Annotated in this window: 52 protein-coding genes, 1 tRNA gene and 1 pseudogene (2 of these 54 cut by a window edge); 44 read left to right on the plus strand and 10 right to left on the minus strand. The window is 37.4% G+C overall.

Features of this window, described 5'->3' with window-relative positions:
* From cydC to E0709_RS05205, 3 genes are all read right to left on the minus strand, one after another.
* Nucleotides 1–1,216, minus strand: partial view of a thiol reductant ABC exporter subunit CydC gene (gene cydC / locus E0709_RS05195; protein ID WP_132300873.1) — the 5' portion only. Its footprint begins 443 nt before the window's first position; the window shows 1,216 of its 1,659 coding nt (coding positions 1–1,216); it begins with the start codon at nucleotides 1,214–1,216; its stop codon lies beyond the left edge, outside the window.
* Nucleotides 1,209–2,963, minus strand: coding sequence for an ABC transporter ATP-binding protein/permease (locus E0709_RS05200; protein WP_132300871.1), 1,755 nt, complete (start codon nucleotides 2,961–2,963; stop codon nucleotides 1,209–1,211). The genes cydC and E0709_RS05200 overlap by 8 nt, the downstream gene beginning before the upstream one ends.
* Before the next feature lie 215 nt (nucleotides 2,964–3,178).
* On the minus strand, nucleotides 3,179–4,462 hold the full coding sequence (locus E0709_RS05205; RefSeq protein WP_132300869.1) for a citrate synthase: 1,284 nt from the start codon (nucleotides 4,460–4,462) through the stop codon (nucleotides 3,179–3,181).
* 307 nt (nucleotides 4,463–4,769) lie between these two features.
* Between E0709_RS05205 and sucA the strand changes: the two genes are divergently transcribed.
* From sucA to E0709_RS05230, 5 genes are all read left to right on the plus strand, one after another.
* Nucleotides 4,770–7,580 (plus strand): 2-oxoglutarate dehydrogenase E1 component, encoded by a 2,811-nt coding sequence (sucA, locus tag E0709_RS05210; protein WP_132300867.1) that lies wholly within the window; start codon nucleotides 4,770–4,772, stop codon nucleotides 7,578–7,580.
* Nucleotides 7,581–7,614: 34 nt separating this feature from the next.
* The gene (gene odhB / locus E0709_RS05215; RefSeq protein WP_132300865.1) at nucleotides 7,615–8,832 is read left to right on the plus strand and encodes a 2-oxoglutarate dehydrogenase complex dihydrolipoyllysine-residue succinyltransferase; all 1,218 of its coding nucleotides are present in this window, start codon (nucleotides 7,615–7,617) and stop codon (nucleotides 8,830–8,832) included.
* 62 nt (nucleotides 8,833–8,894) lie between these two features.
* Nucleotides 8,895–10,055 (plus strand): ADP-forming succinate--CoA ligase subunit beta, encoded by a 1,161-nt coding sequence (sucC, locus tag E0709_RS05220; protein ID WP_132300863.1) that lies wholly within the window; start codon nucleotides 8,895–8,897, stop codon nucleotides 10,053–10,055.
* Nucleotides 10,056–10,064: 9 nt separating this feature from the next.
* Entirely contained in the window at nucleotides 10,065–10,934 is an 870-nt protein-coding gene (gene sucD, locus E0709_RS05225) for a succinate--CoA ligase subunit alpha (protein ID WP_132300861.1), read from the plus strand.
* Nucleotides 10,935–11,065: 131 nt separating this feature from the next.
* Nucleotides 11,066–11,623 (plus strand): DUF5358 domain-containing protein, encoded by a 558-nt coding sequence (locus E0709_RS05230; RefSeq protein WP_391540691.1) that lies wholly within the window; start codon nucleotides 11,066–11,068, stop codon nucleotides 11,621–11,623.
* 52 nt (nucleotides 11,624–11,675) lie between these two features.
* Here the strand turns inward: E0709_RS05230 and E0709_RS05235 are convergent, their stop codons facing one another.
* The 5 genes from E0709_RS05235 to E0709_RS05255 form a co-directional block, all read right to left on the minus strand.
* On the minus strand, nucleotides 11,676–12,338 hold the full coding sequence (locus E0709_RS05235; protein ID WP_132300857.1) for an NAD(P)H-dependent oxidoreductase: 663 nt from the start codon (nucleotides 12,336–12,338) through the stop codon (nucleotides 11,676–11,678).
* Nucleotides 12,339–12,479: 141 nt separating this feature from the next.
* Nucleotides 12,480–13,061, minus strand: coding sequence for a division/outer membrane stress-associated lipid-binding lipoprotein (dolP, locus tag E0709_RS05240; protein WP_132300855.1), 582 nt, complete (start codon nucleotides 13,059–13,061; stop codon nucleotides 12,480–12,482).
* A gap of 52 nt (nucleotides 13,062–13,113) precedes the next feature.
* Entirely contained in the window at nucleotides 13,114–13,701 is a 588-nt protein-coding gene (locus E0709_RS05245; protein ID WP_132300853.1) for a D-sedoheptulose-7-phosphate isomerase, read from the minus strand.
* 17 nt (nucleotides 13,702–13,718) lie between these two features.
* Entirely contained in the window at nucleotides 13,719–14,093 is a 375-nt protein-coding gene (locus tag E0709_RS05250) for a YraN family protein (protein ID WP_132300851.1), read from the minus strand.
* A complete protein-coding gene (locus E0709_RS05255; RefSeq protein ID WP_132300849.1) occupies nucleotides 14,093–15,844 on the minus strand; it encodes a penicillin-binding protein activator in 1,752 nt (583 codons plus the stop codon). The genes E0709_RS05250 and E0709_RS05255 overlap by 1 nt, the downstream gene beginning before the upstream one ends.
* A 74-nt stretch (nucleotides 15,845–15,918) precedes the next feature.
* Here E0709_RS05255 and rsmI point away from each other — a divergent pair, with 74 nt between their 5' ends.
* The 9 genes from rsmI to truB all read left to right on the plus strand — a co-directional run bounded on the left by rsmI (nucleotide 15,919) and on the right by truB (nucleotide 24,605).
* A complete protein-coding gene (gene rsmI / locus E0709_RS05260; protein ID WP_132300847.1) occupies nucleotides 15,919–16,770 on the plus strand; it encodes a 16S rRNA (cytidine(1402)-2'-O)-methyltransferase in 852 nt (283 codons plus the stop codon).
* A 375-nt stretch (nucleotides 16,771–17,145) separates the two neighbouring features.
* Nucleotides 17,146–18,129 (plus strand): catabolite repressor/activator, encoded by a 984-nt coding sequence (gene cra / locus E0709_RS05265; protein WP_132300845.1) that lies wholly within the window; start codon nucleotides 17,146–17,148, stop codon nucleotides 18,127–18,129.
* A gap of 73 nt (nucleotides 18,130–18,202) precedes the next feature.
* On the plus strand, nucleotides 18,203–18,325 hold the full coding sequence (locus E0709_RS12545) for a hypothetical protein (protein WP_267463697.1): 123 nt from the start codon (nucleotides 18,203–18,205) through the stop codon (nucleotides 18,323–18,325).
* A 52-nt stretch (nucleotides 18,326–18,377) separates the two neighbouring features.
* Nucleotides 18,378–18,454 (plus strand) — tRNA-Met (locus E0709_RS05270).
* A 206-nt stretch (nucleotides 18,455–18,660) separates the two neighbouring features.
* A complete protein-coding gene (gene rimP, locus E0709_RS05275; RefSeq protein ID WP_132300843.1) occupies nucleotides 18,661–19,116 on the plus strand; it encodes a ribosome maturation factor RimP in 456 nt (151 codons plus the stop codon).
* Between the two features lie 35 nt (nucleotides 19,117–19,151).
* Nucleotides 19,152–20,684 (plus strand): transcription termination factor NusA, encoded by a 1,533-nt coding sequence (gene nusA / locus E0709_RS05280; protein WP_132300841.1) that lies wholly within the window; start codon nucleotides 19,152–19,154, stop codon nucleotides 20,682–20,684.
* Nucleotides 20,685–20,704: 20 nt separating this feature from the next.
* Complete coding sequence (infB, locus tag E0709_RS05285) at nucleotides 20,705–23,218, plus strand: translation initiation factor IF-2 (RefSeq protein WP_132300839.1); 2,514 nt, start codon at nucleotides 20,705–20,707, stop codon at nucleotides 23,216–23,218.
* Nucleotides 23,219–23,295: 77 nt separating this feature from the next.
* The gene (rbfA, locus tag E0709_RS05290) at nucleotides 23,296–23,685 is read left to right on the plus strand and encodes a 30S ribosome-binding factor RbfA (protein WP_132300837.1); all 390 of its coding nucleotides are present in this window, start codon (nucleotides 23,296–23,298) and stop codon (nucleotides 23,683–23,685) included.
* Nucleotides 23,685–24,605, plus strand: coding sequence for a tRNA pseudouridine(55) synthase TruB (truB, locus tag E0709_RS05295; protein WP_132300835.1), 921 nt, complete (start codon nucleotides 23,685–23,687; stop codon nucleotides 24,603–24,605). Before rbfA ends, truB begins: the two co-directional genes overlap by 1 nt.
* A 34-nt stretch (nucleotides 24,606–24,639) precedes the next feature.
* Here the strand turns inward: truB and tyrS are convergent, their stop codons facing one another.
* Nucleotides 24,640–25,830 (minus strand): tyrosine--tRNA ligase, encoded by a 1,191-nt coding sequence (gene tyrS / locus E0709_RS05300; protein WP_132300833.1) that lies wholly within the window; start codon nucleotides 25,828–25,830, stop codon nucleotides 24,640–24,642.
* 154 nt (nucleotides 25,831–25,984) lie between these two features.
* A complete protein-coding gene (locus tag E0709_RS05305) occupies nucleotides 25,985–26,317 on the minus strand; it encodes a helix-turn-helix domain-containing protein (RefSeq protein WP_132300831.1) in 333 nt (110 codons plus the stop codon).
* 127 nt (nucleotides 26,318–26,444) lie between these two features.
* Between E0709_RS05305 and E0709_RS05310 the strand changes: the two genes are divergently transcribed.
* From E0709_RS05310 to rfbB, 30 genes and pseudogenes are all read left to right on the plus strand, one after another.
* Nucleotides 26,445–26,672, plus strand: a complete 228-nt coding sequence (locus E0709_RS05310) for a hypothetical protein (protein ID WP_132300829.1) — start codon at nucleotides 26,445–26,447, stop codon at nucleotides 26,670–26,672.
* Between the two features lie 36 nt (nucleotides 26,673–26,708).
* On the plus strand, nucleotides 26,709–26,939 hold the full coding sequence (locus E0709_RS05315; protein ID WP_132300827.1) for a hypothetical protein: 231 nt from the start codon (nucleotides 26,709–26,711) through the stop codon (nucleotides 26,937–26,939).
* Between the two features lie 114 nt (nucleotides 26,940–27,053).
* Nucleotides 27,054–27,359, plus strand: a complete 306-nt coding sequence (locus E0709_RS05320) for a type II toxin-antitoxin system RelE/ParE family toxin (RefSeq protein WP_132300825.1) — start codon at nucleotides 27,054–27,056, stop codon at nucleotides 27,357–27,359.
* 9 nt (nucleotides 27,360–27,368) lie between these two features.
* Nucleotides 27,369–27,698 (plus strand): HigA family addiction module antitoxin, encoded by a 330-nt coding sequence (locus E0709_RS05325; RefSeq protein ID WP_132300823.1) that lies wholly within the window; start codon nucleotides 27,369–27,371, stop codon nucleotides 27,696–27,698.
* Nucleotides 27,699–27,812: 114 nt separating this feature from the next.
* Nucleotides 27,813–28,754, plus strand: a complete 942-nt coding sequence (locus E0709_RS05330; protein WP_132300821.1) for a 2-hydroxyacid dehydrogenase — start codon at nucleotides 27,813–27,815, stop codon at nucleotides 28,752–28,754.
* Nucleotides 28,754–29,959, plus strand: coding sequence for a lipoprotein-releasing ABC transporter permease subunit (locus E0709_RS05335; RefSeq protein WP_132300819.1), 1,206 nt, complete (start codon nucleotides 28,754–28,756; stop codon nucleotides 29,957–29,959). Before E0709_RS05330 ends, E0709_RS05335 begins: the two co-directional genes overlap by 1 nt.
* A gap of 590 nt (nucleotides 29,960–30,549) precedes the next feature.
* Nucleotides 30,550–31,230, plus strand: coding sequence for a lipoprotein-releasing ABC transporter ATP-binding protein LolD (gene lolD, locus E0709_RS05345; protein WP_132300815.1), 681 nt, complete (start codon nucleotides 30,550–30,552; stop codon nucleotides 31,228–31,230).
* A gap of 3 nt (nucleotides 31,231–31,233) precedes the next feature.
* A complete protein-coding gene (gene lolE / locus E0709_RS05350) occupies nucleotides 31,234–32,472 on the plus strand; it encodes a lipoprotein-releasing ABC transporter permease subunit LolE (protein WP_132300813.1) in 1,239 nt (412 codons plus the stop codon).
* Nucleotides 32,473–32,561: 89 nt separating this feature from the next.
* Nucleotides 32,562–33,647 carry a 3-deoxy-7-phosphoheptulonate synthase AroG gene (aroG, locus tag E0709_RS05355; protein WP_132300811.1) on the plus strand — a complete coding sequence of 362 codons (1,086 nt, stop codon included), beginning with the start codon at nucleotides 32,562–32,564 and terminating at the stop codon, nucleotides 33,645–33,647.
* Nucleotides 33,648–33,903: 256 nt separating this feature from the next.
* Nucleotides 33,904–35,298, plus strand: coding sequence for a replicative DNA helicase (locus E0709_RS05360; RefSeq protein WP_132300809.1), 1,395 nt, complete (start codon nucleotides 33,904–33,906; stop codon nucleotides 35,296–35,298).
* 15 nt (nucleotides 35,299–35,313) lie between these two features.
* The gene (gene alr / locus E0709_RS05365; protein ID WP_132300807.1) at nucleotides 35,314–36,390 is read left to right on the plus strand and encodes an alanine racemase; all 1,077 of its coding nucleotides are present in this window, start codon (nucleotides 35,314–35,316) and stop codon (nucleotides 36,388–36,390) included.
* Nucleotides 36,391–36,508: 118 nt separating this feature from the next.
* On the plus strand, nucleotides 36,509–38,158 hold the full coding sequence (gene pgi / locus E0709_RS05370; RefSeq protein WP_132300805.1) for a glucose-6-phosphate isomerase: 1,650 nt from the start codon (nucleotides 36,509–36,511) through the stop codon (nucleotides 38,156–38,158).
* A 253-nt stretch (nucleotides 38,159–38,411) separates the two neighbouring features.
* Nucleotides 38,412–39,482: an LPS O-antigen chain length determinant protein WzzB gene (locus tag E0709_RS05375; RefSeq protein ID WP_132300803.1), complete on the plus strand. Its 1,071-nt coding sequence runs from the start codon at nucleotides 38,412–38,414 to the stop codon at nucleotides 39,480–39,482.
* A gap of 30 nt (nucleotides 39,483–39,512) precedes the next feature.
* The gene (gene wecB / locus E0709_RS05380; protein WP_132300801.1) at nucleotides 39,513–40,634 is read left to right on the plus strand and encodes a non-hydrolyzing UDP-N-acetylglucosamine 2-epimerase; all 1,122 of its coding nucleotides are present in this window, start codon (nucleotides 39,513–39,515) and stop codon (nucleotides 40,632–40,634) included.
* A gap of 12 nt (nucleotides 40,635–40,646) precedes the next feature.
* Nucleotides 40,647–41,855: a UDP-N-acetyl-D-mannosamine dehydrogenase gene (gene wecC / locus E0709_RS05385; RefSeq protein WP_132300799.1), complete on the plus strand. Its 1,209-nt coding sequence runs from the start codon at nucleotides 40,647–40,649 to the stop codon at nucleotides 41,853–41,855.
* 4 nt (nucleotides 41,856–41,859) lie between these two features.
* Nucleotides 41,860–42,417: an acyltransferase gene (locus tag E0709_RS05390; RefSeq protein WP_132300797.1), complete on the plus strand. Its 558-nt coding sequence runs from the start codon at nucleotides 41,860–41,862 to the stop codon at nucleotides 42,415–42,417.
* A 3-nt stretch (nucleotides 42,418–42,420) separates the two neighbouring features.
* Nucleotides 42,421–43,521 (plus strand): glycosyltransferase, encoded by a 1,101-nt coding sequence (locus E0709_RS05395; RefSeq protein ID WP_132300795.1) that lies wholly within the window; start codon nucleotides 42,421–42,423, stop codon nucleotides 43,519–43,521.
* 3 nt (nucleotides 43,522–43,524) lie between these two features.
* Nucleotides 43,525–44,814, plus strand: coding sequence for an O-antigen polymerase (locus E0709_RS05400; RefSeq protein ID WP_132300793.1), 1,290 nt, complete (start codon nucleotides 43,525–43,527; stop codon nucleotides 44,812–44,814).
* Nucleotides 44,811–46,331 (plus strand): murein biosynthesis integral membrane protein MurJ, encoded by a 1,521-nt coding sequence (gene murJ / locus E0709_RS05405; protein ID WP_132300791.1) that lies wholly within the window; start codon nucleotides 44,811–44,813, stop codon nucleotides 46,329–46,331. Before E0709_RS05400 ends, murJ begins: the two co-directional genes overlap by 4 nt.
* Entirely contained in the window at nucleotides 46,328–48,202 is a 1,875-nt protein-coding gene (locus tag E0709_RS05410) for a heparinase II/III domain-containing protein (RefSeq protein ID WP_207905223.1), read from the plus strand. Before murJ ends, E0709_RS05410 begins: the two co-directional genes overlap by 4 nt.
* Before the next feature lie 69 nt (nucleotides 48,203–48,271).
* The gene (locus E0709_RS05415; protein WP_132300789.1) at nucleotides 48,272–49,504 is read left to right on the plus strand and encodes a glycosyltransferase family 4 protein; all 1,233 of its coding nucleotides are present in this window, start codon (nucleotides 48,272–48,274) and stop codon (nucleotides 49,502–49,504) included.
* A 21-nt stretch (nucleotides 49,505–49,525) separates the two neighbouring features.
* Nucleotides 49,526–50,122, plus strand: coding sequence for a sugar transferase (locus E0709_RS05420; RefSeq protein WP_132300787.1), 597 nt, complete (start codon nucleotides 49,526–49,528; stop codon nucleotides 50,120–50,122).
* Nucleotides 50,122–50,493 (plus strand): annotated as a pseudogene (locus E0709_RS05425) (virulence RhuM family protein); the annotation flags it as partial. The gene E0709_RS05420 and the pseudogene E0709_RS05425, both read left to right, overlap by 1 nt.
* Before the next feature lie 120 nt (nucleotides 50,494–50,613).
* Nucleotides 50,614–51,267 (plus strand): acetyltransferase, encoded by a 654-nt coding sequence (locus tag E0709_RS05430; RefSeq protein ID WP_132300783.1) that lies wholly within the window; start codon nucleotides 50,614–50,616, stop codon nucleotides 51,265–51,267.
* Nucleotides 51,260–51,688 carry a MaoC family dehydratase gene (locus E0709_RS05435; protein ID WP_132300781.1) on the plus strand — a complete coding sequence of 143 codons (429 nt, stop codon included), beginning with the start codon at nucleotides 51,260–51,262 and terminating at the stop codon, nucleotides 51,686–51,688. The genes E0709_RS05430 and E0709_RS05435 overlap by 8 nt, the downstream gene beginning before the upstream one ends.
* A 34-nt stretch (nucleotides 51,689–51,722) precedes the next feature.
* Nucleotides 51,723–52,895: a DegT/DnrJ/EryC1/StrS family aminotransferase gene (locus tag E0709_RS05440; RefSeq protein ID WP_132300779.1), complete on the plus strand. Its 1,173-nt coding sequence runs from the start codon at nucleotides 51,723–51,725 to the stop codon at nucleotides 52,893–52,895.
* Between the two features lie 53 nt (nucleotides 52,896–52,948).
* A complete protein-coding gene (locus E0709_RS05445; protein ID WP_132300777.1) occupies nucleotides 52,949–54,838 on the plus strand; it encodes a polysaccharide biosynthesis protein in 1,890 nt (629 codons plus the stop codon).
* Nucleotides 54,839–54,923: 85 nt separating this feature from the next.
* A complete protein-coding gene (locus E0709_RS05450) occupies nucleotides 54,924–56,480 on the plus strand; it encodes a Fic family protein (RefSeq protein ID WP_165867206.1) in 1,557 nt (518 codons plus the stop codon).
* 11 nt (nucleotides 56,481–56,491) lie between these two features.
* On the plus strand, nucleotides 56,492–57,520 hold the full coding sequence (locus tag E0709_RS05455; RefSeq protein WP_132300773.1) for a virulence RhuM family protein: 1,029 nt from the start codon (nucleotides 56,492–56,494) through the stop codon (nucleotides 57,518–57,520).
* Nucleotides 57,517–57,671, plus strand: partial view of a dTDP-glucose 4,6-dehydratase gene (gene rfbB, locus E0709_RS05460; protein WP_132300771.1) — the beginning only. 931 nt of this gene lie beyond the right edge of the window; 155 of the gene's 1,086 nt are visible here — the first part of the coding sequence; the start codon lies at nucleotides 57,517–57,519; the stop codon falls past the right edge of the window. The genes E0709_RS05455 and rfbB overlap by 4 nt, the downstream gene beginning before the upstream one ends.

The following is a 57,671-nucleotide window of genomic DNA, read 5'->3' on the forward strand; positions in this document are numbered from 1 at the left end:
TTTGGGTTAAATCTATGCCATTGATTTGAATATGACCAGATTGTGGATCGTAAAAACGCATTAGCAGTTTCAACAAAGTGCTTTTACCACTGCCACTACGTCCGTGAATACCTAAAATTTGCCCTTTATTTAAGCTGAGATTGATGTTAGACAGAATCTGTTCATCAGCATAAGCAAAATGAAGACCTGTAACGTTGATTTGTTCAATTTTTGCTAAATTTACACCGCACTTTACATCGTCTAGTACAGGTTTTTCATGCAGTAAACCCAGTACTCGTTCACCGCTGGCAAGGGTTTGTAATAAATTATTGGAAAGATTACTTAATGCAATTACAGGACCATAGCTTGACATCAGTAGAATAACGGCAATCAGTAAGCCACTGAAATCAATTTGTTGATAATAGAATAAAATTAATCCAGTCGCTAAGATCAACATATTAAACAATGAAACTGCTATTTCTGTATAGGCACGCACTTTAGATTCTTGTGCTTTTATGCGGAAAAAGGCTTGATCGATGGCTTGGCTACGTTGATTAATTTGTGCTAACCGCTGGTCTTCATAACCAAATAATTGGATTTCTTTCATGCCACGAATGCTGTCAAGAAAATAATCATTCATTTCACCGACTAATTCACGGTATTTTCTACCTTCATCACGAGCCATGGCAGTGGTAATGGTTGGTAGAATAAAGCCAATGGTGAGATAGGCAAGCAAAGCGATTAAGACAAACCAAACAGAAATAGCCCCAAATACCATGAGTAAAATCGCCGATGTTAAAATAGCAATAGCAATAGGTGCTATGGTGTGAGCGTAAAATACTTCCAGTAATTCAATATCATTGGTGACTAATGATAATAATTGCCCTGATGGTTTTTGTTGTAATTTATCAAAAGCCAATCGGCGTAGGGCGGTGAAGACTTTATCACGCAATAGTGCTAATAATTTAAAGGCAATGTAATGCCCTGACATTTGTTCTAAATAACGTAGGATACCACGAGCGATAGCCAGTACAATCAGTGCGGTAAGAATTTGGCTAAAAGTAAAGTGAGTGGCAAAACCTGCTAGATTCACTAATCCGATTGCTCCCAACACAATAATAAAAATCGCCGCAAGGAAGCCAAGCGTTCCCATAATAATGGTGAAACTCATAATATGAGCTAATGGTGTGACTAATTTGAGCAAATGCCACATGATGATAAATCCATTTTTACGCATAATTTGCTCCTGTTCTGATATTTTCTAAGGCTTTTTGTTGGTTAAACATTTCTGTATAAAGCCCTTGTTTTTCCATGAGTTGCGAATGTGTTCCTTGTTCGACTAATTGCCCGTTATCTAACACATAAATTTTATCCGCTTGTACCGCATTGGCTAAACGATGTGAAATCATGACAATGGTTTTTTCAGCTTTAAGTTGATGAATAAACTGCAAGATAATTTCTTCACTTTCTACATCAATATTGCTGGTGGCTTCATCAAAAATATAGCAACTGGCATCGTGTAATAAGGCTCGAGCTAGGGCTAAACGTTGAATTTGTCCGCCAGATAAATTATTACCACGACTTAATAATGGCATATCTAAACCGCCATTTTCTCGCACAAAATCAGCCAAATTAACTTGGCTTAACGCTTGATAAATTTGTTCATCGCTAGCGTTTATTTGTGCCATCAGCATATTTTCTCGTAATGATCCTTTGAAAATATAACTGCTGTGGCTGACTAAACAAATTTGTTGATAGAATGAAGTGCGGTGCAAATCAGAGCTGTTTTTGCCATTAAACAGAATTTGTCCTTGTTGTGCGTGGTTAAAGCCCATTAACAGGGAAACTAAGGTTGATTTTCCACAGCCACTTTTCCCCACGAAAACGGTTAATTGATGGGGGTGAATGGTTAAGTTTAAGCCATTGATGGCATTTTTTTCAGCTGAATAGGCAAAATGTAAATTTTGTAATGTAATTTGAATGTTATTTTTTTCATCAAAATTCACCGCACTTTCAGCTTGGGTTTGTGTTATTGGTGTGTCTAATAAGGTGAAAATTTTATCTGAAGCCGCTTTACCATTCATGGCAACGTGGAAAAATGAACCAAGTAAACGTAAAGGAATGAAAAATTCAGAGGAAAGTAGAATAAATAGAATGACCGCAAAGACGGTTAAATGTCCTGCTTGGAATTGCAATAATGCGGTTAAAATCCCAATCGCCGCACCACCATAAGCTAATAAATCCATCAGCGAAACAGAGTTTAGCTGCATAGTTAGCACTTTCATGGTGATTTTACGAAAATGTTCCGCTTCAATATCCATTTGTTTCGCTTTATAGTCATCATCTTGGTAAATTTTGAGGGTGACTAGCCCTTGTAAGTTATCTAAAAAACTACTGCCTAATCCCACATAAATCGCCCAATATTTGGCTAATAGTCGTTTAGCAATTTTATTGACTGCAATAATTGAGATCGGAATTAAGGGGACGCAAACCAATAAAACCAGAGCGGTCGGTGCACTAAAAAAGACTAAAAAAAGAAATAAAGTCAGCGGGGCAAGTAAACTATAAAATAATTGTGGCAAATAACGTCCGAAATAGATCTCAATTTGTTCTACACCCTCTGAAGCAATTTGCACTAACGAAGAAGTGGATTGTTGATTAACCTGATTTAACGGCATAGAGGCTAATTTCTGATAAATTAAGGTTCTCAATTTATGTTTAACATGGGTGCTAGCATAGTAAGATGCTTTGCCTGCCATTTTCCCTGCAAACACACGCAAGCTCAATGCAGCAACTAAAACAATAAAAAAAATCACCGCACTTGTCAGGCTTAGGGTTTGCTCAAAAGCCTGATGCAGACACCAAGCAAATGTGACCGCAGTGACAATACTGCCAACCAACGCAAGCCAATTCCACAACACAGTCGCAGCAATCCATTTTTTGCTGTCTTCCACTGTGTTAATCAGACGTTTATCTATCATCATGATGTTAAGTTTCCTAAAATTTATGTTTATTCAGAATAAATTTGAATCGTCAAATATAAGGTGTTTAAAATTTGTTAATGGGTATTAAAGATTTATACACTTTATACAAAGTGATGGAACTATGGGCGTTTAATTATAGTGATAAGGGAAAGACTAATCAAATGATAATAAAATAGGGGGAATTATATCCCCCTATGTATTGATGATAAAATATTTTATTCAGCTAACTGATTAAATTCTCGTTGTGTATGACCAGTATAAACTTGGCGTGGACGAACGATTTTTAAGGTGCCGAAATCATACATTTCTTTCCAGTGTGCTATCCAGCCAACGGTACGTGCTAATGCAAAAATAACCGTAAACATAGAAACAGGAATACCAATCGCTTTTAAGATAATACCAGAATAAAAATCAACATTCGGATAGAGATTACGCTCAATAAAATATTCATCCGTTAAGGCGATACGTTCTAATTCCATTGCCACTTTTAATAATTGGGTTTTAATACCTAATTCTTGTAATACTTCGTGACAGGTTTCACGCATCACTTTGGCGCGAGGGTCGTAATTTTTATACACACGATGTCCAAAGCCCATTAAGCGGAATGGATCATTTTTATCTTTCGCTTTTTCAATAAATTCCGGAATACGATCGACAGAACCGATTTCTTCTAACATCTTAATACAGGCTTCATTAGCACCACCATGAGTAGGTCCCCAAAGTGACGCAATACCGGCTGCAATACAGGCAAATGGGTTGGAACCAGAAGAGGCCGCGGTACGCACGGTTGAGGTGGAGGCATTTTGTTCGTGGTCAGCATGGAGAATAAAAATACGGTTCATCGCTTTTTCTAGCACGGGATTAACTTGATAAGGTTCGCAAGGAGTAGCAAACATCATATATAGGAAATTACCAGCATAAGAAAGGTGATTTTGTGGAAACATAAATGGATGCCCAATGGAATATTTATAACACATTGCCGCCAGGGTTGGCATTTTCGCTAATAAACGAAGAGCAGTTAAATTACGGTGTTCTTCATCACTGACATCCAGTACATTGTGATAGAATGCGGCTAATGCACCACTGACCCCACACATTACTGCCATGGGGTGCGAATCTCGCCGGAAACCATGAAAGAAACGGGAAAGTTGTTCATGGACTAAGGTGTGTTGACGGATAACTTGAGTAAATTCGTTATAATCTTTTTGGTCTGGGCGTTCGCCATAAAGTAATAGGTAAGCAACTTCTAAATAGTCTGCGTTCATGGCAAGGTCATGAATCGGGTAACCACGGTGCAATAAAATCCCTTTATCGCCATCAATATAGGTAATTTCAGATCTACACATAGCGGTGGACATTAAGCCGGGGTCAAACGTGAATAAATGATTTTTACTCAGCTCTTGCACATCAATGGCATCATAGCCTAAAGATCCCTGATGTACTGGCAGATCAAATTCTCTACCATCACTTAAAGTTAGTTTTGCTGTTAAATTAGACATAGGTCACTCCTTTTTTGTCTTTGTTATTTGTTGTGTTTATGTTAATTTTTTGTAAACTCAATAAATTTACTATATTACAGTATGTAGAGTTACAAATTTAAAATTATTAATGCAATCTAAATATAACTCCATTTTGCATGATTTGTCTTCAAAAATTTCTGTAAATTTTTTGTTAAATTTAAAAAGTGTGACATAGATCATATTTTTCTTTTTAAGAATAGGGTAAAGTTATATTAATTTAGATGATGTTTATAAAATCTAAATTTTATTTATGATGGATGTTAAATTTAATGTAGGTAGGAACACGATGCAGAATAATTCATTTCAACAGTGGCTAGAGCAAAGTGCGTTATCTGGAGGCAGTCAGTCTTATATTGAAGATCTTTATGAAAATTATCTTGAAGATCCTGATTCAATAGAAGTGAGCTGGCGAGAAGTTTTTAATTCTTTAGCAAAAAATACCGCAGTTTTGTACCAGCCGGAACAAGCCCATTCCCCCATTCGTAATTATTTTCGCCGTTTGGCGCTTGAAAAGTCACCTAAGGGTGTTACCGTTATTGATCCTAAAGTGGGAGAACGTTTAACGAATGTATTAAGATTACTCAATGCTTATCGCTATCGCGGGCATTTATTAGCGGATGTTGATCCGATTAATTTGCGTGAAAAACCCGAAGTGCCAACTTTGGATTATCGCTATTATGGACTGACGGAAGCGGATTTAGATGAAGAGTTTGATTTGAGCGATCATGTCTTTAATAAAGAAAAAATGAGCTTGCGTGAATTGGATGATGCCTTAAAGAAAACCTATTGCGGTAAAATCGGTTTAGAATTTATGCACATCAACGATTTAGATGCTCGTATTTGGTTACAAAAAAGAATGGAAGACTGGGCGAATAACAGACACTTTAGCCTGCCAGAACAAGAAAAATTATTATCCGAATTGACCGCTGCCGAAGGGCTAGAACGTTATATTGGGGCGAAATTTCCAGGTGCAAAACGTTTCTCTTTGGAAGGGAGCGATGCCTTTGTGCCACTAATCAAAGAAATTATTCGCCAAGGTGCGAAGCAGGGGGCAAAAGAAATCGTGTTTGGTATGGCTCACCGTGGTCGTTTGAATATGCTGGTGAATGTATTAGGTAAAAAACCAGCGGAATTATTTGATGAATTTGCCGGTAAACACCAGGGTAATGGTACCGGAGATGTAAAATATCATCAGGGTTTTTCCTCTGATTTTATGACTGATGACGGTCGTGTACATTTAGTCTTAGCGTTTAACCCGTCACATTTAGAAATTGTCAGCCCAGTGGTCACAGGTTCGGTGCGAGCCAGACAAAAACGCCTAGGTGATGACGATCATAGAAAAGTATTATCCGTAACGGTACATGGTGATAGTGCGTTGGCTGGTCAAGGCGTGGTACAAGAAACCTTAAATATGTCTGATGCACGTGGTTATACCGTGGGAGGTACCATTCGTATTGTGATCAATAACCGGATTGGTTTTACCACTTCTTTCCCAAAAGATACACGCTCTACGGTTTATTGTACGGACATTGCTAAAATGATTGAAGCGCCAATTATTCATGTTAATGGTGATGATCCTGAAGCGGTGGCGTATGCAGCTCGTATGGCAGTGGATTATCGTGCGTTATTTAAACGGGATATTTTCATTGATTTAGTTTCCTATCGCCGTCACGGACATAACGAAGCCGATGAACCGTCAGCCACCCAGCCGATGATGTACAAAAAAATCAAAGCACATCCAACCCCACGCCAAGTGTATGCCGATAGATTGATTAACGAAGCGGTGATTAACAATGAAAAAGCCACCAGTTTTATTAATAACTATCGTGATGCTTTAGACCGAGGTGAATGTGTGGTCGAGGAATGGCGAGAAATGAGTTATGATCGTGTGGATTGGTTAAAATATTTAAGCCAAGAATGGACATCTGATTATGAAAGCCGTTTTGACGTACAACGTTTTAAAGCGTTAGCTCATTGTGTTTCACAATATCCTGAAACGCATCCGATTCATTCTCGGGTTGAGAAAATTTATGCCGATCGGGCATTAATGGCAAAAGGGGAAAAATTACTCGACTGGGGCATGGGCGAAACCATGGCGTATGCGACGTTGCTGGATGACGGCTATCATATTCGTTTATCTGGTGAAGACTGCGGACGGGGGACGTTCTTCCATCGCCATGCTGTGTTACACTGTATTAATGACGGAACAGGCTATGTGCCATTATGTCATCTACATGATAAACAAGGTCATTTTGAAGTTTGGGATTCGGTCCTTTCCGAAGAAGCGGTACTTGCCTTTGAATATGGTTATGCCACCACGACACCAAAAACCTTAACCATTTGGGAAGCTCAATTCGGTGATTTTGCCAATGGGGCGCAAGTGGTGATCGACCAGTTTATCAGTTCTGGTGAACAAAAATGGGGCAGAATGTGCGGTTTGGTGTTATTACTGCCACATGGTTATGAAGGACAAGGTCCAGAGCATTCATCTGCTCGTTTAGAACGCTATTTGCAACTTTGTGCGCAACACAATATGCAAGTTTGTATTCCATCCACACCAGCGCAGATTTACCATTTATTACGTCGTCAAATGTTGCGTTCTGTTCGCCGTCCGTTAGTGGTGATTTCACCAAAATCTTTATTGCGCCATCCATTAGCGGTTTCTGCTATGGAAGAATTAACCGATGGCACATTCCAAAATGTGATTGGTGAAATCGATGAGTTAGATCCAACACAAGTAAAACGTGTCGTATTCTGTTCGGGTAAAGTCTATTATGATTTATTAGAACGCCGCCGTCAAAACAAGCAAACAGATGTCGCTATCATTCGAATTGAACAACTTTACCCTTACCCAGAAGATGAAGTACGGTCAATTTTGGCAGAATATTTACACGTGAAAGATTATGTTTGGTGTCAGGAAGAGCCGTTAAACCAAGGGGCTTGGTATTGTTCTCGACATAATTTTATCCAAAGCATTCCTGAGGATGCCAGTTTACGTTATGTAGGTCGCCCAGCATCTGCTTCTCCAGCAGCTGGATATATGGCATTACATAATGAACAACAACAGAATTTAGTAACTGATGCTTTAACTTTATAAGCTAATTTTTATGCACAATTAAAAAGGAAATATTATGAGTGATTTAGATATTCTTACCCCAGTATTACCGGAAAGTGTTGCCGATGCAACGGTGGTTAAATGGCATAAAGCAGTGGGCGAAGCCGTGAGCCGTGATGAAATTTTAGTCGAAATTGAAACCGATAAGGTGGTATTAGAAGTGCCAGCCAGCGCAAACGGTGTGATTGCTAGTATTACCGAAGCTGAAGGGGCAACGGTGGTCAGTAATCAAGTATTGGGTAAATTGAATACCGTAGTGGATGGTGCCCGTATCCAAAACCCAGCAGCAAGTGAGGTGGAAGCGACTCCAGCGGATCGCCACAGTGCTAATTTAAACCCGGAGCCAACCGCACAGGATCATCAAGAAGATTTAAGTCCAGCGATTCGTCGTTTAATTGCGGAACATGATTTAGATCCAAAAGCGATCCAAGGGTCTGGCGTGGGTGGTCGTATTACCCGTGAAGATGTGGAAAGTGTTTTAGCGAACAAACCACAAACTGCACAAACAAGCCAAGATTTTTCACAAGCCAATTTACGTAGTGAAAAACGTGTACCAATGACCCGATTACGTAAACGTGTGGCGGAGCGCTTACTTGAAGTGAAAAACACCACGGCGATGTTGACCACGTTCAATGAAGTGGATATGCAACCGATTATGCAATTACGTAAAAGCTATGGCGAAAAATTTGAAAAACGCCACGGTGTACGTTTAGGTTTTATGTCTTTCTATGTGAAAGCCGTAGTAGAAGCGTTAAAACGTTATCCAGAAATTAATGCGTCTATTGATGGTGATGATATTGTTTATCACAACTATTTTGATATTAGTATTGCGGTATCCACACCACGTGGATTGGTGACACCTGTGTTACGTGATTGCGATCAAATGAGCATGGCAGAAATCGAAAAAGCAATTAAATCTTTAGCGGAAAAAGGACAAAATGGCAAATTGACCGTGGAAGAATTAACCGGTGGAAACTTCACGATTACTAACGGTGGTGTATTCGGTTCGTTAATGTCAACCCCGATTATTAACCCACCACAAAGTGCGATTTTAGGTATGCACGCTATTAAAGATCGTCCAATTGCGGTGAATGGTCAGGTAGTGATTCGTCCAATGATGTATTTGGCTTTATCCTATGATCATCGTTTAATTGACGGTCGTGAGAGTGTTGGGGCGTTAGTGACGATTAAAGAATTACTCGAAGATCCAACTAGATTATTATTGGATATTTAATTTTTCGATTATTTTCGTGGGGTGGCAACACCCCTATCATCAAGTAATAAAAAGGACAATACATGAATTTACATGAATATCAATCCAAACAAATTTTTGCACAATATGGTTTGCCAGTGAGTGAAGGTTATGCTTGTCAAAGTGCACAACAAGCGGTTGAAGCCACGGAAAAACTCGGTGGTACCGCATGGGTGGCAAAATGTCAAGTTCACGCCGGTGGACGGGGTAAAGCAGGCGGCGTAAAAGTGGTAAAATCCATTGATGAAGTGCGGTCATTTTTTGATAAGTTTTTAGGACAACGTTTAGTCACTTTCCAAACCGATAGCCGCGGTCAACCGATTAATACCATTTATATGGAAGCTTGTGCCGATGTGAAAAAAGAACTTTATTTGGGCGCCGTGATTGATCGTAGTTCACAACGTATTGTGTTTATGGCATCTACCGAAGGGGGGATGAACATTGAAGAAGTGGCGGAAAAAACACCACACTTATTGCATAAAGTTGCTATTGATACCTTAATTGGGGCACAGCCTTATCAAGGACGTGAACTGGCGTTTAAATTAGGCTTAATCGGTAAACAAGTCGCCCAATTCGCGCATTTATTTACCCAACTGAGCAAACTTTTTCTTGAAAAAGATTTAAGTCTCTTAGAAATCAATCCGTTAGTGATTTTACAAAATGATGATTTGCATTGTTTAGATGCCAAAATCGTGGTGGATGATAATGCGTTATACCGTCAACCAGAGTTAAAGGCGATGCAAGATCCAAGCCAAGAAGACGGACGTGAGGCGGAAGCCGAAGCGTTAAGTTTAAACTATGTGGCATTAGAGGGTAATATTGGCTGTATGGTGAACGGTGCTGGGCTTGCCATGGGAACCATGGATATTATTAAATTGCATGGCGGACAGCCTGCCAATTTCCTTGATGTTGGCGGCGGTGCGACTAAAGAACGTGTGGCTGGGGCGTTTAAAATTATTCTTTCTGATCCCAATGTGAAAGCTATTTTGGTCAATATTTTTGGTGGCATTGTACGCTGTGATTTAATTGCTGAAGGGATCATTGCTGCGGTTAATGAAATCGGTGTCAATGTGCCAGTGGTGGTACGACTTGAGGGCAATAACGCTGAATTAGGTCGTGATATTTTAGCCAAAAGTGGTGTGAATATTCTGGCAGCGAAAAGTTTAACAGATGCCGCTGAACAAGTGGTCAATGCAGCGAAATAAGGAGCGGTTATGTCAATTTTAATTAATAAAGATACCAAAGTTATTTGCCAAGGTTTCACCGGTGGTCAAGGCACATTTCATAGCGAACAAGCACTCGCTTACGGCACCCAATTAGTCGGTGGTGTGTCGCCCAATAAGGGGGGAACTACACATTTAGGCTTGCCGGTATTTAATACAGTCCGTGAAGCCGTTGAACAAACAGGGGCAACCGCAAGCGTCATTTATATTCCTGCCCCGTTTTGTAAGGATGCGATTTTAGAAGCCATTAACGCAGGGATCAAATTAATCGTTTGTATTACCGAAGGCATTCCAACCGTAGATATGTTAGCTGTCAAACAAAAACTGGCTCAAACCGATGTGGTGATGATTGGTCCGAATTGCCCGGGGATTATTACCCCAGATGAATGTAAAATCGGCATTATGCCGGGTTATATTCATAAAAAAGGGCGTGTAGGCATTGTTTCTCGTTCTGGTACTTTAACCTATGAAGCGGTGAAACAAACTACCGATAATGGTTTTGGTCAATCTACTTGTGTCGGTATTGGTGGCGATCCGATTCCGGGTTCCAACTTTATTGATATTCTCAAGCGTTTCCAACAAGATCCGGAAACCGAAGCGATTGTGATGATCGGTGAAATCGGTGGTTCTGCGGAAGAAGAAGCGGCGGCATTTATCAAAGCCAATGTGACTAAACCTGTGGTGTCTTATATTGCGGGTATGACCGCACCAAAAGGTAAACGCATGGGGCATGCGGGCGCCATTATTAGTGGTGGAAAAGGAACGGCAGCAGAGAAAATTCAAGCCTTACAAGATGCTGGTGTAACCACAGTAAAAAGTTTAGCAGAAATTGGTGATGCCTTGAAAAATTTGTTGGGCTAGTCGCCTTTAATTGAGCGTTTAAGTGCGGTGTAAAAATTTTGTTTTTTGCCCCGCACTTTTTTGTGATGCCATTGACGAAATAGATTTTAGCTTTAAAATAGGCTTAATATTTTTATTTCAAGGATTTTATGGTGTTAAAAAAATTCTCTCTTTCAACAGCTTTGCTTGTATTAGTCGGCTGTAGTTTTGGTGAACAACAATCACCGATTCCAGCTGAATATGCTGGTGCTGCTTACGAATTATCGGATAGTAATGCACAAAAATGGGCGTTTGTCGCCAAACAAACGGAACAATGTATTTATCCCAATTTAACTCGTATTCAATATGAGCATTTTGCTAAAGAAGATAGCTATATTCACTCGCAATATGTCTTCTTTTACCCCTTAGAAGATCTTATTGGCGAAGATAATGTGAAAATAATTCAGGGCGATCAAAAAGCTATGGATTATGCGACCTATCAATTTAAAAAATACAAATCCAAAAACGATGTAGAAAATCTGGATAGTAAACAATGTGCTGTATTACGTACCAAGGCTAGAGATGATTTAGCCGTGATAAAGGGGGAACGTAAATCTGCCATGGTAGAAGTGGAAATTAAAGAGGATGGCACCACTAGTACTAAGGCTGCTACCGATGATAATAAATTCTTCTTTGATATTATTAAATGGGGATCGGCGTTATTGTTGTAGCATGTTAGAGTTAGAGGTAAAAGTGCGGTAAAAATTACCGCACTTTGTGTTTTTATTTAACCCACTCAATCACCTGCTCCACAGGCTTACGGGCTTTTTTCTTAATGTCTTTATTACGATAACCAAAAGTCACCATACAAGAGACACCATATTCATTAGCATCAAATATGCCTTCTTCGGCTAAAATACGATTCACTTCATCATAGTTAAAACCTTCAATTGGGCAACTATCAATACCGATTAATGCTGCACCCGTCATCATATTACCTAAAGCAATATAGGTTTGTTTGCTACACCAGTCGAATAGGGCGCGTTCGCTGTCAAGAATTTTAATATCATCTTGTTGGAAAGATTTATAACGTGCAATGGTGGCATCCATTTGTTCAGGGGTTAAACCACGTTGCACCAGAGCATTACGTAAAAATTCGCTATCGTAGCGAGCATTCTTTTTAGCTAAGATAATCACTAAATGGCTAGCCTCTTGGATGGGGTGTTTAATTCCCCACGAGACAGGCGCAATTTTTTCACGTAATTTAGGGTTTTGTAATACAATAAATTTCCACGGTTCTGACCCCACTGAACTTGGTGAAAGGCGAGCGAGTTCAAGAATATAATCCATATCTTGTTGTGGAATTTTTCTCTCCGGATCGTAATTGCGGCACGCAGCACGAAAATGGAAAGCATCTAAAACCTGTTGTTTATTAATCTCAGTCATTATTTATCCTATTTGGTAAAATTTCAATAAAATAAACCGCACTTTATTAATATGCGGCTAAATATAGTGTTAGCGTACTCAGGTGCTATTGATTAAGATAGATGTAAAGCATTGTTAGCAACCTTGTACGCCAGTTCAGGGTTAATTTAAATATTTAAATACCTTAACAACTTTTTCAACCCCAGATACCTTGCGAGCTACTTCTGCGGCAGCAATACCTTGCTCTTGTGTGACATTACCGAGTAAGAAGACTTCTTTGTTCTCGGTGATGACTTTAATGTCGGTGGTTTTAACCGCAGAGTTTAGCAACATATCGGATTTAATTTTAGTGGTAATCCAGCTATCTTGGCTTTTTTGACTAAAGGAAATCGGTGAACCAACACGCATTTCGTTATATACATCGCCGATGTTCTCAACCCCTTTTGCTAAGCTGGTGGCAACTTCTTTTAAGCTTTCATCAGGCACTTGACCAAGTAATAATACACGACTACTATAAGAAACGACAACCACACGACCTTCCGCTTTAATTTGTTCATCCTTGGTGACGGCATCATAAACTTTAAGCTCTAAGGTTTCGTCATCCACTTGTGAACCTACTGTACGTGGATCAGTACCTACTTTGGTTGCAACGGCGGCCCCACCTAAACCTAACGCTACACAACCTTGTAAAATAAAGGTGGCTGTTAATAACATGGCGAGATTTTTTAATGTATTGATTTTCATTCGATTTACTCCTTATATAATTTTTATAGTCTGTTGTTAGTTCAAGGCTTTGTCAACTATTTTGTGTAAATAATGTATGATCAATAAGCTCACATAGTGCATTAACCAGAAATAAATGACTTTCTAAGATGCGACTTTCCCTATTGCTTGGTACGGCAATTTCAAGATCGTTTTCGCTAAGTAAACCACGTAAATGATCGCTGTTATTACCCGTTAACGCAATCACTGAAATTTCTTTGCTAAATGCCTGATGAACCACGTTTAAAATAGGTTCTTCATTACCAAAGGGAGAAAGCACCAATAAAATATCCCCTTGTTGTGCCACCGCACTAAATTGCCGCTGTAATAAGGTTTCTGCTGGGTTATCAAAAATAATAGCAGAACCCATGGCTCCGTCAAGGCTTAATAATACGGAAGGGAAACTCGGGCGTGGTAACTCGTAGCGGTTAATTAAATTTGCCACTAAAAATTGAGCATTCGCATAGGAACGTCCTAAACCACAGACAATAATTTTATTACCACGTAATAGACAATTGACCACGTTTTGCGTAGCGACACTAAGATTATTCGCTAAGGATTTAGATGCGGCAATTTGAATTTGAATATTTTCTGCAAAGAGATCGTTAATTTTATTTAGCATATTAGAGGTTATTTGTATTAATCTAGAAAGTTAGGAATCCATTCAATATCTTTTGGGCTTTGACCGAAAGCGACTAAATCAAAACGACAATCCGCATCTTCTAGGCTTTGCCCTTGTTGCATTAGCCATAAATTCGCAGCGTTTTGCCATTTTTGTTGTTTATGCCAATCCACACTTTCTACGGCTGAACCAAAAAGATCGTTTTTACGTTGGCGGACTTCCACAAATACCAGTGTTTCACCGTCTAACATAATCAAATCTAATTCACCGCACTTAAAATTTTGATTTGCGGCAACAAAGTGCAAACCTTGGCTTTCTAAAAAGAGACGAGCATATTGTTCAAACCTCGCCCCTTGTTGTTTAGTAGAAAAGGTTTTTTTTCGTGAAAACATTAATTTTTAATATTATGAATTTCACCGTCTTGATATTGGAACCATGTCATATCACGGTCAATGTTACAGTTCGGACCAGCACTTAATTTACCCGTTAAGCCACTAATGGAATAACCCGGTACTTGACGTAATTCATTAAATTGATTGATTAATAACCATGCGTCCGATCCCATGGCATATAAACGCATTAACGAATAATCACCGTTGGTTTGGGCTTCGATTTGTTTATATTGAGCAGAATCGGTCTCTTTAAAGAATGGAATATCACTAAACTGTAATCCATTCATTTGTAAACGATATTCAGGTGTGTTATTAGATGAATTACTGCGCGAACTTGCATACAATTTTAAATTCGGGTTGACATTGTCAATCACTGATTTAATTTCACCTAGTTGTTCACTTAATGCCACAATATACATGGCTTCAGCCTGTTTACTCGCCCCTTCTTCTAAGGCTAAAGCAATATCTTGTGCTTGGTTATAGAATCGAATATTGGCATCTGTACCAGAAAGTTGTTGCCAACGTACGGTAAACGCACTGGCAGTACGTTGCCCTAAATCAGATTGAGGCACCATGACTAAAGGTGACTTAATACCATCATTCCAGAGTTTATCCGCCGCAGACTCTGCTTCATCTTCAGGCGCTAAGCCATAGTAGCAAAGCTGATTCACCGCACGTGCATTTGATGTCGAATTTAACGCTAATACATTTAATCCTTGAATACTTTCTGGATTGTTGATTACAGCATCAACGTTATTTTTTAATAAAGGGCCAACAATGGCTTTCGCGCCGGATTCTTTCGCTTGTTGAATTGCGGTTGGTACATCTGTTGTCATGGTGTCAATCACATCCACTTGAATGTCATTATTAGCACCTGTTACAGTTGAACCAGTTCTTGCATTATCAAAACCTAGTTTTACGGTGTCTCCGAGCAATTGAGCATCACCGCTTAATGGCAATAATAATGCGACTTTATTTATCTGTGTCTGTTGGAAGTTGGATAAACTTTTTAATTCTGTTGGGAATAGATAAGATGCACTATGGGTCGGATAGGCGGTTTTCCAACTTTGTAACGCTTGGCTTAATTGTGCTGGTTGATTAAGATTATTATTGTAGGCTTGTGCTAAGGCTAACCAACCACCGAAAGCAATATCACCATCAGCCGGAGTATGACTAATGGTGCCTTTGTTAGTTTTGCGTAATAATGCCCAAGTGCGGTCAATATTTTCCTGTTTTCGTTGCACATCAGTGATGAAACTGTCAATTTTAATACGGGCTTTTACCGCATCAATAAATTGATTTTGGTTTTCTGCAATGCGCGCGGAAACTTCATAATATCGTGCACTTTGTGAAGGGCTTAATTGAGCCAAATTAATTAATTTTAATTGACTTTCCGCTTGACTATTATTTTGTTTCACGGCTGAAATATGAGCATCAATTAAAGATTTATCTAATAATTGCTCTGGGGTTAATTCTTTTAAATTTAATTCGGCTAATAAGGCCTCTGCTTGTGCGACTTTATTTTCGGTGACTAACACACGAGCAGCCAATAATTTATAGGTTTGTTGATCTTCTAGTTCTGTCGTCTGCATCATTTTATTCATATAGAATTCAGAACTAGCATTAGCATCACTTTTTAAGGTTTGATCAAAATTGCTACCGAATAAATTTGTACAACCGGCTAGTAGCACAGGAAATAAAAGTGGCATTAAACGTTTTTTAAATTTTGTACCTTGTAATAGAATAGACATAATTACTCCGTTATAAGAAAGATGGGTAGATCTTACTTCGCCCATCAACTAAAAGCAATAAAAGAAGAGATAAAATGATAAATTCAGGGACTTTATATATTGTCGCCACGCCAATTGGCAATTTACAAGACATTACTCAGCGTGCGTTAGCGATTTTTTCTCAAGTGGATTTAATTGCCGCTGAAGACACGCGCCATAGTGGTTTGTTGTTAAGTCATTATGGTATTAAAAAGCCGTTTTTTGCCTTGCACGATCATAATGAACAGCAGAAAGCAGACGTGTTAGTGGAAAAATTGCAACAAGGTAGCAATATTGCTTTGATCTCTGATGCTGGCACGCCGTTAATTAGTGATCCCGGATTTCATTTGGTGAGAAAATGTCGTCAAGCAGACATCAAAGTCGTGCCTTTGCCCGGCGCTTGTGCGGCGATTACGGCACTTTGTGCATCAGGTATTGCATCCGATCGTTTTTGTTTTGAAGGCTTTTTACCGGCTAAAAGCAAAGCTCGTCGCGACAAATTGGAAAACTTGAGTGAAGAAGACCGTACGTTGATTTTTTATGAAAGTACACACCGCATTTTAGATACCCTTGCAGATATTGAAATGCTGATGGGCGCAGAACGTTATGTGGTTTTAGCCCGAGAAATTACCAAAACCTGGGAAACCATTTGCGGTGATCAAGTGGGAAATTTATTAAAATGGTTAGCACAAGATAATAATCGAACCAAAGGCGAAATGGTATTAATTATTGAAGGGAAACCCAAACTAGAAACCGAACAATGGGATCCTAAAGCCATTAAGGCCCTCCAGTTAATTAGCCAAGAATTACCATTGAAGAAAGCTGCCAGCATTGTGGCAACACTTTATGATTATAAGAAAAATGCGTTGTATCAATATGGATTAGCCCATTTATCTGAAAAATTTTGAGATCTAGATCAAACTTTTGAAAATCAATGCGTTATTTATGGGGTATAATAGGGCTTGTGGACGTTTCATTTTTCCCAGCGACGGCGACTTATTTTAGCCCAATCAAGGCGAAAGTCATGCCGTTTAGTTATTCTAAACAAATGACTTTTAACGTAGAGTGGGCTAAAATAAGTCCCGTCCCCCATGTTCGCAAAGAGGGGGTTGTGCTTAAAAAAAGTCACTGACTTCGTCAAAAAATTTGAAAATAGAACCACTATTTTCTACATTTTTTTCCTTGCCTGTGGCTTTTTTAAGCGACAACGCTGGGAAAAATGAAACGTCCACAAGCCCTATATTTATAATCCCAATTTAGAATTTCGTAGTTTTGAGGTAGCGATGAAATTAGATGAATTAGCTAAATTAGCTGGAGTTTCGCGGACCACCGCCAGTTACGTGGTGAATGGTAAAGCGAAACAATACCGCGTTAGTGATAAAACCATTGCCAAGGTTAAGGCGTTAATTAATGAACATGATTTCAAACCTAATGTGTTAGCGGCTAGTTTGCGGGCTGGTAGAAGTCGCACGATTGGATTAATTATCCCTGACTTTGAAAATATAAGTTATGCCAAAATAGCCAATCAGTTGGAGAACCGTTGTCGGGAAAAGGGTTATCAGTTATTGATAGGTTGTTCTAATGATAATGCACAAAACGAAATGGGGTGTGCGAAACAATTATTACGCCGTAAAGTGGATGCTTTGATTGTTTCCAGTGCGTTAGCTTCGGATCATCCATTTTATGCGGAATATGCAAATAAAGTTCCCGTCATTGGTTTTGATCGTAAGGTTAATGCGGACAATGTGCTGAACGTGTTGGCAAATGATCAACAAGATGCATTTCAATTAGCGGATAAATTATTTCAAAAATCTTATCAACGTGTGTTATTTCTCGGCGCTTTGCCCGAATTGGAAAATAGCCGTGAGCGTGAAATGGGTTTCCGAGAAGCACTAAAAGTGCGGTCAAAATCTGCTGAGTTTTTGTATTCAGATCATTTCCACAAGGAAAGTAGTGCGAAAGTTTTTGCTCAATGGTTAGCCAATAATCCGTTACCTGATGCTATTTTTGTGACTTCACTCACTTTATTACAGGGTATTTTTAGTGTTTTATTAAGCCAAAATAAAGCTATTCCTAAAGAATTAGTCATCGCGACGTTTGGTAATGATGATATGTTGGATTTATTAGAAAATAAGGTGATTTGTAGTGTGCAAAATCATCATAAAGTGGTCGATACCTTATTAGAGATGACGTTTAAACGATTGCAAAATAAATCAAGCAGTGATCATTCAATATTATTGATTAGAGATATTATTTGTCGAAATTAGACGTGCTACATTGTTTAAGCCAAAACATAGTTTATGTGACTACCACTAGCAAATTTAATGTTAGGAAAATATGATGAAAAAAATTATTCTGCTTATTGTGATGTTAGGGACTTTGTCAGCTTGTACCCTTGGTGGTGGCTTTGGCGCGAGTAATGGTGGCGCGGGTGTGGCTATCGGGGGCGGTATTGGGTTTTAAAAAAAGCTTGTTTTTTGTTAAAATTTAAGTATAATACGCCTCATATTTCGGACGCGGGGTGGAGCAGCTTGGTAGCTCGTCGGGCTCATAACCCGAAGGTCGTTGGTTCAAATCCGGCCCCCGCAACCACTTTCTTATTATCTTTATGAGTAAGAAAGGAAATAAAGGTTCAGTGAAACCCAAATTTGGAATTTGGGTTTTTTTGTACGTAAAATTTGGAAATTTACACTGGGCTTTTAAGCCCTTTTTTTGTGTCTGAGGACAGAGAACAGAGGACAGAAGACAGAGGATAGGGGGCAGAAAATAGTGGATAGCAAAGGAAACGAGGATAATAAATGGCAACATTAGAACAAAAATTAACAGCATTGCTGCAAGGTTCAGTAGCAGATTTAGGCTATGAACTTTGGGGAATTGAATGTCAGCGAACAGGGCGGTTTATGACGGTTCGTTTATTTATTGATAAAGAAAATGGTGTAGGTATTGAAGATTGTGCAGATGTTAGTCGTCAAGTGAGTGCAATTTTGGATGTAGAAGATCCGATTACGGATAAATATAATCTTGAAGTCTCATCACCGGGGTTAGATCGCCCATTGTTTACGTTGTCACAATATGAACGCTATGTTGGCAAAGAAATTTGTGTGCATTTGCGTATTCCTGTGGCAGATCGACGTAAATGGCAAGGTGTATTAGAAAAAGTTGATAATGATATGTTGACATTAATTGTGGATAATCAACCGCAAACCTTGGTATTTGGTAATATTCAAAAAGCCAACGTGGTGGCAAAATTTTAATCACTGAATTTAACTATTAAAAGGATAATGAAAAAATGAGTAAAGAGATTTTATTTGCTGCCGAAGCAGTATCAAACGAAAAATCCCTACCAAAAGAAGTAATTTTTGAAGCATTAGAGAGTGCAATTGCCCTTTCTACTAAGAAAAAACATGCTCAAAAACAAGAACGTTTAGGCATTGAAAAACCATCTGAAATTGATGTTCGTGTAGTCATTGATCCAAAAACTGGTGAGTTTGATACTTTCCGTCGCTGGTTGGTCGTGGAAGAAGTCACAAATCCAACCAAAGAAATTACTTTAGAAGCGGCACGTTTAGATGAGCCGGAGATTCAAGTGGGCGATTTTGTTGAAGATCAAATTGAATCTGTCGCTTTCGACCGTATTACTATGCAAACTGCACGTCAAGTCATTAGTACCAAAATTCGTGATGCGGAACGTAGCCGTGTTGTGGAACAATTTATTGGTGAAGAAGGTAAAATTGTGATTGGTACGGTGAAAAAAGTAAACCGTGAAACGATTATTTTGGAATTAATCGGTAATAAAGAAGATCCGCTGAAAGCGGAGGCTGTTATTATGCGTGAGGATATGTTACCACGTGAGAATTTCCGTCCGGGCGACCGTGTGCGTGGTGTGCTATATAAAGTGACACCAGAAAGCAAGGGGACACAATTATTTGTGACGCGTGCTAAACCTGTTATGTTGGAAGAATTATTTCGCTTAGAAGTGCCAGAAATTGGTGAAGAAGTGATCGAAATTAAAGGTTCTGCCCGTGACCCGGGTTCAAGAGCAAAAATTGCAGTGAAAACCAGTGATAAACGTATTGATCCAGTAGGAGCTTGTGTCGGGATGCGTGGTGCAAGAGTACAAGCCATTACTAATGAATTAGGTGGTGAGCGTGTGGATATTGTACTGTGGGATGATAATCCGGCGCAGTATGTGATTAACGCTATGGCACCAGCAGACGTGAGTTCAATCGTGGTCGATGAAGATAATCATTCCATGGATATTGCGGTAGAAGCCACAAATCTTGCTCAAGCTATCGGTCGTAATGGACAAAATGTACGTTTGGCAACGCAGTTAACGGGTTGGACATTAAACGTCATGACTACCGATGAATTGAATGAAAAACATCAAGCAGAAGATAATAAGATTCTTAAATTATTTATGTCTGCGTTGGAAATTGATGAAGAATTTGCACAAATCTTAATTGATGAAGGCTTTACTTCCTTGGAAGAAGTAGCATATGTTTCAGTGAGTGAATTAGCGGCAATTGACGGTTTGGAAGATGAGGATTTAATCGAAGAATTACAAGCTCGAGCAAAAAATGTGATTACTGCCACCGCACTTGCTGAAGAAAAAGCGTTAGAATCAGCTCATATTGAAGATCGTTTGTTAAATCTTGATGGTATGCAACGTCACATTGCGTTTAAACTGGCTGAACAAGGTATTGTCACGCTTGAACAATTAGCGGAGCAAGGGGTTGATGATTTGAGCGGAATTGAAGAATTAAGCTCAGAAAAAGCGGCCGAATTAATTATGGCTGCCCGTGAAATTTGCTGGTTTAGTTAATCGTTGTAAGGAGAAATATTATGACAGATAAAATAGAAAATGAAGCACCAAAAAAATTAAGCTTACAACGTCGTACTAAAACCACCGTCAGTGCGACAACGCCAAATGGTAAAGCGAAAGCGGTGCAAGTAGAAGTACGTAAGTCGCGTAAAATTGATACTGAAGCGGCTAAAAAAGCAGCGGAAGAAGCAAAATTAAAACTACAAAAAGAAGCTGAAGCAAAAGTTGCGCAAAAAGTACAAGAAAGTGAAACAAAATCAACTAATGAGAAAAGCAAGAAAGATCTTGAAATTAAATCTGATTTAGTTAAAGCTAAAGTGGAACTAAAAGCAAAATCGGAGAAAAGTGCGGTGCAAAAACCGTTAGATCCGGAAAAAGAAAGACGTCGTGCGGAAGAAGCAGAATTGCGTCGTAAAGCGGATGAACTCGCTCGTCAAAAAGCTGAGGAACAAGCGCATAAAGCGGCGGAAGAAGCAAAACGCTATGCGGAACGTGATGATAGCAATACTGACAACAGTACAGAAGATTTTGCCGATTATCATTTAACTTCAAGTTATGCGCGTGATGCCGAGGAAGAATCTACACGCCGTAATGAAACCCGCGGTCGCGGTGGCAAAAATAAAGTGGCCAAAGCGAAAAAAGGCGGTCGTGATGATGAGAAGGGTAATAAAAATGAACGCCAATCCGATCGTCGTAACCAAAAAGATGTGAAGGGTAAGGGTAAACAAGGTAAAAAAGGCAGTTCAATTCAGCAAGCTTTTACTAAACCAGCTCAAGCCGTGAATCGTGATGTGGTGATTGGTGAAACCATTACCGTGGCGGAATTAGCCAACAAAATGGCAATTAAAGCCACGGAAATCATTAAGACTATGATGAAAATGGGCGAAATGGTGACGATTAACCAAGTGATCGATCAAGAAACTGCCCAATTAGTGGCGGAAGAATTAGGTCATAAAGTGATCTTGCGTAAAGAAAATGAGCTAGAAGAATCCGTATTAGGTGACCGTGATGTGAAAGCGGAAAAAGTGAATCGTGCGCCAGTGGTAACAATTATGGGTCACGTTGACCACGGTAAAACCTCTTTACTTGACTATATTCGTAAAGCCAAGGTGGCGGCGGGTGAAGCAGGTGGGATCACCCAGCATATCGGTGCATATCATGTTGAAACCAAAGGAAAAGTGATTACATTCTTAGATACTCCGGGACATGCGGCGTTTACTTCAATGCGGGCTCGTGGTGCAAAAGCAACGGATATCGTGGTACTCGTTGTTGCTGCCGATGATGGTGTGATGCCACAGACGATCGAAGCGATTCAACATGCAAGAGCCGCAGGCGTGCCGATTGTGGTGGCAGTCAATAAAATTGATAAACCTGAAGCTAACCCAGAGCGTGTTGAACAGGAATTGCTACAATACGAAGTTGTTGCGGAAAAATTTGGTGGTGATGTCCAGTTCGTTTATGTTTCCGCTAAGAAAGGGACTGGCGTAGATGAATTATTAGATTCTATTTTATTACAATCCGAAGTGCTGGAATTAACTGCCATTAAAGACGGTATGGCAAGTGGGGTAGTGATTGAATCTTACTTAGATAAAGGGCGTGGTCCAGTGGCGACTATCCTGGTACAATCTGGTACATTAAACCGTGGTGATATTGTACTTTGTGGCTTTGAATATGGTCGTGTACGTGCGATGCGTGATGAAAACGGTAAAGAAATTGACAGTGCAGGTCCATCTATCCCAGTGGAAGTGCTAGGACTTTCAGGCGTGCCAGCAGCCGGTGATGAAGCTACAGTAGTGCGTGATGAGAAAAAAGCCCGTGAAGTGGCATTGTATCGTCAAGGTAAATTCCGTGATGTGAAACTTGCTCGCCAGCAAAAAGCAAAATTAGAAAATATGTTTAGCAATATGGCAGAGGGCGATCTTGCAGAATTAAATGTTATCGTGAAAGCTGACGTACAAGGTTCTGTCGAAGCGATTGTGCAATCCTTACAGGAGCTTTCTACGGATGAAGTGAAAGTAAAAGTGGTTGGCTCTGGTGTAGGTGGTATCACCGAAACGGATGCAACATTAGCTGCTGCATCCAATGCGATTATGGTTGGCTTTAACGTCCGTGCAGATGCTTCTGCGCGCCGGATTATTGAAAATGAACATATTGATTTACGTTATTATTCTATTATTTATGAATTATTAAACGAAATCAAAGCGGCCATGAGTGGTATGTTACAACCTGAATTTAAACAAGAAATTATCGGTTTGGCAGAAGTGCGTGAAGTGTTCCGCCATCCGAAATTTGGTGCGATTGCCGGCTGTATGGTTACTGAGGGCGTGGTGAAACGTAACAACCCAATCCGCGTATTGCGTAATAACGTGGTGATCTTTGAGGGGGAATTAGAATCTTTACGCCGGTTCAAAGATGATGTAAGCGAAGTGCGTAATGGTATGGAATGTGGTATCGGCGTGAAAAACTATAATGATGTGAAAGTCGGCGACCAAATTGAAGTATTTGAAGTGGTTGAAGTTAAGCGTTCGATTTAATTCGTGTATTGATTATAAATAATGGCGGGGTGTATTGTATATGCCCTGTTTGCACATTGATAAAATGAGAGAAAATAATGAACAAAGATTTTAAACGTTCTGACCGAGTGGCTCAAGAATTACAAAAAGAAGTGGCGATTATTTTGCAACGAGAAGTGAAAGATCCACGCATCGGTATGGTCACTGTATCTGATGTAGAAGTATCAAGAGATTTGGCGTATGCCAAGGTATTTGTCACGTTCTTATTTGATCATGATGAAGTGGCGATTGAACAGGGTATGAAAGCCCTAGAAAAAGCATCCCCTTATATCCGTTCACTATTGGGCAAAGCTATGCGTTTACGTATTGTGCCCGAATTACGTTTTGAATACGATCGATCTTTAGTAGAAGGAATGCGGATGTCAAACTTAGTGACAGATGTAATCCGCCAAGATCAAGCACGTCATGTGGAAGATAAGGAAGATTAATGTCTCGACCACGCAAAAAAGGCAGAGATATTCACGGCGTATTTTTATTGGATAAACCGCAAGGCATGTCATCTAATGACATCTTGCAAAAGGTAAAACGCCTCTATCAAGCCAATAAAGCCGGTCATACGGGGGCGTTAGATCCTTTAGCTACGGGTATGCTGCCGATTTGTTTAGGCGAGGCCACGAAGTTTAGTCAGTTTTTGCTTGATGCGGATAAACGTTATTTAGTCACGGCGAAATTGGGTGAACGCACAGACACCTCTGATGCGGAAGGTCAAATTGTACAAACCCGAGAAGTGCGGTCAAAAACATCGGAGATTTTAACCGCACTTGAGCATTTTCGTGGCGATATTATGCAAGTACCTACTATGTTTTCTGCCTTAAAATATCAAGGTAAACCCTTGTATGAATATGCTCGCCAAGGTATTACTGTAGAACGAGAGGCTCGCCCGATTCGTATTTTTGAATTGAATTTTATTGACTATAAAGCCCCTTTTTTAACCCTTGAAGTACATTGTTCTAAAGGAACCTATATTCGCACCTTGGTGGACGATTTAGGCGAGTATTTAGGTTGTGGCGCCCATGTTACCATGCTACGCCGTACGAGAGTGGCAGACTATCCAACAGAAAAAATGCTCACATGGCAACAATTACAAGATCTGAGTGAACAGCAAGATTTAGCGTTATTAGATAGCTATTTATTGCCCTTAGACAGTGCTGTGGCAAAATTGCCAGTACTTTATTTAACTACTGAACAGACTAAATCCGTTGGCTTTGGTCAACGGGTCAAATTTGAAAATAACCAGCAGATTTATGGCCAAGTGCGGTTATTTTCTGATAAGAATGTGTTTTTAGGTGTCGCAGAAATCGGCAAAGATAATGTGATTAGACCGAATCGAATGGTGAATTTATCATAGCAAAAGGGCATATTGAAATGCCCTTTGTTCGTGATTACTTAATGCTTACTCTGGCAAATTTGCGTTTACCCACTTGATAAACCGCTGTTGTCCCAGCTTTAATGACTTGTTTCACATCATTTACCACTTCACCATTGATTTTCACACCGCCTTGTTGAGCTGCACGAATAGCTTCAGATGTGGACGGTACTAAGCCAGCTTCTTTTAACAAATTAGCTAATCCAATTTCGCCCTCAAAAGTAAATTCAGGCATTTCATCAGGCATTGCCCCTTTTTGGAAACGGTTGATAAATTCTTGTTCTGCTGCATCGGCTGCCGCTTGATCGTGGAAACGAGCGATGATTTCTTTGGCGAGTAAAATTTTCACATCCCGTGGATTTTTGCCATTTGCCACATCGGCTTTTAATTGTGCAATTTCAGTTAATGGGCGGAAAGAAAGCAAATCATACCAATCCCACATCAGCTCATCAGAAATCGACATGATTTTACCAAACATCTCATTTGGGGCTTCGGTGACACCGATATAGTTACCCAATGATTTCGACATTTTTTTCTCGCCATCTAAACCGACCAATAATGGCAAAGTAATTGCCACTTGTGGTTTTTGTCCACGGGCTTTTTGCAATTCACGACCGATTAATAAATTGAAAGTTTGGTCTGTTCCGCCTAATTCTACGTCTGATTCTAAATGAACAGAATCGTAGCCTTGCAATAACGGATAAATAAATTCATGAATTGCAATCGGTTGTTGATTTGCAAAACGTTTTTTGAAATCATCACGTTCTAACATACGCGCTACGGTATAGTTAGAAGCTAAACGAATCATACCTTCTGTACCAAGCTGCCCTAACCATTCAGAGTTAAATACGATTTGCGTTTTTTGTGGATCGAGAATTTTGAAAATTTGCTGTTTATAGGTTTCCGCATTGCGTAATACATCTTCTCGTGTCAACGGTGGGCGAGTGGTATTTTTGCCTGATGGATCGCCTACCATGCCGGTAAAATCCCCAATTAAAAATTGCACCTGATGCCCTAATTCTTGGAACTGGCGTAATTTATTCAGCACCACCGTATGACCTAAATGAATATCCGGTGCAGTTGGGTCTGCCCCTAATTTCACACGCAAAGGGCGATTTTCTTTTAATTTCTCAAGTAAATCTTGCTCTGAAAAAATTTGATCAATACCGCGCTTTAGTTCCGCGAGAACCGTATTCAAGTCTGTCATTTTGATTCCTAGTGAATATAAAAGTAAAGGCTACATTATAGGGAAATTGAAATAAAGATAAAGTGTAGAATGCGTTTTTTTAAGTTTTTTTGGGGATCTGTGGGGAATTTTAGGATTAGTTTTGTGGTTAGCTGAACTTGATGGATTTACAAAGCTAATTTTTAAACGCTTTAATAAACGCAATTAAATGAATTTTCTGTGATGGAGTTAATTCTAACCAATGGCGATCTAATTCATCCTGATTCCATTCCGCCATCTCCATACAATCGGCAAAAAAATAGCTAATAGGTGTTTTGAGAAAGGTGGCAATAGCCACTAAATGAGCTACGTTGATTTTGTTAGTGCCACGTTCGTAGCGAGATAACTGAGGTTGAGAAATATCCACATATTCCGCTAATCGTTCCGCAGAATAACCTTGTTCACGGCGTTTTTGTTGTATACGTTGCCCGATTAATTTATCAATTTCCGTAGAGATTAACTGTGCCATTCTATACCTTTTTTTCAATTATTCATTTACTGCATAATTTTTCTCTATTTTTTACGTTAACTGAATACTTATTGGAGAATATAATTAAGTTAAATTATTCATCTATTAACTAAATAAGAGATGAATTATGCGTAATTTAAGGAAATTGGCTATATTGGCTATTGGATTAGGGGTTTCTAGTATGTCTTTGGCTTATTGGACATCTGCAAGCCTAGAGAGTGAAAGAGAAAATGGCATGTATTATCGTATTTGTAATTATCAAACACTTGATGGATATAGATTTTCTATACAGGTAAAAGGGTTTTGTCCAATATCTGTGAGAGTAGATCCTGAAACAGGACAATATCAGAAATGATAAATTTATTGAATTAAAATATGTTAAGGGGTAATAATGAGTTACGAATACAAGCATTTACACTATTCTCAACCATTTCCTATTTATAAGAAAGATGGTGATAAATCAGGGAAAATAGGAGAGCTGTTAATCTCTGAGCTAAATGATGGTTGGGAAATTGTTTGTGTAGAAGATATTGAAGAAGAGCTTTATTATGAAAATAATTATACTAGCTCTGATATAATAAGCAAATATAAACTCTTTATATTAAGAAGACCTAAAGTATGATTAATTACTAAAAACCGAGTTTAGGCTCGGTTTTCTGTTGATAATAAATAACTAGTTGCACTGTGCATTTATTTATCCTAGAATAGCATCATATCAATCAATATCAAGGCAAAAATGTTTAATCTCACATCCGTTCATTTTCGTGATAATTACCTTTACCGTTTTTTTCATTACGGTGAAAGCCATAGCAAAATTCCTGCAAATTTGGCAAAGGTATTAGCTAGAAAATTGGATATGATAAGTGCAGCGGAAAATCTTAATGATTTACGCTCACCGCCAGCCAATCGCCTTGAATTACTTGAACCGAAAGAAAATAAGGTATATTCCATTCGGGTAAACAAGCAATATCGGTTGATTTTTAAATTTGAAAATAACGAGATTTCTAATCTCTATTTAGATCCACATCTTTATAATTTATAAGGAAAAAATATGTACGTGACACAACGCAAACCCACCCCGGTTGGTGAAATTCTACAAGAAGAATTTTTAACGCCACTTAATCTTAAAATTGGTGATTTGGCAGAAATGCTTGATGTTCATCGTAATACGGTAAGTGCTATTGTGAATAGTAAGTCTAAAATTAGCTTAGAAATGGCAATGAAACTCGCTAAAGCCTTTGATACCACCGCAGAATTTTGGCTTAATTTGCAAAATAACGTGGATTTATGGGAATTAAATCATAATGTTAAATATCAGCAAAGTCTTGAAAAAGTAAAAACAGCAAAACAATGGACGAGTGTGCCTACTTTTGCTCTTTGATAGTGGGGAAAGCGTTTTCTGCGCTCCTCATTTAAAAATTTATCACGACAAATCCCCTAAAAAACTGATAGAATCCCTTATATATAATCTTGTATCTATAAAAGGGAGTATTTTATGAAAATCGTTTTTCTTGACAGCACCGTGCTACCAGAACATCTTCCCATTCCACGCCCGAATTTTGCGCATCAGTGGATTGAATTTGAACATACTTCCTCTGAACAAGTGCTAGAGCGTGCAGCGGATGCGGATATAGTAGTGACCAGTAAAGTCGTATTCAGCCGTGAAATTATGGCGCAATTACCGAAATTAAAACTGATTGCATTGACAGCCACTGGCACAGATAATATCGACAAAGAAGCAGCAAAAGAATTTGGTATTGCCGTTAAAAATGTAGCAGGTTATTCGTCTATTGCAGTGCCTGAACATGTATTAGGCTTGATTTTTAGTTTAAAACACAGTTTACATTTATGGTACAAAGACCAACTACAAGGTAAATGGACAGAAAGTAAACAATTTTGTTATTTTGATTATCCAGTTACCGACGTACGAGGCTCCATCTTAGGTGTATTCGGCAAAGGTTCACTGGGTTCAGAAGTAGGGCGTTTGGCTACCGCATTAGGGATGCAAGTTCTTTATGCCGAACACAAAAACGCCACCCAATGCCGTGACGGGTACACGCCTTTTTATGATGTGTTAGCTCAAGCTGATATATTAACCTTGCATTGTCCACTCACGCCAGATACGCAATGTTTAATTAATTCAGAAACACTTTCCCATTGTAAAAAAGGGGCATTGTTGATTAATACAGGACGTGGCCCACTTATTGATGAGCAAGCCGTGGTGGATGCGTTAAAAAGCGGGCAACTTGGTGGTGTCGCTATTGATGTGTTAGGCAAAGAACCACCAGCTAAAGATAATCCATTAATTGTCGCAGCGCAAACCTTGCCGAATATTATTATCACCCCACATATTGCTTGGGCTTCCGATCAAGCGGTGGAGATTTTAGTGGATAAAGTGCGGTCAAATTTAGAAGAATTTGTGAGAACTGGCAAATAATGAATCTTGGCATTTCGCTTTTTATTGCCTTACGTTACTGGCGAGCCAAAAGTGCGGATCGTTTTGGACGATTAGTTACCAATCTCGCGAGTAGCGGTATTGTACTTGGTGTCATGGCGTTGATTATTGTGTTATCAGTGATGAATGGACTGGAACAACATCAAAAACGTCAAGTGTTGTCAAACCTTCCGCATGCTATTGTGATGAAAAAAGATGGCTATTTTTCTACATCACAATTTCAAACGGAATTACCTGATTTAACCCAACAGCGAACAATTACCTATATTACCCCGATTAATACCACCAAGGCAATTTATCAAACTGCTCAAGGGGTGAGTGCTGGACAAGTCATCGGCGTAACCGAGCCATCTGATGATAACTTGTTGGCATATTTAGATAAATCTAAGCTAGATAGGCTATTGCCGGCAGGTGAATTTAAGCTTATTATTGGTTCACAATTAGCTCAAAAATTACATATCCAAATCGGTGATAAAATACGTTTAATGCTCACTGACAACAGTCAATATACCCCTTTAGGGCGTGTGCCTATGCAACGGTTATTCACCGTAAGTGATATTTATTTCGCCAGCAATGAAGTTTCCGGCTATGAAACCTTTGCTAACTTAGCGGATATTGGGCGTTTAATGCGAATTAAACCTGAAAAGGTGCAGGGAATACGTTTATTCTTAGCAGATCCCTTTCAAATCACTGAACTTCCCCAAATTTTCCCCGAAGATCAATGGCAAATTGACGATTGGCGAAGTCAAAAAGGCGAATTTTTTCAAGCGGTACGCATGGAAAAAAACATGATGGGCTTGTTAATCAGCTTAATTATCGTGGTGGCAGTGAGCAATATTATTACCTCATTGAGTTTAATGGTGGTGGATAAACAGGGTGAAATTGCAATTTTACAAACCCAAGGCTTAAGCAAAAAACAAGTTCGCTGGATTTTTATTCTACAAGGTTTTTTGGTGGGATTGGTGGGAACCTTGATCGGTGCCGTGTTAGGCGTGTTGATCACCCTGTATTTAGGCGATATTGTTAATGCTATTAACCCTGTGGGTATTTATTTACCGACCGAGATTAATCTGTGGCAAATTACGGTGATTGTGCTATTTTCGTTGGGATTATCGTTGGTATCGACGGTTTATCCTGCGTATCGAGCGAGCAAAGTTGAGCCTGCGGAGGCACTGCGGTATGAGTAGAGCAATCGGGTTTCGCCGATGGCGACTTACTTTTTCTTTGCTTTGCCAAAGAAAAAGTAAGCAAAAAGAAAGGCAACCCCAACTTTGCCTTGTTTCCTGAAAATGTTTTAATTTGCTTAACGGAAAATGGCTGAACTCGCTACGCTCAGACAGACGCCATTTTCCTACAAATTAAAACATTTTCAGGCGGCAAACATGGGGCCCATTGGTGATGAAATAAAGTGCGGTGGAAAAATACCTAGTACTGGCATACTAGGTTAAGCATGGTAACGCTACTTCGTAGCTTAGAAAAAAATATCTATTTTTTAACCGCACTTTTATTTATGCTCGGTCAAAACTTGGGGCCCCGTCTGAACCGCCTGAGCGTTTTGGTATTTTTAGCTAAATTTTGCCTGTCTGAGCGTAGCGAGTTCAAAATTTAGCGTGAAGAAAATACCAAATAAGCTCAGAAAAGCGGTGAAGTCGGGGTGTGCTTTTCTTTGCCTACTTTCTTTTACACAAGTAAAAGAAAGTATGGTCGCCCATCGGGCGAAACCCGATTTAAATAAAATAATCAATTTAAACTAAAAAACTTAACAAAGAATATAAAGATGACAACAGAATTATTAACCTGCAAAAACATCACCAAACACTACCACGATGGCGAAAGGAAAACTCAAGTCCTAAACCATATCAATTTTGCCTTAAATGAACAAGAATTGGTTGCTATCGTTGGCTCATCCGGTTCAGGTAAAAGTACTTTACTCCATACGTTAGGAGGACTAGATCAACCTACCTCGGGCGAAGTATTTATTAAAGGACAATCTTTACAAAAAGCCAGCTCAGATCAACTTGCCAAACTTCGTAACCAGTATCTCGGCTTTGTGTATCAATTTCATCATTTGATGGCAGATTTCACCGCACTTGAAAACGTAATGATGCCGATGTTAATCGGTAATCAAAACAAAAATGAAGCCAAGGATCGCGCTGAGAAAATCCTAAAATCTGTCGGGCTTTCGCACCGTATTGCTCACAAACCGTCAGCTTTATCGGGCGGTGAACGTCAACGTGTAGCGATTGCCAGAGCGTTGGTAAATAATCCTGCGTTAGTGTTGGCAGATGAGCCAACTGGGAATTTAGATCGTGCTACCACAGAAAGCATTTTTGAGCTTATTCAACAGCTTAACCAACAACAAGGCATTGCGTTTTTGTTAGTAACCCACGACTTACAACTTGCCGAAAAATTACAACGCCGCATGATTATGCAAGACGGTGTGTTAAAAGCGGAGTAATTGATGAATACGGCATTTTTTATAAGTTGGCGTTACCAACGAGTCAAGCAAAAAAATCATTTGGTTTCCCTGATTGCGTTCTTCTCTACACTCGGCATTGCATTGGGCGTGGCGGTATTGATCGTGGGATTGAGTGCCATGAATGGGTTTGAGCGAGAACTGAATAACCGTATTTTAGCCGTTGTTCCTCATGCTGAAATTATATCGGCGGAAAATCAGCCCATAACTGACAAACAACAATTAGTCAGCACCTTGCAACAAGTACCCAATATTCAAGGCATATCGCCTTTTGTCAGTTTTACTGCTTTAGTGGAAAATGGGGCAAAAATGAAAGTGGTGCAAGTAAAAGGGGTAGAAAAAACAGCACAAGATACGGTCAGCCGACTAGGGGATTTTGTCCTCGATCAGGCATGGCAATCATTCTCTAATCATTCAGGCTTAGTATTAGGCTACGGCATTGCCAAAGAGTTAGAGATACAAACAGGCGATTGGGTGACGTTGCTGATTTCGCAAAATAACGGTGAAGACATGGCACAACCAAGTCGTGAGCGGATTCAGGTGTCGGGAATCTTACGTTTAGACGGTCAACTTGATCATAGTTATGCCCTCATGCCGTTAGCCCAAGCACAACAATATTTAGACTACAATGCCAATCAAATTTCAGGTGTCGATCTGAAAGTGGCGGATCCGTTTAACATGAATAGCTTAGATTTTTCTACACTAAACCGCTATCCACAATTACTCAATTTGCAAACTTGGATGAGTAAATTTGGCTATATGTATCGTGATATTCAGTTGATCCGTACCATTATGTATATTGCCATGGTATTAGTGATCGGCGTGGCGTGTTTTAATATCGTTTCCACTTTGATTATGGCAGTGAAAGATAAAGCTGGCGATATTGCGATTATGCGAACCCTTGGGGCAAATAATGGTTTTATTAAACGTATTTTTATATGGTATGGTTTGCAAGCTGGGATGAAAGGTTGCATAATCGGCATTATATTAGGTGTATTTTTAGCCTTAAATTTAACCGCACTTATTCAAAGTTTAGAAAATTTAATCGGACGAAAATTACTGTCCGATGGCATTTATTTTGTGGATTTCTTACCAACGGAATTACACTGGCAAGATGTAGGATTCGTATTGATTTCGGCATTATTATTAAGTTTGCTTGCGAGTCTTTATCCTGCTAATCGAGCTGCAAAATTACAGCCTGCTCAAGTATTAAGCAGTCATTAAAAGAATTTTAATGTACTAGTTTACCAGTGCAAGAAATAGTGCTACATTAACTGCGTATTGATAATGAATTGATTTGATGAGAGTGAATAATGACAAATACAAAAAGTAAAAATGATATTAAAGTCGCCAATGATGATACTCGTATTGCTAAAATTGAGCAATTATTACCCCCTGTAGCATTGTTGGAAAAATTTCCAGCCAGTGATGTGGCGATTGAAACCGTTAAAACTGCACGCCACGACGCACACAATATTATTCATGGTATCGATGATCGTTTGTTAGTCGTGGTTGGACCTTGTTCTATTCACGATCCTAACGCGGCGATGGAATATGCCAACCGCTTAAAACCATTACGAGATAAATACAAAGATAATCTTGAGATTATTATGCGTGTGTACTTTGAAAAACCACGTACCACCGTGGGTTGGAAAGGATTAATCAATGATCCGTATTTAAACGACAGCTACGCCTTAAATGATGGCTTAAGAATCGCACGCAAATTATTAGCTGATATTAACGATTTAGGTTTGCCAACCGCGGGTGAATTTTTAGATATGATCACACCGCAGTATGTGGCAGATTTAATGAGTTGGGGGGCTATTGGTGCAAGAACTACCGAATCTCAAGTTCACCGCGAATTAGCTTCGGGATTATCTTGTCCTGTCGGCTTTAAAAACGGTACAAATGGTGGGGTAAAAATTGCCCTTGATGCGATAGGTTCTGCCGAAGCACAACATTATTTTTTATCCGTGACTAAATTTGGTCATTCTGCCATTGTGTCAACTAAGGGTAATCACGATTGTCATATTATCTTACGTGGTGGTGATAAAGGCACAAATTATGATGCGGAAAATATAGCCAAAGTCTGTGCTGACATTGAAAAAACAGGACGAATCGGTCATGTTATGGTGGATTTTAGCCACGCTAACAGTCGCAAGCAATTCAAACGTCAAATGGATGTTTGCCAATCCGTCAGCGAACAATTAGCACAAGGTTCAAAACAAATTTTTGGTGTTATGGTCGAAAGCCATTTAGTAGAAGGTCGCCAAGATTTGGTGGAAGGTAAATCACTGACTTACGGACAAAGTATCACAGATGCTTGTATCGGTTGGGAAGATACCGAAATCTTATTACAACAGCTTTCTGATGCGATTGTGGCGAGAAGAAAGGCATAGGATTAAAATAGATGTTGAAGTGCGGTGAAAAATATTACATTTTTGACCGCACTTTTTTATTACTCAACACTAACATATTATCTTTTTGAATATGCTGGTGAGTGTCATGATAGGAATAATAGGCTAAAATTTCAGGGAATTTTCTATCTTTCCAATAAGATAAAATATTCAATGATTTATAACGTACTTTTTCCTTAAAAAGAAAGCTAATTTGGTATATGATATAAAATAGATTTTGTAATACTGAGATAGAGTTATGGCTAAGAAACCCACGCCAACACGAGAGCAAGCATTCGACCAAGCGAATATTCCACCACATTCCATTGAAGCGGAACAGGCTGTGTTAGGGGCGGTGATGTTGAATAATCAGCATTGGGAAAATGTGATTGAACGAGTGATTGCGGATGATTTTTATACGGCTGCGCATCGTTTAATCTTTCGTGAAATGGAAAACCTGTTTCGTTTGCACTTACCGATTGACTTAATCACCTTGGATCAGCGTTTAAAAGACCAAGGGATTATTGATGAAGTGGGGGGCTTTGCTTATTTAGCGGAATTATCGAAAAATACCCCAAGTGCGGCAAATATTAATGCTTATGCGGACATTGTACGAGAAAAAGCAATTTTGCGTGAATTGATTGGGGTGGGAAATAACATTGCTCAGTTGGCGTATGCGCCGAAAGGGAAAGCTGTTAAAGATATTTTAGATCAAGCAGAGCGAGAAGTTTTCCAAATTGCTGAAAAGCGTACATCGGAAAAAGAAGGTCCTGAAAATATTATTTCAATTTTAGGGCGTACCATCGATCGTATGGAAAAATTAAAAAATATTGATCATGATGGTTTAACCGGTGTGACAACGGGTTTTATCGACTTAGATCACAAAACTGCGGGATTGCAGCCGTCCGATTTAATTATTATTGCCGCACGCCCTGCAATGGGGAAAACGACATTTGCGATGAATTTGTGTGAAAATGCTGCGATGTCTAGTGATAAACCCGTATTAGTGTTTAGCTTAGAAATGCCGGCAGAACAGTTAATGATGCGTACTTTAGCCTCCTTATCCAGAGTAAACTTAACGGCCATTCGAACAGGGCGGGTTGAGGATGATGCAGATTGGGCAAAAATTTCAAGTACAATGTCAATTTTTACCAAAAAACCTAATCTATATATTGATGATTCTGCGGGATTAACGCCCACTGAGTTACGTTCGAGAGCCCGCCGACTTTATCGTGAAAAGGGGGGGTTGAGCTTGATTATGGTGGATTATTTACAGTTAATGCGAGCTCCCGGATTTGATAACAATCGTACTTTGGAGATTGCTGAAATTTCTCGTTCTCTCAAAGCGTTAGCTAAAGAACTTGAAATTCCGGTTATTGCTTTAGCACAACTTAACCGTACCTTGGAAGCGAGAACGAATAAACGTCCTATCAATTCAGATTTACGTGAATCAGGCTCTATTGAGCAAGATGCAGATTTAATTATGTTTATTCATCGTGAAGAAGTTTATAATCCAACGGATGAAAACCGAAATCAAGCTGAGATTATTATTGGCAAACATCGTAATGGTCCGATTGGGCGTATTCCACTGGTGTTTCAAGGGCATTTTTCTCGTTTTGATAATGCGGCATATAAACTTGATGATGAATATTAAAAATAAGAAGAAAAAATGAAACCAGCAACCGTAAAAATTAGTTCAGTGGCACTGAAACATAATATTCAAAAAATTAAACAGAAAGCACCGCATAGTAAATTGATTGCTGTGGTGAAAGCCAATGCTTACGGACATGGCGTTGAGTTTGTGGCAAGAGCTGTGGAAGAAAATGTTGACGGCTTTGGTGTGGCACGCTTGGAAGAAGCGTTAACGTTACGATCGCAAGGTATAATTAAACCGATTTTATTATTAGAAGGCTTTTTTTCGGCGACCGATTTGCCAATTATTGCGGTGAATAATATTCAAACGGTGGTACATAACCAACCACAATTGGATGCTTTGCAACAAGCGAATTTACCAAATCCGATTAAGGTGTGGTTAAAGATTGATACAGGGATGCACCGTTTAGGCGTGCATTTAGATGAAGTGGATGATTTTTATCACCAACTTCAACAATGTCCGAATGTGCAACCACAAATCGGTTTTGTCAGCCATTTTAGTCGAGCAGACGAGTTAGATAGCGATTATACTGAATTACAATTACAACGTTTTTTACAAACGACCAACAATAAACAAGGTGAACGTACTATTGCTGCATCGGGTGGTATTTTATTTTGGCCACAATCCCATTTAGATTGGATTCGCCCCGGCATTATTATGTATGGTGTATCACCAACTAATACCCCCGCAGAGATTTACGGTTTGAAACCGGTGATGACGTTAACATCTTCCTTGATTGCGGTACGAACCCATCAAGCGGGTGAGCCAGTAGGCTATGGCGGGATTTGGGTGAGTGAAAAAGATACCAAAATCGGTGTCGTGGCAATTGGCTATGGCGATGGTTATCCGCGTAATATTCCAGTAGGAACGCCGGTATTTATTAATGGTCGCCGTGTGCCGATTGTAGGACGAGTTTCCATGGATATGGTGACCGTGGATCTTGGCGCCGATTGTCAAGATCAAGTGGGTGATGAAGTCATTTTATGGGGACGTGAATTACCGATTGAAGAAATTGCCGGTATGACCGGTATATTAAGCTATGAATTAATGACTAAATTGACACCACGAGTGTTAACAGAATATGTGGATTAAATTGATTTGTGAAATAAGATAGTAAAAACTAAAAAATTTCGTTATTTTGTACCGCAGTTTTATTATTAGCTGTTTTATTATTTAACAGAGTGCAAGCTCATCAGTAAAAGGAAATACCATGAAAAACATCAACCCAACTACCACATCTGCGTGGCAAGCTTTAGAGCAACACAAAGCGAACTTTGCGCAAACCACAATTCAACAACTTTTTTCTCAACAACCAAATCGCTTTGCAGATTATTCATTAAGGTTTAACAACGAAATCTTGGTGGATTATTCTAAAAATAATATTAATCAAGAGACATTAAAATTATTACGTCAATTAGCGCAAGAATGTTCGCTTGCAACGGCGATTGAAGCGATGTTTACTGGCGAAAAAATTAACCGTACCGAAGATCGCGCGGTATTGCACACCGCTTTGCGTAACCGTTCAAACCAACCTATTTTAGTGGACGGCAAAGATGTCATGCCAGATGTCAACGACGTGTTAGCTAAAATGAAAGGATTCTGTCAACGTGTGATTTCTGGCGAATGGAAAGGTTACACTGGCAAAGCCATTACGGATGTGGTGAATATCGGAATTGGTGGGTCCGATCTGGGGCCTTATATGGTGACTGAAGCGCTACGTCCTTATAAAAATCATTTAACTATGCATTTTGTATCTAATGTGGACGGTACGCATATTGCTGAAACTTTGAAGAAAGTCAATCCTGAAACTACGTTATTTTTAATTGCATCAAAAACTTTCACCACACAAGAAACCATGACTAACGCTAATTCAGCACGGGACTGGTTCTTAAATTCGGCTAAAGATGAAAGCCAAGTAGCGAAACATTTTGCTGCACTTTCTACCAATGCTACCGAAGTGGCAAAATTTGGTATTGATACTGACAATATGTTCGGATTCTGGGATTGGGTAGGTGGTCGCTATTCTTTATGGTCCGCTATTGGTTTATCTATTGCCTTATCTATTGGCTTTGATAATTTCGAAGCCTTATTATCAGGTGCGCATGAAATGGATAAACATTTCCGCACTGCACCGATTGAGCAAAATATCCCAGCCACATTAGCCTTAGTTGGCTTATGGAACACTAGTTTCTTAGGTGCACAAACGGAAGCAATTTTACCTTACGACCAATATTTACACCGTTTTGCAGCCTATTTCCAACAAGGTAATATGGAATCTAATGGTAAATATGTCGGTCGTGATGGCAAAGCCATTACTGATTATCAAACCGGTCCTATTATCTGGGGGGAACCGGGTACTAACGGACAACATGCGTTCTATCAATTAATTCATCAAGGTACGAGCTTGATTCCTTGTGATTTTATTGCACCCGCACAAACGCATAATCCATTAGCCGATCATCACGAAAAATTGTTATCTAACTTCTTCGCCCAAACCGAAGCCCTTGCTTTTGGCAAAACTAAACAAGAAGTGGAAGCTGAATTTGTCAAGGCAGGTAAGAACCTAGATGATGTGAAAGATATTGTGCCATTTAAAGTATTCACCGGCAACAAACCAACTAACTCAATTTTGGTGCAAAAAATCACACCATTTAGTTTGGGGGCATTGATTGCCATGTACGAGCATAAAATTTTTGTACAAGGTGTAATTTTTAATATCTTTAGTTTTGACCAATGGGGTGTGGAGTTAGGTAAACAATTAGCTAACCGAATTTTACCTGAGTTAAAAGATAGCGAAAAAGTTACAAGTCATGATAGCTCGACCAATGGGTTGATTAATCAGTTTAAGGCGTGGAGATAAAATTTTTTTGAAATAATTTATGGGATCTTTCTCTAGATTTAGGGAAAGATTTTTTATTTTATTAAATGCTAAATAATTGTTTACAAAAGAATTATTTAGTGTACATTTTGCTTGCTTGCTTGCTTGCTTGCTTGCTTGCTTGCTTGCTTGCTTGCTTGCTTGCTTGCTTGCTTGCTTGCTTGCTTGCTTGCTTGCTTGCTTATATAGTTACTGATACAATTAGACAAATTAATTGTGTTTTAGGAAAAAATAAATGAGTAATGATTTAAGCATAAATAGAAAGGATGATGAGATTGACTTAGTTGAGCTCTTTAGATCCTTATGGGATAAGAAACTGTGGATTATTTTATCTACACTTATTTTTACTTTAATTGCGGGTATTTACGCATTTACCGCAAAAGAGCAGTGGACATCTAAAGCGGAGATTATTCCGCCTAAAGTATTAGATTTGGGTGATTATTTTACCATAAGAAGGGAATATGCTCGTATTTTAGGTGCGGAATTTGATTCTGGTGCTTTAGGAAATGCGTTATACTCAAACTTTAACCAATTTATTTATTCCGTTGATGAAAGATTGAATTTCTTAAAAGATTCAGAGCTATTTAAAACGCTATCAGCAAATAAGACTAAAGAACAACAAGTTGAAATTCTAAGCACGTTAGCAACGGAAAATATCTCTATTACAAAACCTGATGCTAAGAAAAATCCTGATGCCATTGGTAATCAAATTAATTTATCAGCTGAGACACCAGAACTGGCTCAGAAAACACTTTTTCAGTTAATAAATACCATTAACCAAAAAGTATTACAGTTAGAGTTAGATAGCTTTAATGTATGGTTTAATGAAAAAATTACTGATTTAAACTTTGAGAAAGAAAAGATTGAATGGGATTTGATAACTAACGAGAATGTTCATCTTGAACATTTGAATAAAGCTTATGAGACTGCTGGAAAAGCAGGTATTAAGGAATATTCACAATTTGGCAATGATACCTTTGCTGGAGCACAAAATGTTGTAGTTAGTGATGCTAAAGTACCGTATCAATTTATGCTAGGTGAAAAGTACCTTAAAGCTCAGATTGATGTTGAGAATGAAAAAGGGATTATTTATCCAGCACGTTATTATGAAATTCAGAAGCAATTGGGGCAACTGCAACCATTGGTAGAGAAGTTGAAAACAGCTAAAGCACAGTCTTTTCATTATTTGAGTTCTCCGAATTACCCAGTTATTAAGGATAAGCCGAAGAGAGTATTGATTTTGACGATTGGAGCGTTGTTGGGATTTCTTTTAGCTAGTCTAACAGTTTTATTGATAAAAAAATAAAATTCTAAAAATATTAAAATCGGAAATTACATGAAAATAAAAAATCTAATCATTTTCGGCACTCGCCCCGAAGCAATAAAAATGGCACCATTGGTAAAAGCATTTCAAAAAGACAATACTTTTGAGACGAAAGTGTGTGTAACGGCTCAACATCGTGAAATGCTCGATCAAGTATTGGATTTTTTTGAAATTCAGCCAGATTTTGATCTTGACTTAATGAAGCCAAATCAAAATCTTTACACGTTGACCGCTGATATTATTACAGGTTTGAAACCTGTTTTAGAAGAGTTTAAGCCTGACTATGTATATGTTCACGGTGATACGACTACGACAATGGCAGCATCCATTGCAGCTTTCTATTCAGGAGCAAAAGTATGCCATATAGAAGCTGGATTGAGAACACACAACAAATATTCACCATTTCCTGAAGAGATTAATCGTCAGCTAACAGGTCGTATTGCAGAGTATCATTTTGCCCCAACGGTTACATCTAAACAAAATTTATTAGATGAAGCTATTGATGAAAAAAATATTTTAGTAACTGGAAACACTGTTATTGATGCCTTACTTGATAGTTCAGAGCGAGTTAAAGATTTAAACAATATAGAAATCAATCAGTTAAAATCAATTATTAATCAAGATAAAAAATTGATTTTGGTTACAGGGCATCGTAGGGAAAATCATGGTCAAGGTTTTATTAATATTTGCGAAGCGTTAAAAGAAATTGCTTTAGCAGATAGCAATGTACAAATTATTTACCCAGTACATTTAAATCCAAATGTTCAAAAGCCTGTTTATGAAATTTTATCAGGTGTAGAAAATATTCAACTAATTGATCCTTTAGCCTATCCTGCTTTTGTGTGGCTAATGAATCAATCTTATTTGATTATTACTGATTCAGGTGGTGTGCAAGAAGAGGCTCCAAGTCTAGGGAAACCTGTATTGGTAATGCGAGATACAACTGAGCGACCAGAGGCAGTTGAGGCTGGCACAGTAATTTTGGTAGGTACTGATAAGGCTAAAATTATTACTGAAACGCAAAAGTTATTGAATGATATTGAGCAATATCAAAGAATGAGTGCATTGCATAATCCTTATGGTGATGGCAAAGCTTGTGAAAGAATCGTTAATTTTATTAAAAATTTAGCATAGGGTGTATAAACAATGAATGTTAAAGTTGTAACAATTGGTTTGGGTTATATTGGGTTGCCAACATCGGCATTAATTGCAAATAGTGGGATTCTTGTTCATGGGGTTGATATTTCTCAAAATGTAGTAAATACAATTAATGCTGGGAAAATACATATTGTTGAACCAGAATTGGATAAAGCGGTTGCAAACGCAGTAGAAAAGGGCTTTTTAAAAGCTGATACTAAGCCTGTTGTTGCAGATACTTATTTAATTGTCGTTCCTACACCGTTTAAAGGAAATCATCAACCAGATATATCTTATGTTCAAGCTGCAACGGAAAGCATTATTCCTTTACTCAAGGAGAATGATTTATATATTATTGAATCCACGTCGCCCGTTGGCACAACAGAAAAAATGATGGAGCTTATTTTCTCCAAACGTCCTGAATTAAAAAATAAAATCTTCTTGGCTTATTGCCCTGAAAGGGTATTGCCTGGTAATGTGATGTATGAGCTAGTTTATAACGATCGCGTTATTGGTGGTGTAGATGAACGTTCAACTCAAAAAGCCTTAGGTTTTTATAGTCAATTTGTTAAAGGGGAATTGCACCCTACAAATGCCCGTACTGCTGAAATGTGTAAATTAACGGAGAATGCTTCGCGAGATTCTCAAATTGCGTTTGCAAATGAACTTTCATTAATATGCGATAAAGCAGATATTAATGTGTGGGAATTGATTCGTTTAGCTAATAAGCATCCAAGGGTAAATATTTTACAACCCGGTTGTGGTGTTGGTGGGCATTGCATCGCAGTTGATCCTTATTTTTTAACTGCTGATTTTCCTATGGAATCTCGGATGATTGCTCAAGCTCGAGAAACGAATAATTATAAATCTTTTTGGTGTGTTGAAAAAATAAAAAATGCATCTTTGGAATTTAAATTGAAACACAATCTTCAGCCATCAATTGCTTTAATGGGGTTAGCATTTAAACCTAATATTGATGATTTGCGTGAATCACCAGCAGTGAGTATTGCTGAACGAGTTATACAAGATTTAAATCATTCTGATATTTATGTCGTAGAACCAAATGTTTCAGAACATAGAACATTTGAATTGACGGAGTATCAGGAAGCAGCTGAGAAAGCTGATATTGTTGTTTTTTTGGTTGCTCATAATGAATTTAAAAAATTATTTTTAAATACTTCAAAAGTAATTTTAGATTTTTGTGGTGTAGGTGTTTAGTCTGATGCATTTTATCTTTAAGATCTTAAAAAAAATAATTTCTGTTATTAGATCCTTAAAATTTTATTGTTATGTCAAAATTTGCGGAGGTAAGATTATCGGTTTGCCTAGAGTTGGTGAAAAAGTGATATGGAAATATCCCCCGCATTCTGGAATATCCATAGGTAAGAATTTTGACATTGGTCATAATTGTTTTTTGGAAGTCCCAAAGGGAGCTAATCTGAATATAGGAGATAATGTAAAGCTCACTCACTCAGTTACCATATCTTGTTTAAATTATATTGAAATAGGCAATGATACTTTGATTGCAGAATTTTGCAGTATAAGAGATTCTACACATAATATTAAATTAAATTCTTTAATTAGGCATCAGCAAGCAATAAAAGGAATGATTAAGATTGGAAATGATGTGTGGGTTGGTAGAAATACTAGTATTTTTAATGACGTAACTATTAATGATGGTTGTGTCATTGGCGCAAATTCATTGTGTAGTAAAAATAGCTATGTTAAAAATACGATTAATGTAGGTATTCCGTGTTCCTATTTGAAAAACAGGATTTAAATAATGAAAGTTTTAGTAGCAGTTCAATCCTATTCATTGCCAAATGAGAAAGTATCACATTTTTTCGTACAGGTTCGCAATATTTATTATAAGCAAGCTGGATTAGATATTGATGTTTTAAATTTTAGTGCAAAAAATGATTATGTAGTTGATGATATAAGTGTCTATTCATATAAAAGTGCGGTGGAAAAAATTGAAAATAGAGAATATGATGTATTAATATCACATCAACCAAACCTAAAAAGTCACTTATTTTTATTTTTAAAATATGGTAAGTATTTTAAGAAAAAGATCAATGTTTTCCATGGACACGAAGTATTGAATGTCAGAAAAGTCTATTCCAAACCTTATGATTATGATAAATCAAACTCTTTAATTAAAGTTATCATACAAGAAGTGTATGATAAAATAAAGTTATTTATTTGGAATAAGGTTTATCAACGTGATATTAAAGACACACATTATCTATTTGTAAGTAAATGGATGTATGATGAATTTTTGAAATGGACTAAAATTGAAGAATCAAAGATTTCTCCTGCTTCATCTATTACTTATAATTGTATTGGTAAGGATTTTGAGACTTTAGTATATGATCATTCATCTAAAAAAGAATATGATTTTGTTACTATTCGTGGAAACATAGATGGGTCTAAATATTGTATTGATTTAATTAATCAGCTTGCGTTTAAAAATCCTAAATTAAAATTTTTGATTGTCGGCAAAGGTAAATTTTGGTCTTATAATCAAAAAGCACCGAATATTGAGTGGCGAGATTCATATCTCAATCATAATGAAATTATTGATGTTTTAAATAAATCTCGTTGTGCGTTAATGCCAACAAGAACAGATGCTCAAGGCTTAATGATGTGTGAAATGGCAACTTTTGGGATACCTGTTATTACATCAGATATTCCTGTTTGTCATGAAGTGTTTGAATTTTTTGATAATGTCGCTTTTATTGATAATGAAAATATAAAAGGGGTTTCTTTGGAAGAAATGCTATTGGATTTGAAGAAAAAAGAACCTTATCAAAAGAATGAGAAGTATTATGCAAAAAATACTGTTGAAAAAGAAGTTGAGTTAATTAGGAATATATTGAGTTAAGATATGGCTATCCTATTAGGAATGATGCAGTTTTTTTTGATATTATTTATATGCAAAAGAGAATATGATCATAATTCATTGAGTGTGTTTTTGTGGGCTACCTTATTGATGATGTTTGGTATTCCACATCTATTAACCACATTCTCAAATGAAACGGGGTATTTACCTTGGGTAATTGATGATGCTTCGGTTTTTGTTATAGGTTTTTGTTTTATCTATATTCTAGCTAGAGAAACATTATCAATCTTGTTTTTATCTAAAAAGACGAAGGTCAGGGCATTTGAAGTTTTCGATCATTCTTTAACGGTTATGCGGATTTTGTTTTGGGGGCTATTTTTTGTTGTTTTTTATAAATTGTATGAAATATATCAATTTGCAGGCTCTCTATTATCTTCATCTTGGGGTTCTGGGCGAGAAATGATATTAGAGCAGGATTATTTGTCTTTTTCTAAGCTTATTCTGAGTTTGTATTATCCTTTCTCATCAGCTTTATTGTATGCTCTAATTATAAAAAATAAAAAATATACTATATTATCAGCACTTCTTATTATGATGTGTGTGTTGTTTACTCGTAACAGGATAGAAGTGTTGCCCCTGTTGATTTGCGTGATGATTTATCTTTTATATGTGAAGAGAAATATGACATTTGGGAAAATAGCCTTATTTGGTTTTATTGCTGTTTTTTCTTTGTATTTGATTAATGCACTATTGATGTTCAGATATTATGGAACAGTTGATACGTTTTTAAATAGTTTTAATTTTTCAGAATTTAATAGGCAAGTTTTAGAACATATTTCTAGTGGTCAAGGTGAATTAAGCTTAAGAGAAGTTTTTTATTACTTTATAAATAATAACAACAACTTTTCGAATTTTAATGAAGGGCATACTTATATAAGAATGTTGATGGTTTTGATTCCTAGCGGTTTGGCATTTGGTTTAAAACCCCCTGATTTTGCGATCTCTATGGGATCAGCATATCGTTCTGATTTAGTAGGCTTTAGTACCCATCCAACCTTATTTGGTGATTGTTATGCTAATTTAGGTGACTATGGTATTTTTTTAGGCATCTTTTGGGCATTTTATGTAGTGGCTTTTGATCATTTAGTTTCAGCTCAAAAGAGTCGTTTTTTTAAATTAGTCTTATTAGTTTCTGTAGCTTGCTCTTATATTATTATGGGAAGAGGTTCAGTTTATAATGCATTTTCTATATTGGTATTTAGCATTATTCTCTCCTATTTTATTTATTGTATGTTAAAACTGGTGTTCAATAAGAATTTGAGGAAGAGATTATGATGGCCAAAAAAGGCATTATATATTCTGTGCTAACTATATTTTCAGTTAGTATTTTCTCTAAAATAATTGGTTTTTTTAGAGAAATGGCTCTTGCCAACTATTTTGGTACATCACTTTCTATAGATATGTATTATTTCTCATACGGTGTCTTTTTTGCTTTGTCTAGCATTGTCGGGGCATCTATTGGTTTAGGTTATATCTCAACTCATGGTAGAAACAAGAAATTATTTGGAGAAAAATGGTTAGATAAATCTTTTGAAAGTTTTAATTATACATTATGTATATCTTTGCTTATTTCTGTACTGTTTTTTGTTTTTTCAAAATCAGTAGCAAGTATGGTAGCAGGAAACTATTCTTTAGAAGAGTTAAGCATCTTGTCAGATTACATAAAAATAAACTCTTTGGCATTTTTTTTTCAATCACTGTCTTTTTTTCTCATTAGTATTTTAAATGCAGAAAAAAGATTTGGTATTGGTGAGCTTGCAGGTGTGGTTTATAGTATTGTTGTACTCAGCACCCTATTTTTATTTTATCATCAGTATGGTATAGATGCGATTATTTATAGTTTTCTTATCTCTTCAATAGTAACTTTTATTACTTTGTATGGGGTGGTTTATGGTTATAAATATAAGATTACAAGCGTAAATTTTAAAACTAACTCTATTATTTCACTTTCTACCTTAGTGGGAAGTAGTATGATATATATAGGTCAGATTTACGATCGTACTATAGCTACAAATTTATCTGAAGGGAGCTTGTCAGCACTTAATTATTCAGGAAATATACATAGCTTGGTTAATACATTTCTTATTATCTCAGTTGTAAATGTAATATATAGTGAATTTGTCTCCATTGATAAAGATAGAGATGATTTTTTGCATAAGATAAATGCCCTATTTAATAATTCAATTAGTGTGTTTATTGTGATTTTATTACCTGTTAGCCTATTTTTGTTTGCTTTCTCTCAATATATTGTATCAATAGTGTTTGAAAGAGGAGCGTTTAATAATGAATCAGTCGTAATGACAAGCGATGTATTTAAAATGTATGTCATCGGAACTGTTTTTTTTGCAATTAACAATTTATCTGTAAGGTTATTTTATTCCTTGAATGATAGGAAACTACCTATTATTACTGGTATTGCATTTTTATTATTAAATATGCTGATTTGCTATGTGTTTTCAAATTATTGGGGAGTAAGTGGTATTTCTCTTGCAGTATCAATTACTGGGATATGTTCAACTATAGTTCTAATTTCGTTTTTAGCGTCTAAATACCGTATTTTTCTTGAAAGTAGGGTCTATGTGGATGTAGTTAAGGTCTCTATTTTTTGCTTATTAGCATATTTAATACTTGATTATACTATGCAATGTATAGAACTAGATGGGATAGGCAAAATACAAACATCAGCGTATTTGGCTATAATGTTTATGATATATATCGCATCATATCTTTTGTATTGTTTGGTTTTAAATGTCAGTGTGGTTCGTAATTTTGCAAGAGGGTTAATACGATGAATATCTTACAAATTTACAAGAATATGGGAACTCGTTATTTCATATATAGAGTTCATCACGAAATAGAAAAGCGTCTTGGACTGTTAAAACGTAAACACCCAACGGATTTATCATTTAGTAATCACATTTCTCTTGAACAATGGAGAAATGAATATACTGTGAATAATGCAGGATTTTTAATTAATTTTAAAAATCAAGAAAGAGATTTTCCTGTGTTGGAGGAAAAAGCGAAGCGTATTTTAGCAGGCGAATTGGAGTTTTTTAATGCTGAATGGCTATATTTAGGAAAAGGCTATAATTGGATTACAAACCCATCAAATGGTTATGTTTATGATGCTAATAAACATTGGTCTGAAATTCAAGATATTTCAGAAGTCGCTGGTGATATTAAATATGTTTGGGAAAAATCAAGATTTTCTTGGTTATTAACCCTGATAAGATATGATTACTATTTTGAAAAAGATCTGAGTGAATTTGTATTTTCAGAAATTGAATCTTGGATTGATCATAATCATATTAACAAAGGTCCAAACTGGCGTTGTAGTCAAGAAATTTCGCTAAGACTGTTTAATTGGTATTTTGCTTTAAATTATTATAAAGATAGTGCTGCGCTGACAGAAAATAGATGGGAAAAAATAATAAATGTGATTTATGCTTCATTTCATCATGTTTATACTCATATTAATTTTTCAAGGATTGCAGTGCGAAATAATCATGCGATTACAGAAACATTATGTTTAGCTCTTTCTGAAATATTGTTCCCATTTATTTCTGAAACGAAAAAATGGGCTAAACAAGGCAGGAAATGGTTTGAGCAAGAAATTGCTTATCAAATTTATGATGATGGTACATTTTTGCAATTTTCTATGAATTATCATCGTGTTGTTATTCAGTTATTAACATTTGGTATCTCCATAACAGAAAGGGTTGGAAAACCATTTTCTAATGTTGTCTATGATAAAGCATATAAATCATTAAATTTTTTATATCAATGTACACAAGATGAAAATGGTTGGTTACCTAATTATGGTTCAAATGATGGTGCATTATTCTTCCCTTGGTCTGATACTGATTATAGGGACTATAGACCGCAATTAAATTCTTTGCATAAATTATTAACAGGAAAGAATTTATATGCAGATGAATTATTTTCAACAGAGCTAAATTGGTGGGGAATATCTAAGAAAATAGATACGCATTATCCAGCTTTGCATAAAATACAGGGTATTATTGAATATCCTATCGGTGGTTATATTTTAATTTGTGATCAAAATACATTTACATTTATTCGATGTGGTTCACATAAAGATCGTCCCGCTCAAGCAGATAATTTGCACATTGATGTATGGGTGGCTGGCAAAAATATCTTAAGAGATTCTGGTACTTATAAATACAATACCACTCAAGAAAATCTTAATTATTTTATGGGGACGCAGTCTCATAATACTGTAGTCGTGAATGGTCAATCTCAAATGTTAAAAGGGGATAGATTTATTTGGTATTATTGGACTCAAAAAGAGAATAGTGTTATTGCAGAAACAGAAGATTGTTATACTTTTAATGGTGTTATAAAGGGCTATAGTTTCTTAAATGAAGAAGCAAGAATATTTCGAGAAGTTAGGAAAGTAAAAGGTAAATTAATTTGGTTTATTACAGATGAAATTATTGGATTAGATAGTTATGAAAAACAGCAAATCTGGCATATTGATGATAATCCTATAGAATTTGTTGTGTCAGAAAATAATACTGTTTTAGAGCCAAGAAACGTTGTTTCATTTGATTCAAAATATTATGGTGTTATAGAAACAGGTAAGGCTATAAGCTTTCCATTTAAGAAAAAAATTGAAACAAAATTAATAGTCAGATTATAGTAATATCTAGCGTTAATTTTAACATTAGAAATTTGATATAATTCCATTTTTTTATTAGGTATAGAAATTATGAAAATTTTATTATTGCATCAATATTTTTTAGAAGAAGATGATGCTGGTGGTTCTCGTTGGAATGAATTAACGAAGAACTGGGTAGAAAAGGGGCATCAAGTTACAGTTATTGCTGGTATGATTCATGCTAATGGCTTGGAGAAAAGAGCAGAGTATAAAGGAAAATACTTTTGTAAGAAAAAGCAAGGGAAAATAGACGTGCATAGAACCCATGTTTCAGAGTCTTATAATAATGGATTCTTAGGGCGTTTATGGGGATATTTCTCTTTTATGTTCTCTTCATTGTGGGCTGGATTATTTAAAGCTAAAGGTGAATATGATGTCGTCATTGTAACATCTCCACCACTTTTTATCGGAGTTTCAGGATATATCATCTCACTATTTAAACGAAAACCTATGGTGTTTGAGGTTAGAGATTTATGGCCTGAATCAGCGATTGATACAGGTATCCTTACAAATAAATTTATTATAAAATTAGCCTATGCTGTAGAAAAATTTCTTTACAAAAAGTCAAAATTCATAAATGTATTAACGCCTGCTTTTTATAATATACTTCGTGATAAAAAGAGTATTCCGATAGAAAAACTATTGATGATTCCAAATGCGGCAGACTTTAGTTTGTCAGAAGAAGTTATGTTAAGTTTTGATAGAGATAAATTTAGAAAAGAACATAATATTGATGAATATTTTGTTGTTACATACGTTGGTGCTCATGGTGTGGCAAACAATTTAGAACAACTATTGGAAGCTGGTAAAATATTGGAAGACACTAATGTATTGTTTCTTTTGATTGGGCAAGGAATGGAAAAAGCTACGCTAATAGATAAAGCAAAAAAAATGAATGTAAGAAATGTTCGTTTTTTAGATGCTGTGCCTAAAAAAGAAGTGTTTAAGTATATTCTAGCTTCAGAAATGGGTGTTTCTGTATTAAAAAAAGTAGATACATTTAAAACTGTGTATTCAAACAAAACATTTGATTATTTTTCATGTAAGAAACCGATTTTAATGGCAATAGATGGCGTTTCTCGAGAACTTGTAGAAACTGCAAATGCAGGCTCATATGTAGAACCTGAAAATATTGATGAATATAATAGAATTATTCGAGAGTATATGCGTAATCCTGAGCGATTGGTTCGAGAAGGTGAAAATGGCTATAAATTTGCCCAAGAGAATTTTAATAGAGAATTATTGGCTGCTAAGTATATTCAACATTTAGAAAATTTAAAATAAACCTTCTGTGAGCATATATCAATGAAACGCCTATTAGATATTTTAATTTCAAGCATTGCTTTAGTCATTCTTTCCCCTATATTCCTAATCATTGCATATAAGGTTAAGAAAAATTTAGGTTCGCCTGTGTTATTTAAGCAAACTCGCCCAGGGTTAAGTGGTAAACCCTTTAAAATGATTAAATTCCGCACAATGAAAGATGCGGTGGATAAAGACGGTAATCCATTGCCTGATGCAGAGCGTTTAACCGATTTTGGTAAAATGTTGCGTGCGACAAGTTTAGATGAAATGCCCGAATTGTGGAATGTACTAAAAGGTGAAATGAGTATAGTCGGTCCTCGTCCTCTATTAATGGAATATGTATCTTTATACAACGAAGAACAAGCCAAGCGACATAATGTTCGCCCTGGAATTACAGGCTATGCACAAATTAATGGGCGTAATGCAATTTCGTGGGAAGAAAAATTTAAACTTGATGTGTGGTATGTGGAAAATCAATCGTTATGGTTGGATTTCAAGATTATGTTGCAAACCGTGAAAAAAGTCATTGCGAAAGACGATATTAATGCAGCAAATGATGCGACAATGCCGAAGTTTACAGGATCTAAAGGTGAATAATGAATGATCTAATCATCTACAATACTGATGACGGCAAAAGCAATGTTGCTTTATTAGTTCGTGAAAATCAAGTTTGGCTCACGCAAAATCAACTAGCTGAACTTTTTGACACCACTGTCCAAAATATCGGCTTACACATCAAGAACATCTTGCAAGACAACGAGTTAGAAGAGATTTCAGTTATAAAGGATTCCTTTATAACTGCCGAAGATGGCAAGCAATATCAAACTCAGCATTATTCATTGGAAATGATTTTAGCGGTTGGTTTCCGTGTTCGTAGTAAACGTGGTGTGCAGTTTCGCCGTTGGGCAAACACGGTGTTGCGTAGTTATTTAGAAAAAGTTTTTTTTATTGATAGCGAACGGTTGAAAAAGATTTTTGAAAGTGGTGAATTAGATGAAGAAGTGGTATGTCGGCATTTCCGACACACCACTCAGCATGGTGCGATTGAAAGTTTACAGTAATTCAAATTTACAAATTAAGAGGTAATTATGTATATTGGTATTTATGGGGCAAGCGGATTTGGTAAAGAAGTGATGCCTTTAGTTAGGCAGCAATATCCAAATTTAAGAAAAGAAAACTTTGTATTTATTGATGATGGTAGTGAATTAAATGATTTAAATCAATACAGAGTAATTAGCTACAATGAGTTTTTATCTAGTTCAGAGCAAGATAAAGGTGTAGTGATTGCTATCGCAAATAGTGCGGTAAGAGAGCTATTATCCGTAAAATTAGAACAGGACAATATACCGCAGTTATCTATACAAGCACTAAATACAGTTGTGTTAGATGATGTTGTTATTGGAGAAGGAAGTATTTTATGTTCATTTACTTGTTTAACGTCTAACATTAAAATTGGTAAAGGATTTCATGCCAACATTTATAGCTATGTGGCTCATGATTGTATTATTGGTGATTATGTAACTTTTGCCCCTAGTGTTAAATGTAATGGTAATGTACACATTGAAGATCATGCTTATATTGGCACGGGAGCGGTAATTAAACAAGGAACACCAAAACGTCCTATTACCATTGGTAAAGGTGCGGTTATTGGTATGGGGGCGGTTGTAACAAAAAGCGTTCCAGCTGGAGTAACCGTATTTGGAAATCCTGCTAAGCCATTAGGGAGACAACGTAATGACTAAAACATTTCATTTAGGGGCTATCCCTATTGAAGATATTGAAATTGGAATGACCTTATCATATTCTCAAACGATTACAGATAGTGATATAAAAGCATTTGCTGGATTATCGGGAGACCATAATCCTATACATGTTGATGAAAAATATGCAGAAAATAGCCGTTTTAAAAAACGTATTGCTCATGGCTTAATGTCAGCTGGATTTTTTTCTCAGTTATTTGGAACGAAATTACCAGGTCCAGGCTGTGTATATACATCTCAATCATTAAAGTTTTTAAGACCTGTATATATAAATGATACAGTTACAGCTACAGTTGAAGTCATAAATGTTGATATATCTAAAAAGAGAGTAACATTTAGGACATTTTGTACTGTTAATAACAAAAAAGTTATTGATGGCGAAGCTGAAATTTATATCCCTTAATTTAATAAAATTATCCTAATTTTAAGGAGCAATTATGCTTAATACATCACTTGAACCTTGGCCGTCATTTACGCAAGAAGAAGCTGATGCGGTATCTCAGGTTATTTTATCTAATAAAGTAAATTATTGGACAGGGCAAGAATGCCGTGAATTTGAAAAAGAATTTGCACAGTTTGCTCAAACCAAATACGCAGTGGCTTTAACCAACGGTACGGTTGCCTTAGATGTTGCATTAAAAGCGTTAGACATTGGTGCTGGCGATGATGTGATTGTTACATCTCGTACCTTTTTGGCTTCTGCTAGTTCTATTGTTACTGCTGGGGCAAATCCTGTATTTGCTGATGTGGAATTGGACAGCCAAAATATTTCACGCCGTACCATTGAAGCGGTTTTAACACCAAATACCAAAGCCATTATTTGCGTGCATTTGGCTGGTTTAATGTGCGATATGGATCCGATTATGCAGTTGGCAGAAGAAAAAGGGCTGTATGTAATTGAAGATTGTGCTCAAGCACACGGGGCGATGTATAAAGGGCGTTCGGCTGGTTCTATTGGACATATCGGGGCTTGGTCGTTCTGTCAGGATAAGATTATGACCACAGGCGGTGAAGGTGGTATGGTTACCACGAATGATGAAGCTTTATGGAATAAAATGTGGTCGTATAAAGATCACGGCAAAAGTTATGACAGTGTATATCACAAACAGCACCCAGCAGGTTTCCGTTGGTTGCACGATTCTTTTGGTACGAACTGGCGTATGATGGAAATGCAAGCCGTGATTGGGCGTATTCAGCTTAGACGTATGACAGAATGGACACAAAAACGTAATGCAAATATGCAAAAGATTTTGGCAGCCTTTGAAAATTCACCGTATTTTACCGTGCATCACACACCGAAAGACTATGTTCACGCCGCTTATAAGTGCTATGTGCAAGTGAATGTTGAGCAATTACCACAAGGCTGGTCAAGAGATCGTATTATGCAAGAAATCAATGCCTTGGGTATTCCTTGTTATAGCGGTTCTTGCTCGGAAGTGTACTTGGAAAAGGCTTTTGATAATACACCGTGGCGACCACAAACGCGTTTGCCAAATGCGGTGCAACTGGGCGAAACCAGTTTGATGTTTTTGGTGCACCCGACTTTGAGTGAGCAGAGTTTGGAGAGAGTAGTTGGGGCGATTAAGGCTGTGATCGTGAAAATCAAATAAGATGAAAAATAAAGCGGATAGTTCTATTCGCTTTATATTTTTAGGAATAGAGTATGTTGGATAATATTTTAAATTTATCAAGAACAACCAAAAGAATCATCACTATATTTGTTGATATATTTTTGGTTGCAATCGCTTATTTTGGTGCATTTATTGTTAGGCTAGAAGATAACGCCATAAATTTATTTGACGGTGAATATTTGAACGTATTTGCTATTTTATTCCCTGTTAGCATATTAGTATTTATTAAGCTTGGTTTATATCGTGCTGTTTTACGCTTTGTTACGATAAGAATTGTAAAAGGCGTATTAGTAGGCACTGCTTTTTCTACAGCTATTTTATTATTGTTGTCTTTCTTATTTAATATTTGGATGCCAAGAAGCATTCCATTTTTATATTTCTTTTTTTTGACAATTTTAATCATTTCTAGTCGCTTGACTTTTCGAAGCTTGTTAAACAAAGGGAAAGATAAAGGGCAATGCGTAATCATCTACGGAGCTGGCGATTCAGGTCGTCAGCTTTTAACTGCATTAAACCAAATGAGTGGTTATTTTGTGGCGGCATTTGTAGATGATAATCGTAAATTACATAAATTAACCTTGCACGGCATTACCGTTTACTCCCCAGCAGAATTAGAACGCTTGATTGCACAGCATAATGTGCAACAAGTTTTACTCGCTATTCCGAGTGTGCCGATGAGTCGCCGCCGAGAAATTATTGAAAATTTAACCGCACTTCCGTGTGAAGTGTTATCTATTCCCGGAATGGAAGATTTGGTTACAGGCAAAGCCAAATTATCTACCTTAAATAAAGTGTCGATTGATGATTTATTAGGGCGTGATCCAGTTAAACCGATTAACGATTTATTAAAAGCGAATATCGTCAATAAAAATGTAATGGTAACAGGGGCGGGCGGATCGATTGGTTCAGAATTATGCCGTCAAATTATCAATCAACAGCCGAAAAAATTAGTATTATTTGAGCTTAATGAATTTAGTTTATATGCCATTGAAGCCGAATTGCGTGAAGTGATTAAGCGTAATCAGCTGGATATTCAACTGATTCCGATTTTAGGTACAATTCAAAATAAAGCCCATTTGATGAAAGTGATGTCCACATTTAAAATCAACACGCTTTATCACGCAGCCGCCTATAAACACGTTCCTTTGGTGGAATATAATATGATTGAAGGGGTAAAAAATAATATTTTCGGCACGTTAAATTGTGCGTTGTCGGCAATTGAAACTGCGGTTGAAAGTTTTATTTTGATTTCAACGGATAAAGCAGTTCGCCCGACAAATGTAATGGGAACAACTAAGCGTATTGCAGAACTGGTTTTACAGGCTCAAGCTAAAGCACAAGCCACAACTCGTTTTTGTATGGTGCGATTTGGTAATGTACTGGGTTCTTCGGGGTCTGTTGTACCATTATTTAGAAAACAGATTGAGCAAGGTGGTCCGATTACCTTAACGCACCCTGAAATTACCCGTTATTTTATGACCATTCCTGAAGCATCACAGTTGGTAATCCAAGCTGGAGCAATGGGTGTCGGGGGCGATGTGTTTGTATTGGATATGGGCGAATCAGTAAAAATCATTGATTTAGCCAAACGGATGATTTCCCTAATGGGAATGAAAGAAAAATCCGTAGAAAATCCAAATGGCATTGAAATCAAAATCACCGGTTTACGCCCAGGTGAAAAACTGTACGAAGAGTTATTGATTGGCGATAATGTGTCAAAAAGCACGCACCCACGCATTATGACCGCAAAAGAAATTATGCTTGATTGGAGTGAATTGAGCGTATTGTTAGAGCAATTAGGTAATGCTTGTGCAAATGCAGATGTGAAATTGGTACGAGAATTATTGTTGAAATTCCCAGCGAGTTTTAATCCTGTAGATGGGATTTGTGATTTGGTGTGGAGAGAGAAACTTAACGCATAATTTTGCAAAAAGTCCTGAAAAAAACACCGCAGTTTTGTTATATTTTTATCATAACCACGACAACTTAAAAGCGAGAGAAAGAACAATGAACAAAACCGAACTGTTACAAAAACTCACCGATATAGAATGGGACGATTTTGAAGTAAAGTCAGCCCACAATGGCTTGCCTGAAAATATTTGGGAAACGGTGAGTGCGTTTAGTAATGGTTCGGGCGGTTGGATTGTGTTAGGTATTGAGCAAAAAGGCAAAATTTATGAGATTGTCGGCGTGTCGAACGCAGAAAAACTCGAACAGAATTTCACCACAGTATTACGCAGTCGGGATAAATTCAGTGTGTTAATCAATCCGCTATGTAAAAAATATCATTTTGATAATAAAACAGTCTTAGCATTTTTTATTCCAGCTGCGGAGCAAAAACCTGTTTATTTTAATAAATTGGCAAATACATTTATCCGTACAGGCAGTGGCGATCAGCGAGCCAGTAAAGAAGAAATAAATGCCTTATTGCGTGATCAATTATTTGGGGTGATGTCAGCCAAGCCAGCACTAAGAACCACGCTTGATGATATAAACCGCACTACACTGGGGCGTTATCGTGATTATATGGCACGATTTAACCCTGCTTTGCCCTATAATACGATGCCCGAAGATGAATTTTTGCAACGTTTGCAAATTGTGGACGGCGAACATTTAACTTACGGAGGCTTGCTGTTTTTGGGTAAAAATATTGCTATTAACCGCAATATTTCAGATTTTCGGGTAGATTTATTGGAAATCCCGGGGCGTTCTTATGCGGAAGCAGAGCCACGCTATACTTTCCGTTTAGAAGAGCAAGAAAATCTGTGGGAATATTATTTTGCGATTATTGAACGGCTAAAACGCTATGTGGATATGCCGTTTAAAATGAATGATTTAGGCATTGCAGTAGAAAATAGTCCGCAACTTGAAGCCTTGCGAGAAGCCTTGGTCAATATGTTAATGCACACCGATTATTTCAGTGTGGCAAAACCCAGAGTGCGGATTTTTTCTGATCGCATTGAATTTGAAAATCCCGGTAGTTTTCCCTTGCCGATAGAAGAATTGTTAAAAACCGATGTTTCAGTTCCCCGAAATCCAGTGATTGCAAAATTATTTCGCCACGTCAAACTGGCTGAAAATGCTGGTTTTGGATTTGATAAAATTTTAGTTTGGGAAACAGAAACACACACGAAAGTCAATTTTGATAAAAGTATTGCCTTTTCAAAGGTGACTTTTCCGTTGGCGAAAAAGTTGGGGGATATAGAGCAAGCGGGGGACAAGTTGGGGGGAAGTCAGGGACAAGTCACCGACCATGTTACCATGCAAGTCGGGACCAAGTCGGGACCAAGTCGGGACCAAGTCGGGACCAAGTCAGATATTTGCTTAATAGATGAACAGAAATTTTTATTAGAACAGTGGCAAGATGAACATTCATTACTTGATTTGATGAATTGGCTAAGTCGAAGCAATCGGACGAAGTTTAGACAGCAAATTCTTACACCATTACTTGAACAAGGCATTGCCGAAATGACCATCCCCGATAAACCTAACAGCCGTTTACAACGCTATCGCTTAACTGAAAAAGGGCGAGCATTGGCGTTAAAGATTGCTAATGGAAAATAGTGGAGAGTCGTATGCGAGATCTAAAAGAATTAGTACAACTCAATAACTTCGTACTTTTTCAAGCAGAAAATGGCAAGGTCAATATTGATGTGTACTTTCAAGATAATACCCTATGGCTAACACAAAAAGCTATTGCGGAACTATTTGAAAAAGGCAGAAGTACCATTACGGAGCATTTGAAAAAGATTTTTGAAAGTGGGGAATTAGATGAAAATTCAGTATGTCGGAATTTCCGACATACTGCTGCTGATGGTAAAAACTACATTACGCAATATTATAATCTCAAAGCCATTACCGCCGTAGGTTATCGGGCAAATTCACAGCGTGCAGTAGAGTTTCGCAAATGGGCAACGTCGGTGTTGCACGATTATATTATCAAAGGTTTTGCTTTAGATGATGAACGCTTGAAACAAGGGCAGCATTTCGGCATTGATTATTTTGATGAGATGTTGGAGCGTATTCGTGAGATACGTTTGAGTGAACGGCGTTTATATCAAAAAATCACTGATATTTATGCCTTAAGTGCCGATTATGATAGTCAAGCGGATATTACTAAGCAGTTTTTCGCCACAGTGCAAAATAAATTGCATTGGGCGATTACAGGCAAAACCGCAGCGGAAATTATCTATACCGAAGCTGATGCCACAAAAATCTATATGGGCTTGAAGACGTGGAAACACGCCCCAAATGGCAAGATTTTAAAAAGCGATGTGGTTGTGGCTAAAAATTATTTGAATGAAGAACATCTTAAAGTATTAGCACAAATCGTATCGGCATATTTGGATATGGCAGAAGCCCGAGCGAAAAATCGTCAAGTGATGAATATGCAAGATTGGGATCGTTTTTTGGCACAATTTTTAGAATTGGTGGATTATCCGATTTTAAAAGATTCAGGTAAAATTTCTATGTTACAAGCGAAATTGAAAGCGGAAAGTGAATATGAGAAATACCGTGTCATTCAAGATAAAAATTATGAAAGTGATTTTGATCGAGAAGTGAAAAAGTTATTGATAAAAGAGCAGCTAAGAGAACAAAAATGAAAATCCTACTCACAGGCGGTGCAGGCTTTATCGGCTCAGCAGTGGTTCGCCATATAATTAACCACACAAATGACAGCGTAATAAACGTGGATAAACTCACCTACGCTGGTAATCTTAACTCAATCAAAAGTGTCGCAAACGATCCACGCTA

This window comes from Lonepinella koalarum (assembly GCF_004565475.1).
Lineage (GTDB): Bacteria > Pseudomonadota > Gammaproteobacteria > Enterobacterales > Pasteurellaceae > Lonepinella > Lonepinella koalarum.

What these genes read in the sequence shown, in the direction of transcription:
- E0709_RS05200 (WP_132300871.1), bottom strand. Translation starts at nt 2,963, where the DNA reads ATGATGATAGATAAACGTCTGATTAACACAGTGGAAGACAGCAAAAAA.
- E0709_RS05205 (WP_132300869.1), bottom strand. Translation starts at nt 4,462, where the DNA reads ATGTCTAATTTAACAGCAAAACTAACTTTAAGTGATGGTAGAGAATTT.
- sucA (WP_132300867.1), top strand. Translation starts at nt 4,770, where the DNA reads ATGCAGAATAATTCATTTCAACAGTGGCTAGAGCAAAGTGCGTTATCT.
- odhB (WP_132300865.1), top strand. Translation starts at nt 7,615, where the DNA reads ATGAGTGATTTAGATATTCTTACCCCAGTATTACCGGAAAGTGTTGCC.
- sucC (WP_132300863.1), top strand. Translation starts at nt 8,895, where the DNA reads ATGAATTTACATGAATATCAATCCAAACAAATTTTTGCACAATATGGT.
- sucD (WP_132300861.1), top strand. Translation starts at nt 10,065, where the DNA reads ATGTCAATTTTAATTAATAAAGATACCAAAGTTATTTGCCAAGGTTTC.
- E0709_RS05235 (WP_132300857.1), bottom strand. Translation starts at nt 12,338, where the DNA reads ATGACTGAGATTAATAAACAACAGGTTTTAGATGCTTTCCATTTTCGT.
- dolP (WP_132300855.1), bottom strand. Translation starts at nt 13,061, where the DNA reads ATGAAAATCAATACATTAAAAAATCTCGCCATGTTATTAACAGCCACC.
- E0709_RS05245 (WP_132300853.1), bottom strand. Translation starts at nt 13,701, where the DNA reads ATGCTAAATAAAATTAACGATCTCTTTGCAGAAAATATTCAAATTCAA.
- E0709_RS05250 (WP_132300851.1), bottom strand. Translation starts at nt 14,093, where the DNA reads ATGTTTTCACGAAAAAAAACCTTTTCTACTAAACAACAAGGGGCGAGG.
- E0709_RS05255 (WP_132300849.1), bottom strand. Translation starts at nt 15,844, where the DNA reads ATGTCTATTCTATTACAAGGTACAAAATTTAAAAAACGTTTAATGCCA.
- rsmI (WP_132300847.1), top strand. Translation starts at nt 15,919, where the DNA reads ATGATAAATTCAGGGACTTTATATATTGTCGCCACGCCAATTGGCAAT.
- cra (WP_132300845.1), top strand. Translation starts at nt 17,146, where the DNA reads ATGAAATTAGATGAATTAGCTAAATTAGCTGGAGTTTCGCGGACCACC.
- E0709_RS12545 (WP_267463697.1), top strand. Translation starts at nt 18,203, where the DNA reads ATGAAAAAAATTATTCTGCTTATTGTGATGTTAGGGACTTTGTCAGCT.
- rimP (WP_132300843.1), top strand. Translation starts at nt 18,661, where the DNA reads ATGGCAACATTAGAACAAAAATTAACAGCATTGCTGCAAGGTTCAGTA.
- nusA (WP_132300841.1), top strand. Translation starts at nt 19,152, where the DNA reads ATGAGTAAAGAGATTTTATTTGCTGCCGAAGCAGTATCAAACGAAAAA.
- infB (WP_132300839.1), top strand. Translation starts at nt 20,705, where the DNA reads ATGACAGATAAAATAGAAAATGAAGCACCAAAAAAATTAAGCTTACAA.
- rbfA (WP_132300837.1), top strand. Translation starts at nt 23,296, where the DNA reads ATGAACAAAGATTTTAAACGTTCTGACCGAGTGGCTCAAGAATTACAA.
- truB (WP_132300835.1), top strand. Translation starts at nt 23,685, where the DNA reads ATGTCTCGACCACGCAAAAAAGGCAGAGATATTCACGGCGTATTTTTA.
- tyrS (WP_132300833.1), bottom strand. Translation starts at nt 25,830, where the DNA reads ATGACAGACTTGAATACGGTTCTCGCGGAACTAAAGCGCGGTATTGAT.
- E0709_RS05305 (WP_132300831.1), bottom strand. Translation starts at nt 26,317, where the DNA reads ATGGCACAGTTAATCTCTACGGAAATTGATAAATTAATCGGGCAACGT.
- E0709_RS05310 (WP_132300829.1), top strand. Translation starts at nt 26,445, where the DNA reads ATGCGTAATTTAAGGAAATTGGCTATATTGGCTATTGGATTAGGGGTT.
- E0709_RS05315 (WP_132300827.1), top strand. Translation starts at nt 26,709, where the DNA reads ATGAGTTACGAATACAAGCATTTACACTATTCTCAACCATTTCCTATT.
- E0709_RS05320 (WP_132300825.1), top strand. Translation starts at nt 27,054, where the DNA reads ATGTTTAATCTCACATCCGTTCATTTTCGTGATAATTACCTTTACCGT.
- E0709_RS05325 (WP_132300823.1), top strand. Translation starts at nt 27,369, where the DNA reads ATGTACGTGACACAACGCAAACCCACCCCGGTTGGTGAAATTCTACAA.
- E0709_RS05330 (WP_132300821.1), top strand. Translation starts at nt 27,813, where the DNA reads ATGAAAATCGTTTTTCTTGACAGCACCGTGCTACCAGAACATCTTCCC.
- E0709_RS05335 (WP_132300819.1), top strand. Translation starts at nt 28,754, where the DNA reads ATGAATCTTGGCATTTCGCTTTTTATTGCCTTACGTTACTGGCGAGCC.
- lolD (WP_132300815.1), top strand. Translation starts at nt 30,550, where the DNA reads ATGACAACAGAATTATTAACCTGCAAAAACATCACCAAACACTACCAC.
- lolE (WP_132300813.1), top strand. Translation starts at nt 31,234, where the DNA reads ATGAATACGGCATTTTTTATAAGTTGGCGTTACCAACGAGTCAAGCAA.
- aroG (WP_132300811.1), top strand. Translation starts at nt 32,562, where the DNA reads ATGACAAATACAAAAAGTAAAAATGATATTAAAGTCGCCAATGATGAT.
- E0709_RS05360 (WP_132300809.1), top strand. Translation starts at nt 33,904, where the DNA reads ATGGCTAAGAAACCCACGCCAACACGAGAGCAAGCATTCGACCAAGCG.
- alr (WP_132300807.1), top strand. Translation starts at nt 35,314, where the DNA reads ATGAAACCAGCAACCGTAAAAATTAGTTCAGTGGCACTGAAACATAAT.
- pgi (WP_132300805.1), top strand. Translation starts at nt 36,509, where the DNA reads ATGAAAAACATCAACCCAACTACCACATCTGCGTGGCAAGCTTTAGAG.
- E0709_RS05375 (WP_132300803.1), top strand. Translation starts at nt 38,412, where the DNA reads ATGAGTAATGATTTAAGCATAAATAGAAAGGATGATGAGATTGACTTA.
- wecB (WP_132300801.1), top strand. Translation starts at nt 39,513, where the DNA reads ATGAAAATAAAAAATCTAATCATTTTCGGCACTCGCCCCGAAGCAATA.
- wecC (WP_132300799.1), top strand. Translation starts at nt 40,647, where the DNA reads ATGAATGTTAAAGTTGTAACAATTGGTTTGGGTTATATTGGGTTGCCA.
- E0709_RS05390 (WP_132300797.1), top strand. Translation starts at nt 41,860, where the DNA reads ATGCATTTTATCTTTAAGATCTTAAAAAAAATAATTTCTGTTATTAGA.
- E0709_RS05395 (WP_132300795.1), top strand. Translation starts at nt 42,421, where the DNA reads ATGAAAGTTTTAGTAGCAGTTCAATCCTATTCATTGCCAAATGAGAAA.
- E0709_RS05400 (WP_132300793.1), top strand. Translation starts at nt 43,525, where the DNA reads ATGGCTATCCTATTAGGAATGATGCAGTTTTTTTTGATATTATTTATA.
- murJ (WP_132300791.1), top strand. Translation starts at nt 44,811, where the DNA reads ATGATGGCCAAAAAAGGCATTATATATTCTGTGCTAACTATATTTTCA.
- E0709_RS05410 (WP_207905223.1), top strand. Translation starts at nt 46,328, where the DNA reads ATGAATATCTTACAAATTTACAAGAATATGGGAACTCGTTATTTCATA.
- E0709_RS05415 (WP_132300789.1), top strand. Translation starts at nt 48,272, where the DNA reads ATGAAAATTTTATTATTGCATCAATATTTTTTAGAAGAAGATGATGCT.
- E0709_RS05420 (WP_132300787.1), top strand. Translation starts at nt 49,526, where the DNA reads ATGAAACGCCTATTAGATATTTTAATTTCAAGCATTGCTTTAGTCATT.
- E0709_RS05430 (WP_132300783.1), top strand. Translation starts at nt 50,614, where the DNA reads ATGTATATTGGTATTTATGGGGCAAGCGGATTTGGTAAAGAAGTGATG.
- E0709_RS05435 (WP_132300781.1), top strand. Translation starts at nt 51,260, where the DNA reads ATGACTAAAACATTTCATTTAGGGGCTATCCCTATTGAAGATATTGAA.
- E0709_RS05440 (WP_132300779.1), top strand. Translation starts at nt 51,723, where the DNA reads ATGCTTAATACATCACTTGAACCTTGGCCGTCATTTACGCAAGAAGAA.
- E0709_RS05445 (WP_132300777.1), top strand. Translation starts at nt 52,949, where the DNA reads ATGTTGGATAATATTTTAAATTTATCAAGAACAACCAAAAGAATCATC.
- E0709_RS05450 (WP_165867206.1), top strand. Translation starts at nt 54,924, where the DNA reads ATGAACAAAACCGAACTGTTACAAAAACTCACCGATATAGAATGGGAC.
- E0709_RS05455 (WP_132300773.1), top strand. Translation starts at nt 56,492, where the DNA reads ATGCGAGATCTAAAAGAATTAGTACAACTCAATAACTTCGTACTTTTT.